At 70.5% G+C, this 57,185-nt stretch carries 49 protein-coding genes, 5 tRNA genes and 1 pseudogene (2 of these 55 cut by a window edge); 20 read left to right on the forward strand and 35 right to left on the reverse strand.

Annotation, left to right across the window (positions count from 1 at the left end; genetic code table 11):
• Positions 1-484, reverse strand: the 5' portion of a protein-coding gene (locus ACZ41I_RS25315) for a DUF4188 domain-containing protein (RefSeq protein WP_468515110.1). Its footprint begins 26 nt before the window's first position; 484 of the gene's 510 nt are visible here — the first part of the coding sequence; it begins with the start codon at positions 482-484; its stop codon lies off the left edge, out of view.
• 82 nt (positions 485-566) lie between these two features.
• On the opposite strand from ACZ41I_RS25315, the gene ACZ41I_RS25320 reads away from it, so the two are divergent.
• Positions 567-1,211, forward strand: coding sequence for a MerR family transcriptional regulator (locus ACZ41I_RS25320; RefSeq protein ID WP_399770720.1), 645 nt, complete (start codon positions 567-569; stop codon positions 1,209-1,211).
• Positions 1,212-1,263: 52 nt separating this feature from the next.
• Here ACZ41I_RS25320 and ACZ41I_RS25325 read toward each other — a convergent pair.
• The 6 genes from ACZ41I_RS25325 to ACZ41I_RS25350 form a co-directional block, all read right to left on the reverse strand.
• A tRNA-Glu gene (locus ACZ41I_RS25325) sits at positions 1,264-1,336 on the reverse strand.
• Between the two features lie 28 nt (positions 1,337-1,364).
• Positions 1,365-1,436 (reverse strand) — tRNA-Gln (locus ACZ41I_RS25330).
• Between the two features lie 21 nt (positions 1,437-1,457).
• Positions 1,458-1,530, reverse strand: a tRNA-Glu gene (locus tag ACZ41I_RS25335).
• Between the two features lie 30 nt (positions 1,531-1,560).
• Positions 1,561-1,633 (reverse strand) — tRNA-Glu (locus ACZ41I_RS25340).
• A gap of 21 nt (positions 1,634-1,654) precedes the next feature.
• Positions 1,655-1,726 (reverse strand) — tRNA-Gln (locus tag ACZ41I_RS25345).
• A 90-nt stretch (positions 1,727-1,816) separates the two neighbouring features.
• Positions 1,817-2,548 (reverse strand): HAD family hydrolase, encoded by a 732-nt coding sequence (locus ACZ41I_RS25350; RefSeq protein WP_468515111.1) that lies wholly within the window; start codon positions 2,546-2,548, stop codon positions 1,817-1,819.
• Positions 2,549-2,589: 41 nt separating this feature from the next.
• Here ACZ41I_RS25350 and ACZ41I_RS25355 point away from each other — a divergent pair, with 41 nt between their 5' ends.
• Positions 2,590-2,874, forward strand: a complete 285-nt coding sequence (locus tag ACZ41I_RS25355; RefSeq protein WP_363215747.1) for a type II toxin-antitoxin system RelE family toxin — start codon at positions 2,590-2,592, stop codon at positions 2,872-2,874.
• Positions 2,875-2,934: 60 nt separating this feature from the next.
• Here the strand turns inward: ACZ41I_RS25355 and gltX are convergent, their stop codons facing one another.
• The 3 genes from gltX to ACZ41I_RS25370 all read right to left on the reverse strand — a co-directional run bounded on the left by gltX (position 2,935) and on the right by ACZ41I_RS25370 (position 5,669).
• On the reverse strand, positions 2,935-4,419 hold the full coding sequence (gene gltX, locus ACZ41I_RS25360; protein WP_399770714.1) for a glutamate--tRNA ligase: 1,485 nt from the start codon (positions 4,417-4,419) through the stop codon (positions 2,935-2,937).
• Positions 4,412-5,197: a fumarylacetoacetate hydrolase family protein gene (locus ACZ41I_RS25365; protein WP_363215745.1), complete on the reverse strand. Its 786-nt coding sequence runs from the start codon at positions 5,195-5,197 to the stop codon at positions 4,412-4,414. Before ACZ41I_RS25365 ends, gltX begins: the two co-directional genes overlap by 8 nt.
• A gap of 277 nt (positions 5,198-5,474) precedes the next feature.
• The gene (locus ACZ41I_RS25370; RefSeq protein WP_363215744.1) at positions 5,475-5,669 is read right to left on the reverse strand and encodes a hypothetical protein; all 195 of its coding nucleotides are present in this window, start codon (positions 5,667-5,669) and stop codon (positions 5,475-5,477) included.
• Positions 5,670-6,239: 570 nt separating this feature from the next.
• On the opposite strand from ACZ41I_RS25370, the gene ACZ41I_RS25375 reads away from it, so the two are divergent.
• The 10 genes from ACZ41I_RS25375 (at position 6,240) to ACZ41I_RS25420 (ending at position 20,396) form a co-directional block, all read left to right on the forward strand.
• Positions 6,240-10,034, forward strand: coding sequence for a sensor histidine kinase (locus ACZ41I_RS25375; protein ID WP_468515112.1), 3,795 nt, complete (start codon positions 6,240-6,242; stop codon positions 10,032-10,034).
• A 9-nt stretch (positions 10,035-10,043) separates the two neighbouring features.
• Entirely contained in the window at positions 10,044-10,457 is a 414-nt protein-coding gene (locus ACZ41I_RS25380) for a roadblock/LC7 domain-containing protein (RefSeq protein ID WP_037654657.1), read from the forward strand.
• Between the two features lie 111 nt (positions 10,458-10,568).
• Entirely contained in the window at positions 10,569-10,967 is a 399-nt protein-coding gene (locus ACZ41I_RS25385; RefSeq protein ID WP_009190816.1) for a DUF742 domain-containing protein, read from the forward strand.
• On the forward strand, positions 10,948-11,523 hold the full coding sequence (locus tag ACZ41I_RS25390) for a GTP-binding protein (protein ID WP_184970470.1): 576 nt from the start codon (positions 10,948-10,950) through the stop codon (positions 11,521-11,523). The genes ACZ41I_RS25385 and ACZ41I_RS25390 overlap by 20 nt, the downstream gene beginning before the upstream one ends.
• A 393-nt stretch (positions 11,524-11,916) precedes the next feature.
• Positions 11,917-15,138, forward strand: coding sequence for a sensor histidine kinase (locus ACZ41I_RS25395; RefSeq protein ID WP_399770708.1), 3,222 nt, complete (start codon positions 11,917-11,919; stop codon positions 15,136-15,138).
• Positions 15,139-15,148: 10 nt separating this feature from the next.
• Entirely contained in the window at positions 15,149-15,562 is a 414-nt protein-coding gene (locus ACZ41I_RS25400; protein WP_004983065.1) for a roadblock/LC7 domain-containing protein, read from the forward strand.
• Between the two features lie 97 nt (positions 15,563-15,659).
• Positions 15,660-16,235, forward strand: coding sequence for a DUF742 domain-containing protein (locus ACZ41I_RS25405; RefSeq protein WP_351240156.1), 576 nt, complete (start codon positions 15,660-15,662; stop codon positions 16,233-16,235).
• Complete coding sequence (locus ACZ41I_RS25410; protein WP_031224757.1) at positions 16,216-16,797, forward strand: GTP-binding protein; 582 nt, start codon at positions 16,216-16,218, stop codon at positions 16,795-16,797. Before ACZ41I_RS25405 ends, ACZ41I_RS25410 begins: the two co-directional genes overlap by 20 nt.
• An 82-nt stretch (positions 16,798-16,879) precedes the next feature.
• Positions 16,880-17,266, forward strand: coding sequence for a hypothetical protein (locus ACZ41I_RS25415; RefSeq protein WP_399770703.1), 387 nt, complete (start codon positions 16,880-16,882; stop codon positions 17,264-17,266).
• A 43-nt stretch (positions 17,267-17,309) separates the two neighbouring features.
• Positions 17,310-20,396, forward strand: coding sequence for an NACHT domain-containing protein (locus ACZ41I_RS25420; protein ID WP_468322365.1), 3,087 nt, complete (start codon positions 17,310-17,312; stop codon positions 20,394-20,396).
• Between the two features lie 58 nt (positions 20,397-20,454).
• Here ACZ41I_RS25420 and ACZ41I_RS25425 read toward each other — a convergent pair whose 3' ends face one another.
• Both ACZ41I_RS25425 and ACZ41I_RS25430 read right to left on the reverse strand, forming a co-directional pair.
• Complete coding sequence (locus ACZ41I_RS25425) at positions 20,455-20,646, reverse strand: acyl-CoA carboxylase subunit epsilon (RefSeq protein WP_363218427.1); 192 nt, start codon at positions 20,644-20,646, stop codon at positions 20,455-20,457.
• A gap of 57 nt (positions 20,647-20,703) precedes the next feature.
• Positions 20,704-22,299: an acyl-CoA carboxylase subunit beta gene (locus ACZ41I_RS25430; protein WP_399770696.1), complete on the reverse strand. Its 1,596-nt coding sequence runs from the start codon at positions 22,297-22,299 to the stop codon at positions 20,704-20,706.
• Between the two features lie 354 nt (positions 22,300-22,653).
• On the opposite strand from ACZ41I_RS25430, the gene ACZ41I_RS25435 reads away from it, so the two are divergent.
• Both ACZ41I_RS25435 and ACZ41I_RS25440 read left to right on the forward strand, forming a co-directional pair.
• On the forward strand, positions 22,654-23,262 hold the full coding sequence (locus ACZ41I_RS25435; RefSeq protein ID WP_468322360.1) for a YceI family protein: 609 nt from the start codon (positions 22,654-22,656) through the stop codon (positions 23,260-23,262).
• Positions 23,263-23,521: 259 nt separating this feature from the next.
• Positions 23,522-23,797: a hypothetical protein gene (locus tag ACZ41I_RS25440; protein WP_363218424.1), complete on the forward strand. Its 276-nt coding sequence runs from the start codon at positions 23,522-23,524 to the stop codon at positions 23,795-23,797.
• Between the two features lie 272 nt (positions 23,798-24,069).
• On the opposite strand, the pseudogene ACZ41I_RS25445 reads toward ACZ41I_RS25440, so the two are convergent.
• Positions 24,070-24,415: pseudogene (locus ACZ41I_RS25445) on the reverse strand (ATP-binding protein); the annotation flags it as partial.
• Between the two features lie 38 nt (positions 24,416-24,453).
• On the opposite strand from ACZ41I_RS25445, the gene ACZ41I_RS25450 reads away from it, so the two are divergent.
• Positions 24,454-24,567, forward strand: coding sequence for a DUF397 domain-containing protein (locus tag ACZ41I_RS25450; protein ID WP_468515113.1), 114 nt, complete (start codon positions 24,454-24,456; stop codon positions 24,565-24,567).
• 185 nt (positions 24,568-24,752) lie between these two features.
• On the opposite strand, the gene ACZ41I_RS25455 is transcribed toward ACZ41I_RS25450, so the two are convergent.
• Both ACZ41I_RS25455 and ACZ41I_RS25460 read right to left on the reverse strand, forming a co-directional pair.
• Positions 24,753-26,111 carry a hypothetical protein gene (locus ACZ41I_RS25455; RefSeq protein WP_468515114.1) on the reverse strand — a complete coding sequence of 453 codons (1,359 nt, stop codon included), beginning with the start codon at positions 26,109-26,111 and terminating at the stop codon, positions 24,753-24,755.
• A gap of 47 nt (positions 26,112-26,158) precedes the next feature.
• Entirely contained in the window at positions 26,159-29,173 is a 3,015-nt protein-coding gene (locus ACZ41I_RS25460) for a glycoside hydrolase family 3 protein (RefSeq protein WP_468515115.1), read from the reverse strand.
• 159 nt (positions 29,174-29,332) lie between these two features.
• On the opposite strand from ACZ41I_RS25460, the gene ACZ41I_RS25465 reads away from it, so the two are divergent.
• Positions 29,333-29,935, forward strand: coding sequence for a GOLPH3/VPS74 family protein (locus ACZ41I_RS25465; protein ID WP_468322348.1), 603 nt, complete (start codon positions 29,333-29,335; stop codon positions 29,933-29,935).
• A 79-nt stretch (positions 29,936-30,014) separates the two neighbouring features.
• Here ACZ41I_RS25465 and ACZ41I_RS25470 read toward each other — a convergent pair whose 3' ends face one another.
• The 7 genes from ACZ41I_RS25470 to ureA all read right to left on the reverse strand — a co-directional run bounded on the left by ACZ41I_RS25470 (position 30,015) and on the right by ureA (position 37,786).
• The gene (locus ACZ41I_RS25470; RefSeq protein ID WP_468322345.1) at positions 30,015-30,440 is read right to left on the reverse strand and encodes a VOC family protein; all 426 of its coding nucleotides are present in this window, start codon (positions 30,438-30,440) and stop codon (positions 30,015-30,017) included.
• A 13-nt stretch (positions 30,441-30,453) separates the two neighbouring features.
• The gene (gene cimA, locus ACZ41I_RS25475; RefSeq protein WP_363218416.1) at positions 30,454-32,064 is read right to left on the reverse strand and encodes a citramalate synthase; all 1,611 of its coding nucleotides are present in this window, start codon (positions 32,062-32,064) and stop codon (positions 30,454-30,456) included.
• A 285-nt stretch (positions 32,065-32,349) separates the two neighbouring features.
• Positions 32,350-33,651: an MFS transporter gene (locus tag ACZ41I_RS25480; protein WP_363218415.1), complete on the reverse strand. Its 1,302-nt coding sequence runs from the start codon at positions 33,649-33,651 to the stop codon at positions 32,350-32,352.
• 38 nt (positions 33,652-33,689) lie between these two features.
• Positions 33,690-34,301: a TetR/AcrR family transcriptional regulator gene (locus ACZ41I_RS25485; protein WP_399770675.1), complete on the reverse strand. Its 612-nt coding sequence runs from the start codon at positions 34,299-34,301 to the stop codon at positions 33,690-33,692.
• Positions 34,302-34,320: 19 nt separating this feature from the next.
• On the reverse strand, positions 34,321-35,358 hold the full coding sequence (locus tag ACZ41I_RS25490; RefSeq protein ID WP_399770673.1) for an agmatine/peptidylarginine deiminase: 1,038 nt from the start codon (positions 35,356-35,358) through the stop codon (positions 34,321-34,323).
• Positions 35,359-35,366: 8 nt separating this feature from the next.
• Complete coding sequence (locus tag ACZ41I_RS25495; RefSeq protein WP_399770671.1) at positions 35,367-37,091, reverse strand: urease subunit alpha; 1,725 nt, start codon at positions 37,089-37,091, stop codon at positions 35,367-35,369.
• Positions 37,088-37,786: an urease subunit gamma gene (gene ureA, locus ACZ41I_RS25500; RefSeq protein WP_399770668.1), complete on the reverse strand. Its 699-nt coding sequence runs from the start codon at positions 37,784-37,786 to the stop codon at positions 37,088-37,090. The genes ACZ41I_RS25495 and ureA overlap by 4 nt, the downstream gene beginning before the upstream one ends.
• 143 nt (positions 37,787-37,929) lie before the next feature.
• Between ureA and ACZ41I_RS25505 the strand changes: the two genes are divergently transcribed.
• On the forward strand, positions 37,930-39,426 hold the full coding sequence (locus ACZ41I_RS25505) for a cytosine permease (protein WP_468515116.1): 1,497 nt from the start codon (positions 37,930-37,932) through the stop codon (positions 39,424-39,426).
• Here the strand turns inward: ACZ41I_RS25505 and ACZ41I_RS25510 are convergent.
• The 4 genes from ACZ41I_RS25510 to ACZ41I_RS25525 all read right to left on the reverse strand — a co-directional run bounded on the left by ACZ41I_RS25510 (position 39,423) and on the right by ACZ41I_RS25525 (position 43,155).
• Positions 39,423-40,511, reverse strand: a complete 1,089-nt coding sequence (locus tag ACZ41I_RS25510; protein WP_399770664.1) for a branched-chain amino acid aminotransferase — start codon at positions 40,509-40,511, stop codon at positions 39,423-39,425. The genes ACZ41I_RS25505 and ACZ41I_RS25510 overlap by 4 nt on opposite strands.
• A gap of 241 nt (positions 40,512-40,752) precedes the next feature.
• Positions 40,753-41,796, reverse strand: a complete 1,044-nt coding sequence (locus ACZ41I_RS25515; RefSeq protein ID WP_399770662.1) for a 3-isopropylmalate dehydrogenase — start codon at positions 41,794-41,796, stop codon at positions 40,753-40,755.
• A 97-nt stretch (positions 41,797-41,893) separates the two neighbouring features.
• The gene (locus ACZ41I_RS25520; RefSeq protein ID WP_385839785.1) at positions 41,894-42,025 is read right to left on the reverse strand and encodes a hypothetical protein; all 132 of its coding nucleotides are present in this window, start codon (positions 42,023-42,025) and stop codon (positions 41,894-41,896) included.
• A 221-nt stretch (positions 42,026-42,246) separates the two neighbouring features.
• Positions 42,247-43,155, reverse strand: coding sequence for a LysR family transcriptional regulator (locus ACZ41I_RS25525; RefSeq protein ID WP_468515117.1), 909 nt, complete (start codon positions 43,153-43,155; stop codon positions 42,247-42,249).
• 102 nt (positions 43,156-43,257) lie between these two features.
• Here ACZ41I_RS25525 and ACZ41I_RS25530 point away from each other — a divergent pair, with 102 nt between their 5' ends.
• Positions 43,258-44,250 (forward strand): zinc-binding dehydrogenase, encoded by a 993-nt coding sequence (locus ACZ41I_RS25530; RefSeq protein WP_468515118.1) that lies wholly within the window; start codon positions 43,258-43,260, stop codon positions 44,248-44,250.
• Positions 44,251-44,257: 7 nt separating this feature from the next.
• Here ACZ41I_RS25530 and ACZ41I_RS25535 read toward each other — a convergent pair whose 3' ends face one another.
• From ACZ41I_RS25535 to ACZ41I_RS25545, 3 genes are all read right to left on the reverse strand, one after another.
• Positions 44,258-44,800 carry a GNAT family N-acetyltransferase gene (locus ACZ41I_RS25535; protein ID WP_363218405.1) on the reverse strand — a complete coding sequence of 181 codons (543 nt, stop codon included), beginning with the start codon at positions 44,798-44,800 and terminating at the stop codon, positions 44,258-44,260.
• Between the two features lie 101 nt (positions 44,801-44,901).
• Positions 44,902-46,533, reverse strand: a complete 1,632-nt coding sequence (gene pruA / locus ACZ41I_RS25540) for an L-glutamate gamma-semialdehyde dehydrogenase (RefSeq protein ID WP_468515119.1) — start codon at positions 46,531-46,533, stop codon at positions 44,902-44,904.
• 48 nt (positions 46,534-46,581) lie between these two features.
• Positions 46,582-47,508, reverse strand: coding sequence for a proline dehydrogenase family protein (locus ACZ41I_RS25545; RefSeq protein WP_363218403.1), 927 nt, complete (start codon positions 47,506-47,508; stop codon positions 46,582-46,584).
• A gap of 164 nt (positions 47,509-47,672) precedes the next feature.
• On the opposite strand from ACZ41I_RS25545, the gene ACZ41I_RS25550 reads away from it, so the two are divergent.
• A complete protein-coding gene (locus tag ACZ41I_RS25550; protein WP_468515120.1) occupies positions 47,673-48,905 on the forward strand; it encodes a PucR family transcriptional regulator in 1,233 nt (410 codons plus the stop codon).
• 21 nt (positions 48,906-48,926) lie between these two features.
• Here ACZ41I_RS25550 and ACZ41I_RS25555 read toward each other — a convergent pair whose 3' ends face one another.
• A complete protein-coding gene (locus ACZ41I_RS25555; RefSeq protein WP_468515121.1) occupies positions 48,927-50,654 on the reverse strand; it encodes an FAD-dependent monooxygenase in 1,728 nt (575 codons plus the stop codon).
• 156 nt (positions 50,655-50,810) lie between these two features.
• Positions 50,811-51,395 carry a TetR/AcrR family transcriptional regulator gene (locus ACZ41I_RS25560; RefSeq protein ID WP_399770642.1) on the reverse strand — a complete coding sequence of 195 codons (585 nt, stop codon included), beginning with the start codon at positions 51,393-51,395 and terminating at the stop codon, positions 50,811-50,813.
• Between the two features lie 97 nt (positions 51,396-51,492).
• On the opposite strand from ACZ41I_RS25560, the gene ACZ41I_RS25565 reads away from it, so the two are divergent.
• Positions 51,493-53,031, forward strand: a complete 1,539-nt coding sequence (locus ACZ41I_RS25565) for an MFS transporter (RefSeq protein ID WP_468515122.1) — start codon at positions 51,493-51,495, stop codon at positions 53,029-53,031.
• A 61-nt stretch (positions 53,032-53,092) separates the two neighbouring features.
• Here ACZ41I_RS25565 and serA read toward each other — a convergent pair whose 3' ends face one another.
• From serA to ACZ41I_RS25585, 4 genes are all read right to left on the reverse strand, one after another.
• Complete coding sequence (gene serA, locus ACZ41I_RS25570) at positions 53,093-54,682, reverse strand: phosphoglycerate dehydrogenase (protein ID WP_363220290.1); 1,590 nt, start codon at positions 54,680-54,682, stop codon at positions 53,093-53,095.
• Between the two features lie 252 nt (positions 54,683-54,934).
• Positions 54,935-55,933: a ketol-acid reductoisomerase gene (ilvC, locus tag ACZ41I_RS25575; protein WP_363220291.1), complete on the reverse strand. Its 999-nt coding sequence runs from the start codon at positions 55,931-55,933 to the stop codon at positions 54,935-54,937.
• A gap of 110 nt (positions 55,934-56,043) precedes the next feature.
• On the reverse strand, positions 56,044-56,568 hold the full coding sequence (gene ilvN, locus ACZ41I_RS25580) for an acetolactate synthase small subunit (RefSeq protein ID WP_225837846.1): 525 nt from the start codon (positions 56,566-56,568) through the stop codon (positions 56,044-56,046).
• Positions 56,569-56,589: 21 nt separating this feature from the next.
• Positions 56,590-57,185, reverse strand: partial view of an acetolactate synthase large subunit gene (locus ACZ41I_RS25585; protein ID WP_468326340.1) — the 3' portion only. Its footprint extends 1,252 nt past the window's final position; 596 of the gene's 1,848 nt are visible here — the last part of the coding sequence; its start codon lies off the right edge, out of view; the stop codon is at positions 56,590-56,592.

Consider the following 57,185-nt stretch of genomic DNA (forward strand, 5'->3'; position numbering starts at 1 on the left):
CCTGTCGCGAGCGGTAGGAGAGCCGGTCCTTCGCATAGCGCCCGCGCTTCTCCAACGGGATCTGCCCGTGCGCCGCGGCGAGGCCGAACGCGGGCATGTCGCCGTAGATCGCCTCGTACGACCCCTCCGGCACGACATACGTCTCGTGCCAGATGCCGACCTGCCCGCGCAGCTTCCCGGTCCGCTCCTTGCGGTTGAGCTTCGCCCAGGCCTTGTGGTGGAAGGCGTCGGGAGCCGTCGCGTAGCCGTACAGCTTCTCCTTGGACTCCCAGTACTGGACGATGTAGTACGTGCGCGGCGAAGCCGTCAGCATGACGCGGCTGCGCAGGCCCCGCGCCGGATCCTTCTCCAGTTCCCGCAGCATCCGGAACATCGCGAGCATCACCGGGAGCCACAGATGCACGGCCCAGAAGCGGTTGATGCGCATGCCGATCAGCAGGACGACGACCTCGCCCCTGGCGTCGGCGGTCGTACGGGAAACCATGACTACTCCCCCTCGTTGGCGAGCGACGCTATCCAACTTCCGATGCTTGGATAGTGCCGTTATCCAAGAAGGAGCGCAAGACATGCGGCTCGCCGAATTGAGCAGACGCAGCGGTGTGTCCACCGCGACGATCAAGTACTACCTGCGTGAAGGCCTGTTGCCGCCGGGCCGCCAGGTCAACCCCACGACGGCGGAGTACGACGACGGGCACCTGCGCCGGCTGCGGCTGGTGCGCGCGATGATCCAGGTCGGCGGGATCCCGGTGGCCACGGTCCGGGAGGTGCTGGGCCACGTCGACGACTACGCCCTGGGCCGCACGATCCGGCTGGGCGCGGCCCTGTGGGCGCTGCCGCAGGTGCCGGAGCCGGACGAGGAGGACGCCTTCGTGCAGGCGGCCCACCGGGAGGTGGACGAGCTGCTCGACCGCCTGGGCTGGTCCAACGCGAAGCTGCTGACGACGATCTCCCCCTCGTACCGCTCGCTGGTGGTGGCGGTGGCCGCGTTCCGCCGGCTCGGTTACGACTGGGGCTCCGAACTGCTCGCGTCCTACGGCAGGTTGATGCACGAGGTGGCCAAACTCGACCTGGACTTCGTGGAGACGCATCCGTCGGAGGCGGAGAAGGTGGAAACGGCGGTGCTCGGCGCGGTGCTGACCGAGCCGATGCTGCAGGCCCTGCGCCGGCTGGCCCAGGAGGAGGAGTCGGGGCGCCGCTACGGTTTCGAGTAGCGCCCGGGTACGGCGAAGGCCCCCCACCGAAGTGGAGGGCCTTCCCTGTGCGTACCCCCGACCGGATTCGAACCGGCGCTACCGCCTTGAGAGGGCGGCGTGCTAGGCCGCTACACAACGGGGGCGTGGACTCTGCGTTTCCGCAGGTCCGAGCTGGTCTACCTGGACTCGAACCAAGACTAACTGAACCAGAATCAGTCGTGCTGCCAATTACACCATAGACCAATGATGGTTTAGACCAGTCAGTACCCCCGACCGGATTCGAACCGGCGCTACCGCCTTGAGAGGGCGGCGTGCTAGGCCGCTACACAACGGGGGCCCTAGCGATCCCGACCGAGATCAGGATCAGTACCCCCGACCGGATTCGAACCGGCGCTACTGCCTTGAGAGGGCAGCGTGCTAGGCCGCTACACAACGGGGGCTTTGCAGATAAGCTCTGCGAGCTGGCCTACCTGGACTCGAACCAAGACTAACTGAACCAGAATCAGTCGTGCTGCCAATTACACCATAGGCCACTGGAACTCAAGCCCCTGCGGGGTTCTCGTTCTAGCTTGCTCCGTGGGGCTCCGGCCTTCCGGCCCGCTCCCCTCGGCGCAGGAAGAACATTACCCGAAGGTGGACGGGGCTCCAAAACGGGTATCCGCGCGGACTAGCGCCGGGAGTTCGGCGAGGGTCGAGATCCGGTGCGCGACGACGTCCCCGGCGGCCTGTGCGTACGCCGTCCCGCGGTCGATCCACACGGACAGCAGCCCCGCCTCGGCGGCACCCCGACCGTCGATCTCCGGGTGATCGCCGACGTACGCCACCTCGTGCGGAGGCAGTCCCAGCACCTCGCAGGCGGCCAGGAAGGCGCCGGGCTCCGGCTTGGAGACGCCCAGCTCGGCGGCGCACAGCACGGCCTCGAAGCGGTCGAGGAGGCCGAGGGTGCGCAGCTTGTGCTCCTGGACCGTGATGCTGGAGTTGGACAGCACCGCGTGCCGGTGGCTGGCGGAGAGCGCCTCCAGGGCGGGCAGGACGTCCGGGAAGAGGCTCCAGGCGGCCTCGTAGTGCCCTATGTACCGCTGGAACCAGGCGTCGCACTCGGCATCGGTCAGTTCCGTGTCGAGGAACACACGCACGCGGTCGCGCCGCTGGTCCTGGAAGGAGCACTCCCCCGCCGCGTACCGCGCCCACTGCCGGTCGGTGGTCTTCCGCCACCGCAGGAGGGCCTCCTCGGGCGTCGCGTACCCGACGAGCAGCCCCTCCACCGCCAGATGCGCCCGCATGCCCTCACGGTCTGCGGTCGTGTAGTCGAACAGCGTGTCGTCCACGTCCCAGACCACGGCTCTGATCGTCATGACACCGACGGTACCGCCGGACGGCTGGCACACTGAGGGCCATGAGCGAGTACCGCGTCCAATTCACCGTCGAGGCCCGTGCGACGTACGACGCCCTGCCCGCAGAGCGCCGAGCGCAGTTGGACAAGGCCGTGCGGATACTGGCCCGTGACCCGTTCCGGAAGACCTCGACCGCGCCGCTGGGCCCGGACGACAACCTGCGCAAGGCCTATGTCGCCCCCGGTGTGGTGCTGGAGTACATGGTGGCCGGAGCGATCATGGTCATCGTCGTGCTGGAGATCTTCGACGAGAGTGCCTACTTGATCGACGAAGCCGAAGCCCAGTGACCGACGCAACAGGGGCGGCACCCGGAACACTCCGGATGCCGCCCCTGACGCATGTGCCGGCTAGGCGGTCAGCTTCGCCAGCGCCGCGTCGATCCTCGCCAGCGTCTTCTCCTTGCCCAGGACCTCCAGGGACTCGAAGAGCGGCAGTCCGACGGTGCGGCCGGTGACGGCGACGCGGACCGGGGCCTGGGCCTTGCCGAGCTTGAGGCCGTGGGCCTCGCCGGCGGCCAGGACGGCCTCCTTGAGGGACTCGGGCGACGTCCAGTCGGCCGACTCCAGCTTCTCGCGGGCGGTGCGCAGGAGGGCGTCGCTGCCCTCCTTCATCGCCTTGGTCCACGAGGCCTCGTCGAAGACGGGCTCGGCGAGGAACAGGAAGTCGACGTTGTCGGTGATCTCGGAGAGGACCTTGAGGCGGGTCTGGGCGTGCGGGGCGATCGCCTGCCACTTGGCCTCGTCGAAGTCCTCCGGCGCCCACGGGGCGAACGGGGCCTTCAGCCACGGGCGGCAGCGCTCGGTGAACTCCTTCACATCCAGCATGCGGATGTGGTCGCCGTTGATCGCCTCGCACTTCTTCAGGTCGAAGCGCGCCGGGTTCGGGTTGACGTCGGAGATGTCGAAGGCCGCGACCATCTCGTCGATCGTGAAGATGTCCTGGTCCGCGGAGAGGGACCAGCCCAGCAGGGACAGGTAGTTGAGCAGGCCCTCGGGCAGGAAGCCCTGCTCGCGGTAGAGGTTCAGGCTCGCCTGCGGGTCGCGCTTGGAGAGCTTCTTGTTGCCCTCGCCCATGACGTAGGGGAGGTGGCCGAACTGCGGGGTCCGCTTCGCGATGCCCAGCTCGGTCAGCGCCTTGTACAGCGCGATCTGGCGGGGGGTGGAGGAGAGCAGGTCCTCGCCGCGCAGGACGTGGGTGATCTCCATCAGCGCGTCGTCGACCGGGTTGACCAGCGTGTACAGCGGGGCGCCGTTCGCACGGACGATGCCGTAGTCCGGCACGTTCTCCGGCGTGAAGGTCAGCTCGCCGCGGACCAGGTCGGTGAAGGTGATCGTCTCGTCCGGCATCCGGAAGCGGACGATCGGGGTGCGGCCCTGGGCCTGGTACTCCTCGACCTGCTCGGCACTCAGGTCGCGGCAGTGGCCGTCGTAGCCGGAGGGCTTGCCGGCGGCGCGGGCGGCCTCGCGGCGGGTGTCCAGCTCCTCCTGGGAGCAGTAGCAGTGGTAGGCGTGGCCGGCGTCCAGGAGCTTCTGCGCGACGTCGGCGTAGATGTCCATGCGCTGCGACTGGCGGTACGGCGCGTGCGGGCCGCCGACCTCGGGGCCCTCGTCCCAGTCGAAGCCGAGCCAGCGCATCGCGTCGAGCAGCTGGTTGTACGACTCCTCGGAGTCGCGGGCCGCGTCGGTGTCCTCGATGCGGAAGACCAGGGTGCCCTGGTGGTGCCGGGCGAACGCCCAGTTGAACAGGGCGGTGCGGACCAGGCCCACGTGCGGGTTACCGGTGGGCGAGGGGCAGAAACGGACGCGTACGGGAGAGCCGGGTGCGCTAGCCACGCTTGACAACCTTGTTGGTGAGAGTGCCGATGCCTTCGATGGTGACGGCGACCTCGTCGCCGACGTTCAGGGGGCCGACCCCTGCCGGGGTGCCGGTGAGGATGACGTCGCCGGGGAGCAGGGTCATCGCCTCGGAGATGTTGACGACCAGGTCCTCGATGGGGTGGATCATCTCGCTGGTACGGCCCAGCTGGCGCTGCTGGCCGTTGACCGTGAGCTGGATGGTCAGGTCGTTCGCGCGCTCCAGGTCCAGGTCCGTCTCCACCCAGGGACCGAGCGGGCAGGAGCTGTCGAAGCCCTTGGCGCGCGCCCACTGCTTCTCGCGGCGCTGGACGTCACGGGCGGTGACGTCGTTGGCGCAGGTGTAACCGAAGATCACGTCCTTGACGCGTTCGCGCGGCACCTCGCGGCACATACGGCCGATGACGACGGCCAGCTCGGCCTCGTGGTGCAGTTCCTCGGAGAACGGCGGGTACTGGATGTCGTCACCGGGACCGATCACCGAGGTGGAGGGCTTGAAGAAGGCGAACGGGTCGTCCGGCACCTCGTTGCTCAGCTCGCGCGCGTGCTCGGCGTAGTTGCGGCCGAAGGCCACGACCTTGTTGGGGAGCACCGGCGGGAGCAGCCTGACCTTGTTCAGCGGCACCTTCGTACCGGACAGCTCGTGGTCCGCGAACGGGATGCCCTTGATGATGTCGAGGACGAGTTCGTCCTGCTTGTCGCCCTCGACCGCGCCGAAGGCGACGTTCCCGTCGATGGAGAACCTGGCGATGCGCACGGGATCCTTGCGCCCCTCACTGAGAACCGGCGTACTGACGCCTCAGGTTAACCGGTCGGACCGCCGGAATTCCGAGTCCGCGGGGCCGGGCGCGCGGGGAAGCAGCCGGTCCCCCGGCCATACGGCGCGGGGAAGCAGCCGGTCCCCCGGCCATACGGCGCGGGGAAGCAGCCGGTCCCCGGCCGTACGGCGCGGGGACCGGGGGTGGGAGCGCGGGGTGTGGGAGGGGAAACGGCGGGCCAGGAGCCGGGCCGGCCGTGGCCGGCAGCGCGTCGCGCTACTCTCCGGCCGCGGCCGCCGCGCCGACGGGGACGTCCACCAGGACCGTGCGTCGCGGGTTGGCGGTCTGGGCGGGGAGGTCGACGGAGTGCTCCTGCAGCTCGGGCGTCTGCAGGTCGCCGGTGTCCTTCAGATGCGCCAGGGTGGTGCGTCGCGGGTTGGCGATCTTGTGGAGCATCATCGTCGTCTTCACGGTTGTACGAGTCCTAGTCCTGTGTCGGCGTACAGAAGCGTCGCTCTTGTAAAGCGCCAGGCTAAACATCCAATTCCCTGCCGCAGGCGCCAACCGCCCAGGACGTTCATGTGAGTTTGCTCACGACCTCGCGGACAAACCGGTCAAACCTCACCCGCAACGCGCCCCAGCGAAACGGACATTGGACCCCTGAAGCCATCATTCCGCTCCTGATCATGGCGACTGGGACACCGAGTGATGAGCGACAACTCGCAGAGAAACGCCCGTTTCGTCCCGGATCAGCCTCCACGACTGGTAACTCGGCACTCACAGCCCGTCACGGAGGTCACAGCTCGGGACACGCACCTTGTTGGAGATCCGGCACTGTGCTGGAATTCCACGGACCGCCGCGGGGATCGAGCCGGCGCACATGGGGCGCAACGCAGCGCCAAGCGGCGGCGAGATCAGGGGGGAGCCAGCGCCGGTCACTCAAGACCACCCGGAGGGCGTTTTCAGGGCGCTCTCCAGAACGCCGACACCGTGTCCCTCCGTTCACGCGGAGGGGTGCCTGGTCCAGAGGTTGCGACGCTAGTGCAGGGACGTTTCAAGAGGGATGGCAGCGCTTCGGCGGAGCCGGAGTCGCACGACGGGACTGGCCCCATGAAGGGCAGCTCCTCGCCCCAGCACGCCCAGAACCCGGGCCAGGCCCCGTCCGGGGACAGCGGCGAGCGCAGCGGACGCCCCGGCGTGTCGGCCTCGTCGGCCGCCACGGGCGGCGGCTCCGGTGCGGCCCCCGCGCCGGCCGTGAAGCCCCCGAAGGGCCCCACCGGCCCCGGCTCACGCATGGCCCTGCGCAACTGGCGCATCTCCACGCGTCTGGTGTCGCTGCTGGCGCTGCCCGTCATCGCGGCGACCTCGCTGGGCGCACTGCGCATCAGCGACAACATGGACGACATCCAGCAGCTCGACAACATGAAGCTGCTGACGGACATGACCAAGCAGGCCACCGAGCTGGCCATGGCCCTCCAGGACGAGCGCGACCAGTCCGCCGGTCCCCTGGCGCACGGCCTGTCGCAGAGCGACTACACGGTCAAGGGCTTCGAAGAGAAGACCGACCTGGCCCGCGAGAACTTCCTCAACTCCTCCGAGCAGATCGACGCGGCCAGCAAGGACGGCAACCTCCAGGGCGTCCGCGACGCGCTCGTCGGCCTCGCCAACCAGCTCGACGACCTCGCCAAGATCCGCAAGACCGCCTACAAGTCGCAGGGCAACTCGACCCAGACGGTGGAGTCGTACCACCGGCTGATCACCCAGCTGATCAGCCTGTCCCAGGACATGGCCGAGGCCTCCAGCAACCCGGAGATGATCTCGCGCACGCGCGCCCTGGCGGCCTTCTCCACCGCCAAGGAGTACGCCTCCGTACAGCGCGCCACGATCGCCGCCGCGCTGCCCGCGACCACGGACAGGAAGGGCGACCTCTCCGAGAACGACCGCCTGTACGGCCAGTCGGCGTACGCGAGCGAGAACTCGGAAATCGCGATCTTCCGCAAGATCTACGCCAACAACAACGCCGAGGAACTCCTCAAGCCGATCGACGAGGGCAACCCGACGATCGAGTCCGCGGACACCTATGCCAAGCGTGTCTTCGACTCCCCCAACGGCATCCAGAGCATGAACAACCGGTCCTACAAGGACTGGGTGGACGACAGCTCGACCAAGATCGACCAGATGAAGAAGATCGAGCACACGCTGCTCGAGCAGATGGAGCAGAAGGCCCGCGAGCTGAAGAGCGCCACCCAGCAGGACGCCATCATCTCCGGTGCGCTGATCCTGATCGTGCTCGGCGTGTCGCTGGTCGGCGCGTTCGTCGTGGCCCGCTCGATGATCCGCTCGCTGCGCCGGCTGCAGGAGACCGCGACCAAGGTCGCCCAGGAACGCCTGCCCGAGCTGGTCAAGCAGCTGTCGGAGTCCGACCCGCAGGACGTCGACACCTCGGTGGAGTCGGTCGGTGTGCACTCCCGGGACGAGATCGGCCAGGTGGCCGCGGCCTTCGACGACGTGCACCGCGAGGCGGTCCGCCTCGCCGCCGAGCAGGCCCTTCTGCGGGGCAACGTCAACGCGATGTTCACCAACCTCTCGCGCCGCTCGCAGGGTCTCATCCAGCGCCAGCTGTCGCTGATCTCCGAACTGGAGTCCCGCGAGGCCGACCCGGACCAGCTGTCCTCGCTGTTCAAGCTGGACCACCTCGCCACGCGTATGCGCCGTAACGGTGAGAACCTCCTCGTTCTCGCGGGTGAAGAGCCCGGCCGCCGGTGGACCCGTCCGGTCCCGCTGGTCGACGTGCTCCGCGCCGCCGCGTCCGAGGTGGAGCAGTACGAGCGCATCGAGCTGGCCGCCGTCCCGACCACCGAGGTCGCCGGCCGGGTCGTCAACGACCTCGTGCACCTGCTCGCCGAGCTGCTGGAGAACGCGACCTCGTTCTCCTCGCCGCAGACCAAGGTCAAGGTCACCGGTCACGCGCTGCCCGACGGCCGCGTCCTGATCGAGATCCACGACACCGGTATCGGCCTCTCCCCCGAGGACCTCGCGGCGATCAACGAGCGGCTCGCCTCGCCGCCCACCGTGGACGTCTCGGTCTCCCGCCGCATGGGTCTGTTCGTGGTCGGCCGGCTGTCGCAGCGGCACGGCATCCGCATCCAGCTGCGCCCGTCCGACTCCGGTGGCACGACCGCGCTGGTCATGCTGCCCGTGGACGTCGCCCAGGGCGGCAAGAAGCCCGCTCCGGGCAAGCCGGGCGCGCCCGTCGGCTCCGGTGGTCCGGCCGCCGCGCAGGCGGCCGCCGGTGCGGCCGCGGCGCGCCGCGCGAACGCCAACAACGGCCAGGGCGGTGCCCTGGGTGGCGGGCCGGCCGGTGGCGGTCTGCTCGGTGGCGGTCCCGGCCAGCGCGGCCAGGTCGGCGCCGGCCAGGGTCCCCGGCCCGCGCTGCCCGGCACGGGCCAGGGCGGCCGTCCCGGTGCGCCGGGCGGTGCGCGTGGTCCCCAGGGCGGTCCCGGTGGTCCCAGTGGTCTCGGTGGTCTGCAGCAGGGCCGGCCGGCGCCCGCGGGGGCCGGTGCGGGCGGCTTCGGCGCTCAGGCGCCCGGCGCCCCGCAGGGTCTGCAGGCCGCGAACCCGGGCGGCCAGCAGCAGGACGCCTTCGGCGGCCGTGGCCCGCAGCGGCCCGGTGCCGCCTCCGACCAGGGCCGCCAGCCCCAGCTGCCGCCGCGCGGCGGCCCGCGGGCCGAGCTGCCCGGCGGTGACCAGCAGCGCACCCCGGACTGGAGCGACACCCGGGCTCCGCTGTCGCGGGCCTCGCTGGACGCGCCGCGCGGCCACGACGAGCAGGACCCGGCGCACGCCGCGCGCAGGCCGCGCGTCGACGACCGGCAGGGCCCGGGTTCGACCGCGGAGATGCCCCGGATCGACGCGCAGGGCCCGTCCGCCACGGGCGAGTTCGCGCGTCCGGAGCTGCCCGGCCCCCAGCACACGGGTCAGTACGCCCGCCCGGAGAACCCGCAGCAGACCGGCCAGTTCGCGCGCCCCGACAACCCGCAGCAGACCGGCCAGTTCGACGGTGCCGGTGGCAGCCAGGGCGCCGATCCGTACGTCCGCTCCGACGTCTTCGGCACGCCGGCGCCGCGGCGGGACGACACCGCGCAGAACGCCGGTCAGAACACGGGCCAGAACACCGGCCAGTTCGCGGCCCCGCAGGGCTTCGACGGCGGCTACGACGGCAGTTCCACCGGCAGGCACGCCCTGCCCGGCCGCCAGAACCCGGCCCACACGGGTCAGTTCGAGCGCCCGCAGCAGGCCGGCCGGGACGACTTGGGCGCCCGGCGTCAGCAGGCCCCCCAGCAGCGTCCGGTGCACCGTGAGCCGGAGGCTCTGCCGCCGGCCACCGGCCCGGGTGACGGCCGTACCCCGCTGTACGACACGCTGGAGACCAACTGGTTCCACGGCGGTCCGCAGGCGGAGGGCGCCCCCGCGCCGCAGCAGCAGCCGCAGGCACCCGCCCCGGCCCCGCAGCGCCCCGCGAACGGCAACGGCTCCACCACCGGTTCCTGGCGCACCTCGCCGAACGACGAACTCGTCCGGCAGGCCGAGCGCGTCCGGCAGCCCGCCGCGGGCGGAGTCACCACCTCCGGCCTGCCGCGCCGGGTGCCCCGGGCCAACCTCGTCCCGGGCACCGCCCAGCAGCAACAGCACCAAGCCGGTCCGCAGGTCTCGCGTGCGCCTGACGACGTACGCGGACGGCTGACCAATCTCCGTCGGGGCATCGCTCAGGGCCGTCAGGCCGGCAGCGGCCAGACCGGCAGCTACCCGAGCCCCACTCACCAGCAGGAGCGTTAGTTGAGTCCGATGAGCCAGGCGGCACAGAACCTGAACTGGTTGATCACCAACTTCGTGGACAACACCCCCGGGGTGTCGCACACGGTGGTGGTCTCCGCCGACGGCCTTCTGCTGGCGATGTCCGAAGGCTTCCCGCGGGACCGCGCCGACCAGCTGGCGGCCGTCGCGTCCGGGCTGACCTCGCTGACGGCCGGGGCGTCCCGGATCTTCGAGGGCGGCACCGTGGCACAGACGGTCGTCGAGATGGAGCGCGGGTTCCTTTTCCTGATGTCCATCTCGGACGGGTCGTCCCTCGCGGTACTGGCCCACCCCGAGTGCGACATCGGTCTCGTCGGCTACGAGATGGCACTGCTCGTCGACCGCGCAGGGGCGGTACTCACCCCGGACCTGCGCGCCGAACTCCAGGGCAGTCTGCTTCACTGACCGCCCCCGGCACCACCCACCTCACGAAAACACCGTCCGGCCGCCACAATCCCCCCACCGGCCCCGTCAGACGGCTTGACTGACCGACTTGCTGTCCCGCCCGGAGGATTCATGACCCCGCCCACCGCCCATCACGATCCGTATGCGGAGCCGTACGGGGACGAGGGCGACCAGCCGCTGGTCCGTCCGTACGCGATGACCGGCGGCCGGACCAGGCCGCGCTATCAGCTCGCGATAGAGGCACTCATCAGTACGACGGCGGACCCGGCTGCGCTCATGGGGCTGCTCCCCGAGCACCAGCGGATCTGCCATCTGTGCCGTGAGGTCAAGTCGGTCGCGGAGGTCTCCGCCCTGCTGGCCATGCCGCTCGGGGTGGCCCGGATCCTGGTGGCCGACCTCGCCGAGGCCGGCCTGGTCGCCATCCACCAGCCGGGTGGCGACGAGAACAACGGCGGCGCACCGGATGTGACGCTGCTCGAAAGGGTGCTCAGTGGACTTCGCAAGCTCTGACGCGGGCCGGGCCACCACCTCGGCGAAGATCGTGGTGGCGGGCGGCTTCGGCGTGGGCAAGACCACGTTCGTCGGCGCCGTCTCGGAGATCAACCCGCTGCGCACAGAGGCCGTCATGACGTCCGCTTCGGCCGGCATCGACGACCTCACCCACACCGGGGACAAGACGACGACCACCGTCGCCATGGACTTCGGCCGTATCACCCTGGACCAGGACCTCATCCTGTACCTGTTCGGCACGCCCGGCCAGGACCGCTTCTGGTTCATGTGGGACGACCTGGTGCGCGGTGCGATCGGCGCGGTGGTGCTCGTGGACACCCGGCGCCTGGCCGACTGCTTCCCCGCGGTCGACTACTTCGAGAACTCCGGCCTGCCGTTCGTCGTCGCCCTCAACGGCTTCGACGGCCAGCAGCCCTACGCCCCCGAAGAAGTACGGGAAGCGCTGCAGATAGGACCGGACACCCCGATCATCACGACCGACGCCCGGCACCGCGCCGACGCCAAGAGTGCGCTGATCACCCTGGTCGAGCACGCCCTGATGGCACGTCTCAAGTAGCGCCCGCGCACGTACTCAAGTACGACGGCGTATACGGCAGTTACGGTAAACGCTACGGAGCCGACTGTGGCCTATGACACGGTCGGCTCCGACGTTCATAACAGTTCGGCAGAGGAATCACCCGGCTTCACCACGCGACGCGTTCGCGTAGTGCCGCTGTGCGCACAAACGCCCCGCCTTTTGGCGGGGCTCGCTCTTTATGACCGTTTTATCTGGGGCTTACAAGAGCGTTGCTCCGAGGTTTCCGCTGTTTGGAAGAGCGCTGGTCCACGTGCTGGAATGCCTGAACTGCCCAATAGTCAAAGACGTACCCACCAAGGGGTCGATGACGAACCGGGCTCTGAGAGACTGCGGCACGACGTAGGTGCCGACCGCCGAGAGGTTGTTGGTCGAGTGAGGCGAAGCAAGAACGGTCCCGAGCCGTCGGCGCGGGGCAACTTCACCCCGCCGCCGCGCGCTGCGGCGCCCACCCCTGTGCCCGGCGCGGAACCGACGGCGGCCCCCGCGCCGAGCGGCGGCCGTTTCTCGCCGCGCAACTGGCGTGTGCCGACCAGGCTGAACGCGATCCTGCTGATACCCGTGGCGGTCGGCCTCGTCATGGGTGGCTTCCAGGTGAAGAGCTCGATCGACACCTGGCAGCAGGCACGCGACGCCGAGAACACCGCCCGCCTGGTGCGTGCCGCCCTCAGCTACGCCGACGCCCTCGAAAACGAGCGTGACGTCACCGCGGCGCCCTTGCTGCTGAAGAAGACCGACAGCAAGAGCAAGGCGACCATCGATGCCGCCCGCAAGGCCACGGACGACGCCGCCGACGCCTTCGACCAGGCCGCGCAGAACATGCCGCAGAAGTCGGGCCTGGTGCGCCGGCTGAAGCTGTTCCGCGAGGCCGAACCCAAGCTCGCGCAGCTGCGGCAGGTCGCGTACACCTCCAAGGTGACCGGCGTACAGACCGAAGAGGGCTACGTCGACGTCTCCCACCCGCTGATGGAGTTCGCCAACGAGCTCGGTCTGGGCACCGGCAACATCACCTCCTACGGCCGTACCGTCTACGCCATCTCGCTGACCAAGGCGGCGCTGTCGCTGGAGCGGTCGATCGGCACGCATCTGCTGGTCAAGCCCGGTCCGGACGCACCCAACCTGGCGACCCAGCGGGTGTCCCTCTCCTCGTACGCCTACCTCGAGCGCATCGCCGTGGAGGAGTACAAGGGCGGTGGCACCGAGGCCGACGCGCAGAAGCTGAAGGACAAGCAGACACAGATCGAGTCGCAGGGCGCCGCGATGGCCGCGGCGGCCAAGCAGCAGAACCCGAACTACGTCCCGCCGCCCTCCGACCCGACCAAGATGGTGGCGCTGCTGGCCACCATGAAGGACACCAGCGTCCTGACCCGTCAGACCCTCGCGGCCGGCGGCATCACCGCCGACAACTGGTTCGCGGTCAACTCGCTGAAGTACAAGGCTTACCGGCAGATCGAGTCGGACATGGCCGACAGGGCCGTGAACGAGGCCTCCGACATCGCCGACGACGCCAAGACCTCGGCGTTCATCACCGGTGGCGTCGTCGTGGTCGCCCTGCTGCTCGCCTTCATCCTGGCCGGTGCCGTGGCCCGCCAGATGAGCCGCTCGATGCGCCAGCTGCGCAACGCCGCCTTCGGCATCGCCGAGCAGCGCCTGCCGATGCTGGTCGACCAGCTCTCGCGCACCGACCCCGGCCGGGTCGACACCCGGGTCGCCCCGATTCCGATCACCACCAAGGACGAGATCGGCGAGGTCGCCCGCGCCTTCGACCAGGTCCACCGCGAGGCGGTCCGGCTCGCCTCCGAGCAGGCGCTGCTGCGGGGCAACATCAACGCGATCTTCACCAACCTCTCGCGCCGCAACCAGTCGCTGATCGAGGGCCAGCTGACCCTGATCACCGACCTGGAGAACAACGAGGCCGACCCCGACCAGCTGGAGAACCTCTTCAAGCTGGACCACCTGGCCACCCGTATGCGCCGCAACGGCGAGAACCTCCTGGTCCTCGCGGGCGAGGAGCCCGGCCGCCGCTGGGACCAGCCGGTCCCGCTGGTCGACGTGCTGCGCGCCGCCTCCTCCGAGGTGGAGCAGTACGAGCGCATCGAGCTCTCCGGCGTCCCGGAGGCCGAGATCCACGGCCGCGCGGTCACCGACCTCGTGCACCTGCTGGCCGAGCTGCTGGAGAACGCCACCACGTTCTCCTCGCCGCAGACCAAGGTCCGCGTCACCGCGACCCGGCTGCCCGACGGCCGCATCATGATCGAGATCCACGACAAGGGCATCGGCCTGACCGCCGAGGACTTCGCGGACATCAACCACAAGCTGGCCAACCCGCCGACCGTGGACGCCGCGATCTCCCAGCGCATGGGCCTGTTCGTGGTCGGCCGGCTGTCCGACCGGCACGGCATCCGCGTCCAGCTGCGGCCCTCGGGCGAGCAGGCCGGTACGACCTCCCTGGTCATGCTGCCGGACGCGATCACGCACGGCGGTGGCGGCGAGACGCCGCTGGACCGCGAGGAGTTCACGGTCTCGCAGATCATCCCGGAGCAGCAGTTCCAGGGCGAGAACTTCAACCAGATGCAGCCGATGCGCACCGCCGCCGAGCTGGGCTTCGACGACAGCCGGTACACGGAGGTCCCCGACGACATCCGCGAGCTGGACCCCGTCGGCCGCTCCCTGATGCGCGAGGAGCGCCGGGCGGCCCTGGAGGCCCAGACGCACGGCCAGCAGACCGCCGAGCCGCAGCCGGAGACGGGCGGGACTCCCGGGTACGAGGACCCGCTCTTCGACGGGCGCCAGGCCTATCAGGAGCAGCAGCCGTCGTACCAGGAGCAGGCCTACCAGGAGCAGCCGCAGCAGACGTACGAGGAGCAGACGTACGCCGAGCCGCAGCAGGCCTCCTTCGACGAGCAGTCGTACGACAAGTCGTACGAGGAGCAGTACTACGCGCCGAACGGCGGCTATCCGGACCCCGCGTATGCGGAGCCGGCGCAGGCCCCGTCCTACCAGGACGACTGGCCTCAGCAGCCGCAGCAACCGCAGCAGCCGCAGAACGGCTACCGGAACGGGTATCCGGACCAGTACGCTCCGGAAACGGAATCCTCGCAGGCCGCTGACGCAAGTGAGCGGAACCGCGTAGGCTTCGACCGTCCGGGACCGGGCTCTCCCGCCGCCCACGAGCTGACCGACGCCGGGCTGCCCCGCCGCGGATCCGTCGCGAGCGGTTCCAACGGCTCGGGTACCGCGGGTGGCACGGCGCGCGCGCAGCAGGAAGCCACGGCGCCGGACAACACTCCGGGGGCGGGCGACGACAGCTGGCGTTCGGCCAACGACGAGCGCTGGCAGCAGGCGGCGCAGCTCCGGAAGCCCAAGGCAGGCGGGGTCACCGCCTCGGGCCTGCCGCGGCGGGTACCCAAGGCCAACCTGGTCCAGGGTTCCGCCGAAACCACCCCCCAGGGGGGCCCACAGGTCTCCCGCGCCCCGGAGGACGTCCGGGGCAGGCTGAGCAACCTGCGTCGGGGCGTCCAGCGCGGACGCAGCGCAGGCAGTGAAACGAACGGCCAGGGCTTCGGTCCTGACAGCACCTACAACCAGGAGCGTTAGTGTGAGCCCGATGAGCCAGGCGGCACAGAACCTGAACTGGTTGATCACCAACTTCGTGGACAACACCCCGGGGGTGTCCCACACGGTGGTGGTCTCCGCCGACGGACTCCTTCTGGCGATGTCCGAAGGCTTCCCCCGCGACCGCGCCGACCAGCTCGCGGCCGTCGCCTCCGGTCTGACGTCTCTGACGGCAGGCGCCTCCCGCATCTTCGAGGGCGGCAGCGTGAACCAGACGGTTGTGGAGATGGAGCGGGGATTCCTCTTCATCATGTCCATCTCCGACGGTTCGTCGCTCGCCGTGCTGGCCCATCCGGAAGCGGACATCGGCCTCATCGGGTACGAGATGGCCCTTCTGGTGGACCGCGCGGGCACGGTCCTCACCCCGGATCTGCGTGCAGAACTCCAGGGAAGCCTTCTCAACTAGCAGGCGAACGGTGCGTATACGCGTCCCGGGGCCGTAAGGTTTCGGGACGCGGCTCCACACGGATGGGTGCCCGGCACAGTCGGAGGAGGAGAAGAGAGTGGCAACACCCCCAGGCGGTTCGAATTCGGGCAACTGGTCGTACGGCCCTGCCCAGGGCCGCGGCGACGGTTCGCAGAACCCGAACCGTTACAACTTCCCCTCCGCCCCTGGCCACCGGCAGCCGTACGCCCCGCAGGGCCCCGGCCCCTCGCCGTACGACCAGCCGCCGGCCCCGCGCATCCAGCCGGTGCAGCCGCAGCGCCGCCCCGAGCCGGCGCCCGCGACGGCGTCGAACAACCCCTTGGTGCGTCCGTACGCCATGACCGGCGGACGGACCCGCCCGCGCTACCAGCTCGCCATCGAGGCGCTGGTGCACACCACCGCCGCTCCGCACCAGATGCAGGGTCAGCTGCCCGAGCATCAGCGGATCTGCAACCTCTGCCGTGAGATCAAGTCGGTAGCCGAAATCTCCGCGCTCCTGACAATCCCCCTCGGCGTGGCCAGGATCCTCGTCGCCGACTTGGCGGAGGCGGGCCTGGTCGCCATCCATCAGCCCGGCGGCGACGAGAACGCCGGTGGCCAGCCAGACGTGACACTGCTCGAAAGGGTGCTCAGTGGACTTCGCAAGCTCTAGCGGCGGTCCTTCCCGCTCCACCACCTCCGCGAAGATCGTGGTGGCGGGCGGCTTCGGCGTGGGCAAGACCACGTTCGTCGGCGCCGTCTCGGAGATCAACCCGCTGCGCACAGAGGCCGTCATGACGTCCGCTTCGGCCGGCATCGACGACCTCACCCACACCGGAGACAAGACGACGACCACCGTCGCCATGGACTTCGGCCGTATCACCCTGGACCAGGACCTCATCCTGTACCTGTTCGGCACGCCCGGCCAGGACCGCTTCTGGTTCATGTGGGACGACCTGGTGCGCGGTGCGATCGGCGCGGTGGTGCTCGTGGACACCCGGCGCCTGGCCGACTGCTTCCCCGCGGTCGACTACTTCGAGAACTCCGGCCTGCCGTTCGTCATCGCCCTCAACGGCTTCGACGGCAACCAGCCGTACAACCCCGACGAGGTCCGCGAGGCCCTGCAGATCGGCCCCGACACCCCGATCATCACGACCGACGCCCGGCACCGCGCGGACGCCAAGTCGACGCTGATCACCCTGGTCGAGCACGCCCTGATGGCGCGCCTGCGGTAGCGCTGCCGCTCGGGGCAACCGACTCCGGCCTCTGTCTCTCTTCCTGGGGGACAGAGGCTTTTGTCGTTCCACGGGGATGTTCGTGAGCAAGTTTGTGGTGGGCGCCGTACTGGTCCTGCTGGGCGCCGTACCGGCGGTCCTGTTCCTGCTGCTGGTGGTGCTGGGGACGGTGGCCGCCTTTCCGGGCCTGATCGAGATCGACGGCCTGGGCGCGGTGTTCTGGGCGGTGCTGCTGGCCCTGCCGTGTGCCGCGCTGGCCTCGGCGGTGCTGTACCCCCTCCGGCTCGTGGGCCTGCGCAACCGCTATGTCCTGGGCTGGCTGTCCATGTTCCTGACGGCTGTCCTGGTCATGGCCTGGACACCCGGCCTGCACACGTCGTCACTGTGGCCGGCGGTGTGTCTGGCGACCCTGGAGATACCGCTGGGGTGGTGGCTGCACAAGCGGGACGAGCGGCGGCGCACCGGGTGAGAATGCCCCTCGTCGCATTGCGTTTTCGTGGAGGGGGCAGGCGATGAGCGGTGCCGAGACGGCGGCGTTACGGCTGGGGACGACCGTGGCGAAGGCCGCGGCCCAGACCTGGCTCGGGGGGAGGCGGCGGGAGCAGGAACGCCGGATGGACATGGCCGAGCTGATCCGGCTGCGGGTGTCCGGGCTCCGGTTCCAGCGGGGCGTACAGCGTCAGTTCGAGGAGATCGCGGACGCGGTGTACGACCGGCTGGCGCCTTTCCTGGAAAGGGAGTTCCCGGGGCTGGAGGAGAGCAGTCGGCAGGCCCTGATCGACGCGGTGTGCGACACGTTCACGGCGGCGGACCTGTCGGACGGGGCGATCCTGGCTGCGGACGCGAAACCGGCGCAGGTCGTACGGCGGGTGACGGGAGCGGTACGGCCACCGGTCGGCCTCAGTGAGGCGGAGTCCCGGCTGTACGAGCTGCTGTTCACAGAGTGCGTCGAGTATTACGTCCGCATCGTGCAGGGGTTGCCGGTCTTCGAGGAACGGGTGCTGAGCGAACTGCTGGCGCGTACGACGTCCTTGGGCACGGAGATCGCCCGGGTGCTGGAGCGGCTGCCCGACCGGTCGCTGTTCGCACCGGAGGGGACCGACCGGGACGGCGAATTCCGGCACCGTTACCTGGAGTTGGTCAGCACCAGCCTGGACGAGGTGGAGCTCTTCCGGCGGACGTCGGACCGGGCAGGGGCTCAAGTGCGGCTGTCGGTGGCGTACGTGAGTCTGCGCGCGACGGGTGACGACGGGAGCCGACGTCGCCCCGCCCGCTCGCTGCCCGTGCTCCGGCCCGGCATGAGCGACTGGGAGGAGCCCGGCGAGAGCGCCGGGATGCGGGTGGAAGCGGCCCTGGGCGGATCGACCCGGGTGCTGTTGCGGGGCGAGGCGGGCTCGGGCAAGACGACCCTGTTGCGCTGGCTGGCGATCACGGCGGCGCGGGGCGCCTTCACCGGCGAGCTGGCCGAATGGAACGGCCTGACACCGGTGTTCGTGAAGCTGCGCGAGTACAGCGGGCGCCCTCTGCCGATGCCGGAGGCGATGCTCGACTCGGTGGCCGGGCAGATCACCGGTGTGATGCCGAAGGCGTGGGTGGAACGCCAACTCGCCGACGGTAACGCCCTGCTGCTGATCGACGGCGTGGACGAGCTGCTGGACGGGGAGCGGCGGGGCGTACGGGAGTGGCTGCGCCGGTTGCTGGCCGCGTACGGCGACGTCCGGGTCGTCGTCACCTCGCGCCCTGCCGCAGCGGGGGCGGACTGGTTGCGGCGTGAACGGTTCACAGCCCTGCAACTCGACCGCATGTCGCCCCCGGACCTCACGGCCTTCGTCCGGCAGTGGCATCAGGCGGTCCGGGAACTCGGCGACGAACTGCCCTGCGCGGTGGACGACCTGCCCCGCTACGAACAGTCGTTGCTGAGCAGCCTCAAGGACCGCCCGCATCTGCAGTCGCTGGCCGGTACCCCACTCCTCGCGGCAATGCTGTGCGCGATGCACCTGAACCAGGGCAGTCGGCTCCCGCGTGACCGGATGGAGCTGTACCGCAACGCCCTGCACGCTCTGGTCCATGAACGGGACGCGGACCGTAACGTGCCGAGCGCGGTGGACAGCCGGCTGAGTCTGAGCGACAAGCTGGTGCTGCTCCGAGACCTGGCGTGGAGGCTGTCCGACAACAACCGCAGTGATATCACGCTGGACCAGGCGGCGACGCACACGGCCAAAAAGCTCGCGGGGATGCGGCATCTGGAGGAGCAGAACGGGGCCAGGGTCCTGGAGCAGCTCCGGGACCGCTCGGGGATCCTCCGCTCCCCCGCCGAGGGCCGACTGGACTTCGTCCACCGGACCTTCCAGGAGTACCTGGCCGCCGAAGAGGCCACGCAGGAGGACCGCATCGGCAACCTCGTCGAGCGGGCCCATCTGGACCTGTGGCGCGAGACAATCATCATGGCGGCGGGCCATGCAAACCGGCCGCAGCGGGAGGAGCTGCTGGGCGGCATCCTGAACCGGGCGCGGGAAGAAGTCCGGCACAGGCGGAAGCTACGGCTGCTGGCAGCGGCCTGCCAGGAGACGGTGCCGGAGGTCTCCGTCGGTCTCGCCGGACAGCTGGAGGAGGCCGTGTCCGCGCTACTGCCGGCACGCCGACAGACGGACCCGCCCGCGCTGGCCGCGGTCGGGCCGAGTCTGCTGCGGAGGTTGCCCCGGTCGCTGGGAGAACTGTCGTCCAAAGCGGCCGTACAGACGGTGCGGACCGTGGCGCTGATCGGCGGAGAGCAGGCCCTGGCGGTACTGGAGGGGTACGCACAGGACAGGCGTCGTGATGTGGTCGACGCGCTCATCGATGCCTGGGGGTACTTTGACGCGGACGCTTACGCCGATCGGGTGATGGGCGAGCTTCCGTTGGACAAGCACCGGGTGGACGTGACGCACTCGGCCCAGGTACGGGCCACGGTACGACTGCGGTCGCTGACCTCGCTGTGGATCAAGTTCGGTCTGCAGGACCTGTCTCTGCTCGGCGAACTCGCTCCGCTCCAGGAACTGACGTGCACCGTGCAGGGCACGGCTGACCTGTCCCTGCTGAAGGGGCATCCAGGGCTCAACGGCTTTCAGCTGCTCGGTGCTGCGTCGCTGCGCAGTCCCCACGTCTTGGCAGAACTGCCCGCACTGCGTCTGTTGCAGGTGCCGCTCACCACCGCGGACGGCATCAAGGGTCTCCCGGTCTTGCCGAAGCTCAACACGCTGGTCTGCTCGGGCGTTACAGCGGAGACCAGACTGGGGTTCCTGGGCTCGCTCAGCGGCGTCGAGAACCTGTACCTCGTCGGTGCTCGCCGCAACCCGCTACCCGGGCTGGCCGCCTTGTCCGAGCTGACCCGTCTGCGCAGTCTGAAGCTCTACTACTTCGACGCCCGCACTCTGCCCTGGCAACTGGCGCCGGTCTGCCAGCTCACTGGTGTCGGTTTACACAGCTGTCTCCTGCCCGACGGTCTTGAGGGCCTGCGGCCGTGGACCCGACTGAGGTGGCTGGAGCTCAGCAACTGCGAGACCCGCGAAGGACCCGTCTCCGGACTGGAGCTCCCGGGCGTCCACGTCACCGTCAGCTGAGCGCACCGCAGCCCCGCCTCCCGAAGGGAGAAGCGGGGCTGCGGTCACGCGCAAAGACTCAGTGCCAGCTGTGCGGCGCCCGGAATCCCGGCTCGCGCTCCAGGCGGCGCCAGCCGGCTTTGGCGCGGCCTCGGTGGGTCTTGACCGAAGGCGTCTGCGCGGCCGCGCGGGCCAGGAGGACGGCCGTGATGGCGGCGACCTCCTCGGGCTCGGCGTGGCCCTTCTCGACGCGGATGTCGGGAGTGCTCATGGGTGTCAGTCTCCGTGAGAGAGAGGTCCGCGGGGTTGCCGCGGCGGGTCCGCTCGGTTACTGCGGGGGGTTGCCGTGCTTGCGGGAGGGCAGGTCGGCATGCTTGGACTGCAGCATCGCCAGGGACTTCACCAGGACTTCGCGGGTCTCGGCCGGGTCGATGACGTCGTCCACCAGGCCGCGCTCGGCCGCGTAGTACGGGTGCATCAGCTCGGACTTGTACTCCTTGACCATGCGCGCCCGCATGGCCTCGGGGTCCTCCGCTCCGGCGATCTGGCGGCGGAAGATCACGTTGGCCGCGCCCTCGGCGCCCATGACGGCGATCTCGTTCGTCGGCCAGGCGTAGGTGAGGTCGGCACCGATCGACTGGGAGTCCATGACGATGTAGGCACCTCCGTACGCCTTGCGCAGGATCAGCGAGATCCTCGGCACGGTCGCGTTGCAGTAGGCGTACAGCAGCTTCGCGCCGTGACGGATGATTCCGCCGTGCTCCTGGTCGACACCGGGGAGGAACCCCGGCACGTCCAGGAAGGTGACGATCGGGATATTGAAAGCGTCACACATCTGGACAAAGCGCGCAGCTTTTTCACTCGCCTCGATGTCCAGGACGCCCGCCAGCACCTGCGGCTGGTTGGCGATGATGCCGACCACCTGGCCGTCCAGGCGGGCCAGCGCGCAGATGATGTTCCGCGCCCAGCGCTCGTGGACCTCCAGGTACTCGCCGTCGTCGACGATCTCCTCGATGACCTTGGCCATGTCGTACGGCCGGTTGCCGTCGGCCGGGACCAGGTCGAGCAGGACGTCGGACCGGCGGTCCACCGGGTCGCCCGACTCCGCCCGGGGCGGGTTCTCGCGGTTGTTCTGCGGCAGCAGCGACAGCAGGTACCGCACCTCGGCGATGCAGGTCTCCTCGTCGTCGTAGGCGAAGTGACAGACGCCCGAGGTCTCCGCGTGGACGTCGGCGCCGCCGAGGCCGTTCTGGGTGATCTCCTCGCCGGTGACCGCCTTGACCACGTCCGGGCCGGTGATGAACATCTGCGAGGTCTCGCGGACCATGAAGACGAAGTCGGTGAGGGCGGGGCTGTAGGCCGCGCCGCCCGCGCACGGGCCCAGCATCACCGAGATCTGCGGGATGACACCCGACGCCTTGGTGTTGCGCTGGAAGATGCCGCCGTAGCCGGCGAGCGCGCTGACGCCCTCCTGGATACGGGCGCCGGCGCCGTCGTTCAGCGACACCAGCGGCGCACCGGCCGCGATGGCCATGTCCATGATCTTGTGGATCTTCGTCGCATGGGCCTCGCCCAGCGCACCGCCGAAGATGCGGAAGTCGTGCGCGTAGACGAAGACCGTACGGCCCTCGACCGTGCCCCACCCGGTGATGACACCGTCGGTGTACGGCTTCTTGGCCTCCAGGCCGAAGCCGGTCGCCCGGTGCCGGCGCAGCTGCTCGACCTCCTGGAAGGACCCCGGGTCCAGGAGCAGTTCGATCCGCTCCCGTGCGGTCAGCTTGCCCTTGGCGTGCTGTGCCTCGGTCGCCTTCTCGCTCGGACCCGCCACAGCCTGGGCACGAATCTCGTGCAGCTCGGCGACCCGTCCGCGTGCGTCCGTCGGCTCGCCGGTCGGCTCACCCGTCGTCTCTTCCAAAACGGTCATGTAGCGACCTTACGAAGGATGCCAAGGAAAGCGAGCCGTCGACTCCGTACAGTCTCCGGCCCGTTTTCCTGGTACGAGTGAACAGAACCATGGCCGCGTGCAGCCTTTCCGACTGCTCACAGGGCATGGGTGTTGTAGGGAGAGCACAAAGACGAGACCCGAGAGGCGCCCCACATTCACTGGGCGCAGATGCCATCTCCAGAGTGACACGGACCCTCGGGCGGCGGTCCGCGAACACACAGCACGGATGAGGTTGAAAGTCGAACTAAATGGGTCTACCGTCGAAGGCGAGCGGTTTGTTCAACGTTCAACATCCCCTTCGATATCCCATTCCGACACTTCCTGGAGCACGACATGGGCTTCTTCAGCCGCAAGGACAGCACCCCCGCGACCACCGCCGCGCCGGCCGCCGCGGGCCCCGACCTCGCCGCGCTGACCGGTGACTACGCGATCGACCCGACCCACACCACGATCGGTTTCGTCGCCCGGCACGCCATGGTCACCAACGTCAAGGGCAGCTTCCACGACGTCACCGGCACACTGCACCTGGACGGGGCGGACCCCAGCAGGTCCACCGCCACGCTCGACATCACGATGGACAGCATCGACACCGGCAACGCCGACCGCGACGGACACCTGAAGTCGTCCGACTTCTTCAAGACCGACGAGTTCCCGGTGATGTCCTTCCGCTCCACCAAGGCGGAGGCTCTGGGCGGCGACGACTACCGCATCACCGGCGACCTCTCCCTGCTCGGCGTGACCAAGCCGCTCACCATCGACCTGGAGTTCAACGGCTCCGCCCAGGACCCCTTCGGCAACGAGCGCGTCGGCTTCGAGGGCAAGGCCGAGATCCTGCGCTCCGAGTGGGGCCTGACCTGGAACGCGGCCCTGGAGACCGGCGGCGTCCTGGTCTCCGACAAGATCAAGCTGGTCTTCGACATCTCGGCCGTCAAGCAGGCGTGAGACGCGGGGAACGGGGAGCGCACCAGCGGTTCCCCAGCGCCCCCGGGTGCCCAGGACGGGCGGAGAAAAGGATGCGACGCTGGAGTGAGGGGCCCGCGAGTGCAGGGCCGAGTGCGTGCCGTCCGGTCCGGCCCCCTCTCCTTCGGCCTGGCGACGATGTCCCGCGTGCGGTCGGTCCGTGAGCCCGCCGGCCGGGGCACCACTCACCGAGCGTCGCCAGGCGGCCGTGACGCGCCAACCTGGAAGGCAGGTGCCTCCCGTGCGCACCTCGACCCGTATCGCCGGTGCCCTCACCGGTCTGACCCTCACCCTCGGCGGTGCGGTCCTCGCCGCGCCCGCGGTCCGGGCGGACATCCCCGCCTGCACACAGATGGCCCAACTGGCCGGTGCCACCGATTCCGACGCCGTCACAGCGGCCTGCGGCCGTGGCGTGGTCGGTGACCTGCAAGGCTGTGTGACCGGGCTGACCGGGGCCGGAGTGGCGGGCGGCGCCGCGACCGGCGCCTGCCGGGCGGCGGCCCACGAACCGCGCTAGCGGTGCCCGGCCTCGTCTCGCGGGCCCCCTGCGGAGCGCCCATGCTGAGGAGGAGGGCGCCGTCGTCCTGAGACCTGTCCTTCCCGGAAGCCGAACGAAGGCGCCCGAGAGGAGGAAGTCATGCGCGTGCGAAGGATCCTGGGCCTCGCCCTGGCCGCGGTGACCCTTGCCGGCGTGAGCGCCGTCGGGGCTGTCAGCGCCGGGGCCGCCTCGTCCCCGAACATCTCCAGAGACGACTGCACGGCCGCCGGCGGACAGATCGTTTCACGCCCCTACGCCGGCGAGGCCTGCGCGCTCCCCGACGGGACGATGCCGGCGATCACCTGACCGGTCGGCGCGCGGCCGGGCAACGAGTGGAACTCACACCACACGACCTTGCCCGGGTTCCGCTCCCCCACCCCCCATTTGTCCGCCAACGCCGCGACGAGCAGCAGGCCCCGGCCGTGTTCCGCGTCCGGGGACGTCTCCGGGGTGCGGACCTCGCCCGGGCCGCTGTCGTGCACCTCCACGCGGAGGACGCCGTCGTCGTGCAGGGTCAGCCCGAGGAGGAAGCCGCGGCCGGGGGGCGCCGTGGACGAGGGCGTTGCCCTGCACCGCAGCAATGGCATGGTTCAAGTCCAGCTGCAGCAGCAACGAGGGCGGGCGACTGCCTCGAAGTGGCCGCCTCCGCCTCCACCGTCCACATCCGCGACTCCAAGATTCCCACCGGCCCCACCCTCACCCTCTCCCCCGCCACCTGGAGCGAGTTCCTTGACGGCATCGCCCGCTGAAACGGAATGGGTCCCCATCGCCTCGTACGAGAACGTGCCGGGGCAGCCGAACCCCGTGCGGAGCCTGCTCGGTCGACTGCGTGAGCGCGGTGTGGTCGGGGCCTCGCCGCCGGGCTGGTGGCATGCCGCCGGGGAGCGGTACGCCACCCGGCGGAAGATCGTCCGGCGTCACGCGAGGTGACCGCTCAGAAGCCGCCGCCGAAGTCCCCTCCCCCGTCGCCCCCGCCGTCGAAGCCGCCTCCGTCACCGAAGCCGCCGCCGAAGTCGCCGGGGTCGAAGTCGGTGCCGGAGACGTCGCCGCCCTCGTATCCGCCGCCGCCGAAGTCGCCGTACCCGGTGCCGTAGTCGGCGGCGTACGAGGGTGTGGCCATCATGCTGCCGAGCAGGGTGCCGACGAGGAGGCCCGGGAGGAGGCCGCCGCCGAAGTAACCGCCGGCCCAGGGGCCGTAGGCGGGGCCCGCGTCCCAGTAGGGGCGGCGGCCGTAGTCGGTGTCGACCTCGCGGATGACGGGGTCGCGGCCGTCGGCCAGCCGGGTGGCGTCGGCGGCGCAGACGGGGACCTGGCGCGGGGCGCCGCCGGGCGGGGTCCAGGTGGCGTCGGTGACCGAGGGGCCGTGCCGGGGGTCGAAGAAGCAGGGCGGGCGGCGCTCGGGCAGGGGGCGGCCCTCGCGGCGGGCGGCCAGCCGGGCCAGGGAGAAGCGGCCGTCCTCCAGGGCCTCGGTGACCGCGCGGACGTCCTCCGGGCGGCTCGCCTGCGCCATGCGTTGTTTGGCGGTGTCGTAGGCATCGAGGGCGTGCTCGTAGTCGGCGCGCATCGCGTCGTCGGCGCCGGGCTCGGCCGGCTGGAAGTCGAGGCGGTCCAGTTCCTCGCCGAAGGCGGTGATGTCCTCGTCCACCACCACCCGGAGACGGTCGAGGGCGGCCCGCTGTTCTTCCTCGCGGCGTCGGCGGTTACGGCGGACCAGCGCGTACGCGCCCGCACCGCCCGCCACCACCACCGCGGCGACGCCGATCAGGACCGCGCTCGACGCACCGCCGCCTCCGCCGCCCGAGCCGCCCCAGCTCTTCGGGGCGTGGCCGCCCATGTTGGCCAGGGCTCGGTCGGTGAAGTCGGTGAGCTGGGCCTTGGCCGGCTCGCCCTGGACGCTCGTCACCAGGTTCTGCCGGGCCGTCGCAGACATGACCGAGGCGTCGGCGCGGGCGTCGAAGCGGTCGCCGAGGCGGATGCCGTACAGGCCGGTGATGCCGGTGGCCGTGCGGAGCCGGGCGAACAGGTTCGCCGTCGGGTAGTCGGCGGGGAGCACCGCGATGAACAGCGGTTTGTTCGCGTCCTTGATGCGTTTCGCGAGCGCGTCGGCGTCCGCCTTCGACAGCTGGGCGGAGGCGGCCGGATCGACGTAGACCGGGCCCTTGCGCAGGGCCTGGGCGATCGTGGAGACGCCGGTCTGCGCGCTCGCCGCGGGCGCGAACAGCGTCGCCATGATCAGGGCGAGGGCGGCCAGCAACAGTGCCGGGAGGCTTCGGGTCCGCAGGACGGCCTTCATGCTTCGAAGCTACCCGAAGCCTCCCATAACCGGACACAGGTGCGCCGTCACGCGGCCCGGTATGCCTCCGTCAGCTTCTCCACCGCCTTTCCGTACCGGCCGGTCAGCAGCAGGTGGTCGGCGTCGGCGAAGGGCCCCGACACCGCCTGCGTGAGGTGGCCGCCCGTCTTCTGCTGGACGAGCAGCCGGGCCCGGGTGACCAGCGCGCGTCCGGTCCGGTCGTCGCCGTGCCGCTCGGCCGCCGCGGCCCGGGCGGCGAGGTCGCGCAGGGTGGCCGTGCCGCCCTTCGGGACCGGGGTGAGGGTGGTCAGGCCCCAGCCGTAGGGGAACTGCGGGTCGTACGACGCATCGCCCACGTTGATCGGCAGCTGGTCCTCCGAGCGGGGCCAGGTGACCGGCAGCTGTCCGGTGAAGGGGCGCTTGCCGTAGAGGACGTCGGCGACGCCCTCGCCCTCGGTGCCGGGCAGCCAGGAGGCGACCAGGGCGTCGATCTCGTCCAGCCGGTCGCCGACGAGCTGCGGGCGTCCGGAGACGATCAGCACCGCGCACTTCATGGCCGCGCAGACCTTGTCGACGGCGGCCCGGTCGGCGGCGGAGAGCCGGAGATCGTGGCCGTTGCCGACGTCGCCGACGCCCTCGGCGTACGGGGTCTCGCCGACGACGACCACGCCCACGTCGTAGCCGTCCGTCGGAGCGGAGGCGTCCTTCGAGTAGGTGACGTTCCCGCCCGCCCCGCGCAGGCCCTGGAGAACGGTCGTGCCGGGGACGGTGTTCCCGGAGGCGCCCTGCCAGGTGAGGGTCCAGCCGCCGGTCTGGTTGCCGATGTCGTCGGCGTTGGACCCGGCGACGTACACCTTCTCGCTCTTCTTCAGCGGCAGCAGCCCGCCCCCGTTCTTCAGCAGCACCTGCGACTCGGCGGCGGCCCGGCGGGCGACCTCCCGGTGGGCCCGGGAGCCGATGGCGGCGGCGCCGCTGGTGTCGGCGTACGGGTGCTCGAAGAGGCCGAGCTCGAACTTCTCGGTGAGGATGCGGGAGACGGCGTCGTCGATCCGCTTCTCGCTGATCCGTCCGGCCCTCACCTCGTCGGCGAGCGTGGTGCTGAAGTCCTTGTAGGAGTACGGCACCATCATCATGTCGACGCCCGCGTTCACGGCGGTGCGGACGTGGGTCGGGTAGTCGCCGGGCAGCTGGTCGATGGCGTTCCAGTCGCTGATGACGAAGCCGGCGAAGCCCATCCGGTCCTTGAGCACCCCGTTGATCATGTCGCCGCGGGCGTGCATCTTCACCGGGCCCCGGCCGTCTCCTGCGATGTCGAGGGAGGAGTACGACGGCATGACCGTGCCGATGCCCCGCTCCACGGCGGTCCTGTACGGCGCCAGGTGGATGTCCTCCAGCTGCTGCCGGGTGACGGTGGTGACGCCCTGGTCGATCGTGTAGGTGCCGGTGGTGGAGGAGCCGTATGCGGTGCCGCCGTCGCCGGCGAAGTGCTTGGCGGTTGCGAGCACCTTGTCGTTCCGGCTCAGGTCGCGTCCGTCGGCGCGGCCCTGGAGGCCCTGGACGATGGTCTCCATGGACTGCACGAGGGCCGGGTCCTCGCCGAAGGACTCGTAGGCGCGCCCCCAGCGTTCGTCACGGCTCACGCACAGGCAGGGCGCGAAGTCCCAGGGGACGCCGGTGGCGCGGACCTCGGCGGCCGTCACCTCGCCCGTCCTTTCGGCGAGCTGGGGGTCCCGGGTGGCGCCGAGACCGATGTTGTGCGGCATGATCGTGGCGCCGGTCAGGTTGTTGTGGCCGTGGACCGCGTCGACGCCGTAGATCAGGGGGACCTGGAAGCGTGTCGCCCGGGCCCGGAGCTGGAAGCCGTCGATCATCCGGGCCCAGGCCTCGGGGGTGTTGGGCGTGGGTGTGGAGCCGCCGCCGGAGAGCAGCGAGCCGAGGGCGTACGTCGCGATGTCGCCACCGCCGCCGACGGCCCCGCGCTCGGCCTGTGTCATCTGCCCGGCCTTCTCCTCCAGGGACATCCGGGAGAGCAGGTCGGCGACGCGCTTGCGCACGGGCAACGTGGCGTCCAGGTACGGCAGTCCGTGTGCGTCGATGACGATCTGCGGGGTCTCGGCGGGGGCTTCGGCGCCGGTGACCGTGAGCTTCAGCGGGACGGTCTCGGCGGGTTCGGCGGCCCGGTCCCTGCGGGTGGACACCTCGATGGTCCGTGCCGTGCCCGAGGCGGTGCCGGCCGGGAAGGTGAGGGTGCCGGAGACCGGGGTGTAGTCCTGGCCGGCGGTGGCGGTGCCGCCCTGTGTGGTGTACGCGACCGTCACGGGGGCGTCGACGGGTCGGTCGCCGGTCGTGGTCAGGGTGACCTTCACCTGGGCGGTGCCGCCCTCCTCGACCGGTTGGACGGGCGCGTCGGTGCCGACAAAGGCGCGCAGCGACTGGTCGGCCCTGCCGTACACCTCCACGTCGTCCATGGCGAAGTCGCCCTTGGTGCCGGGCGGGAGTGTGACGGCGTACCCCCACATACGGGTCAGGCCGAGCACGTGGTCGATGCCGCCGACGGGCTGGTAGTCGGTGCGGTACTGGAAATCGGTGAAGGGGATCTCGATCCGCTTCCAGCCGGTGAAGTCGTCGGTGAAGGAGGTCGTCCAGAGTTCCGAGGCCTCGCCGTTCGCGCCGCCGTCCTTGATCTCGAAGGCGATCTTCCTGCCGTTGCCGTGGCCGTCCCACCAGAAGCGGATGCCCTGGTACGGGGACCAGTCGTGGGCGGGCCGGTCGGCGGCGAAGTCGTGCGTGAAGCCGCCGTAGCCGCTGATGTCGTAGGTGCCGGTGAGGACCTTGGCGCCTTCGGGGGCGTCGGCGCGGTCGGTGAGGTGGAGGGCGGGCGGGTCGTCGGCGTCGCTCCCCCAGGTGAAGATGCCGTCGGCGGGCTGGGAGGCGAAGGGGACTTCGCCCTCGAAGCGGTCGACGGGGACCGGGGCGGGGTCGTCGGCGGCGTGGGCGACGGCGGACAGGGGCAACAGGGCGGCGAGCAAGGCCCCGGAGACGAGCAGGGCGGTTCTCGGCATAGACCTTCCCTCGGCTCTCGCGGTTCACTCATGGCTTAGATCACGCCGTGAGTTAACTAAGGGCCCACAGAGCCGTCAAGACGCCACGTCAGACATCCCGTGGCGGAAAAAGGCGGTCGCCGTGCTGCGCTTCCGGGCTCCGCGGCCCATGGTAGGGCTATGACCACACCGCAGGATCTGTTCCTCGTCAGTCTCGACGTGCCCGGCGAGCAGCCCGTCGAGCAGGGTGATCTGTCGCTGGCGCTCGCGGGGGCCGAGCTGATCGATCTGCTCGGCGCGCGGGCTCTCGTCCTGGACGGTGAGCGCATCGTGCCCGGTCCGGTGCTGACCACGGGGGACCGGATGCTGGACGAGGCCGGGGCGGCGCTGGTGCGCGGGGAGCCCTACGAGACGGTCGAGGACTGGCTGTGGCGCCGGGGGGAGGGGCTGGCCGTGGCCTATCGCGACGTGCTGGAGTCCGAGGGGCAGCTCACCGGGAAACGCCGGCGCCGGCTCGCACTGCGCGACCGGGACGACCCGCAGGCCGACACCCCTGCCCGCCGGCACGCGGCCGACCGGTGGTGGTCCCACGAACCCGTCCTGGCCGGGCTCGCCTCCACCTTGGGCATCCAGGGCGAGCGCCCGCCCGAGGAGGAGCCCGGCGACGAGGCGGTCGTCGCCGTCCTGGTGGCGGTCGGCGACGCGGTGACCGAGCTGGAGGCCGTGCGTGAACGGCGCCGCATCGAGAACGTGGCCTTCGACAACATCTGGCGGGCGCCCTGAGCCTCGGAAGAGGGGCTGGACCTCAAGAACGGTGGAGCCTCGGAAGACCGGCTGAGCCCCACAAGGCACCGGTTGAGCCTCAGAAGACCGGCTGGCCGATGCCCATCAGGTTGCCCTCGCTGTCCCGGAACCAGGCGGCCCGCTCCCCGCGCGCACCCTTGCTCGGGTAGTTGCCCTCGATCTCGGCGATGCCGTCCCGGGTGCGGAAGCCGGGCGCGTCCACGTCCTCGAACACGACCCCGCGCCGCCGCAGCTCCGCCACGACCGCCTCCAGGTCGTCCACCTCGAAGGCCATCTGGGTGAAGGTGCCGGGCGCGACTCCGGTGGAACGGAACACCACGAAGTCGATCCCGCCGCACCGATACAGCAGCCCGCCGGGGCGTTCGTCGACGGGTTCGAGGCCGAGCTTGTCGGCGTAGAAGCGCCGGGCCCGCTCCAGGTCCCCGGCGGGCAGCCGGGTGGCCACGCGGGCCCGGGACAGCACATCGGCGTTGTCTGCGGTCATGCCTCCACTGTGACTACTCCGCCGGCTCCACGCCCGCCCGCAGCAGCCCGTACGTGTACGCGTCCTCCAGGGCCTGCCAGGAGGCGGCGATGACGTTCTCGCCCACGCCGACCGTGGACCACTCGCCGGAGCCGTCCGAGGTGGAGATCAGCACACGGGTCGTGGAGGAGGTGCCGTGCTTGCCCTCCAGGATGCGGACCTTGTAGTCGACCAGGTCCAGCTTGGCGAGCTGCGGGTAGATCTTCTCCAGGGCCACGCGCAGCGCGCGGTCGAGGGCGTTGACGGGGCCGTTGCCCTCCGCCGTGGCGACGATCCGCTCGCTCTTGGCCCACAGCTTCACCGTGGCCTCATTGGCGTGGGTGCCGTCGGGGCGGTCCTCGACGATGGCCCGCCAGGACTCCACGTCGAAGTACTTCAGCGGGCGGCCCTCGACCTCGGCCCGCAGCAGCAGCTCGAAGCTCGCGTCCGCCGCCTCGTAGGTGTAGCCCTTGAGCTCGCGCTCCTTCACGCGCTCGACCACCCGGCCGACCAGCGCCCGGTCGCCGCCCAGGTCGATGCCGAGCTCCTTGCCCTTCAGCTCGATCGAGGCGCGGCCGGCCATGTCGGAGACCAGCATGCGCATGGTGTTGCCGACCAGCTCGGGGTCGATGTGCTGGTACAGGTCCGGATCGACCTTGATCGCGGAGGCGTGCAGGCCGGCCTTGTGGGCGAAGGCGGAGACCCCGACGTACGGCTGGTGGGTGGACGGCGTGAGGTTGACGACCTCGGCGATGGCGTGCGAGATCCGGGTGGTCTCGCGGAGCTTGCCGTCGGGCAGCACCTTCTTGCCGTACTTCAGCTCCAGGGCGGCGACGACCGGGAAGAGGTTGGCGTTGCCGACGCGCTCGCCGTAGCCGTTGGCCGTGCACTGCACGTGGGTGGCGCCCGCGTCGACGGCGGCGAGGGTGTTGGCGACCGCGCAGCCGGTGTCGTCCTGGGCGTGGATGCCGAGCCGGGCGCCGGTGTCGGCGAGGACGGTGGAGACGACGGCGTGGATCTGAGCGGGGAGCATGCCGCCGTTGGTGTCGCAGAGGATGACGACGTCGGCGCCGGCCTCGGCGGCCGCACGGACGACGGCCTTGGCGTACTCGGGGTTGGCGCGGTAGCCGTCGAAGAAGTGCTCGCAGTCCACGAACACCCGGCGGCCCTGGTCCTTCAGGTACGACACGGTGTCGCGGACCATGTCCAGGTTCTCGTCCAGGGTGGTGCGCAGCGCCAGCTCCACGTGCCGGTCGTGCGACTTGGCGACCAGGGTGATCACCGGGGCGCCGGACTCCAGCAGGGCCTTGACCTGCGGGTCGTCGGCGGCCTTGGCGCCGGCGCGGCGGGTGGCGCCGAAGGCGACCAGCTGGGCGTGCTTGAAGTCGATCTCCGCCTGTGCCCGGGCGAAGAACTCGGTGTCGCGCGGGTTCGCGCCGGGCCAGCCGCCCTCGATGAAGCCCACGCCGAAGTCGTCCAGGTGCCGTGCGATGGCGAGCTTGTCCGCGACGGTGAGGTTGATGCCCTCGCGCTGCGCGCCGTCGCGCAGCGTGGTGTCGAAGACGTGGAACGAGTCGTCGAGCTCGCTGGTTGCCGTCTCGGTCATGGTCTCAAGGCTCCTGTTGTGAATCTTCGGTCTTACCGGAATGACCGGCTCCACCGTCCCCCCAATGGTCCCTCGCGCTGCGCTCCCGGCTGAAGGTGGGCCGGAAAACGAAAAAACCCCTCGCGGGTGCGAGAGGTCTGCGCGCGGGTCGAGGACGACGGTGGCCACCCGCACCTGGTCGTACGAGGTGGTCACTGCGGACCGGCGCGCCTGCTGCCCATAATCATGGCGAGCGAGAGCACGGGGGCAGTCTGGCACAGCACCGCCCCCGGCTCACCGAGCGTCTCAGGATGCGGTCGTCAGACTGGAATCCGCACGGTCCCTCGCCCGGGCGAGGTCGAGGTCCTTGGTCTCGCGCATGGTGACGTACACCACCAGCGACACGGCGGCGCAACCCGCCACGTACCAGTAGAAGCCGGACTCGATCCCGGCCTTCTTGAACCACAGGGCGATGTATTCCGCGGTGCCGCCGAAGAGGGCGTTGGCGACGGCGTACGGCAGGGCCACGCCGAGTGCGCGGACACCGGTCGGGAACAGTTCGGCCTTCACACAGGCGTTGATCGAGGTGTAGCCGGTGACGACGACCAGTGCGAGCAGGGCCAGCCCGAGCGCCGGCCAGAAGCTGCCCGCGTGCTTGAGCAGGGTCATGATCGGCACGGTGAGGAGGGTGGAGCCGACCGCGAAGGTGATCAGCAGCGGGCGCCGGCCGATCCGGTCGGAGAGGGCGCCGGCGAGGGGCTGGAGCGCGGCGAAGACGATCAGCGCGGTGAAGGAGACCAGTGTGGCGGTCTGCTTGGACAGTCCGGCGGAGTTGGAGAGGTACTTGGTCAGATAGGTGGTGTACGTGTAGTAGGCGACCGTGCCGCCCATGGTGAGGGCGATGACCAGGAACGCCTCCCGCTTGTGCGCCCACAGCGCGCGCAGCGTGCCGCGCTCCTCGGCGCCCGAGTCGTCCGCCTCGTACACCTCGGTCTCCAGCATGCTGCGCCGCAGATAGAAGATGACGGCGGCGCCGAGCGCACCGACGACGAACGGGATGCGCCAGCCGTAGCTGTGCAGGGCGCTGTCGGACATGGTCCGCTGCAGGACGATCTGCAGGCCGAGGCCGACGATCTGGCCGGCGGTCATGGACACGTACTGGAAGCTGGAGGCGAATCCGCGCCGCTTCGGGTCCGAGGCCTCCGTCAGATAGGTGGCGCTGGCCGCGTACTCGCCGCCCACCGACAGGCCCTGCAGCAGGCGGGCGACGAGCAGCACGAACGCGCCCCCGTAGCCGGCGACCGCGTAGGTGGGGGCGACGGCGATGAGGATCGCCGACGCCGACATCAGCGTGACGGTCAGCGTCAGCGCCGCCTTGCGGCCCTTGCGGTCGCCGACCCTGCCGAGCAGCCAGCCGCCCACGGGCCGCATGAAGAATCCGACGGCGAAGATGCCGGCGGTGTTCATGAGTTGGGCGGTGGGGTTGCCGCTCGGGAAGAACGCGCCGGCGAAGTAGGTGGCGAAGCTCGCGTACACGAACCAGTCGAACCACTCGACCATGTTGCCCGCCGAACCGACCCAGATCTTCTTCCAGTGTTGTCGTCCCATGGGCCGTTACTTGCCCGGCGACGGAGGAAAGGATTCCTTTACCCGGCGGGCATCAACAGGGAGTCGGCGATGAAATCCCGTACGTGCGCCAGCACTTGGTCACGGTCGGTGCCGCGCAGCCCGATGGCGACATGGATGGAGAACCCGTCGAGCAGCGCACGCAACCGCGCCGCGAAGCGGTCCGCGTCCACCCGCCGGAACTCTCCCCGCGAGATCCCCTCGGCGATCAGCGCGACCAGGTCGCGGTGCCAGGCGCCCTCGATCGCGGCCTGCCGGGCCCGCGCGTCGTCGTCGGCGTTCTGCGAACGGTTCCAGACCTCCAGCCACAGGGTCCAGTGCGGGTCCCGGTGGCCGTCGGGGACGTACAGGTCGACGTAGGCGGACAGGCGCTCCCGGGCGGTTGCGGGGCCGGTGAGGAGGCGGCCCCGTGCCGCGCCCAGCCGGCCCTCGCTCCACTCCAGGGTCTGCAGCAGCAGCTCGTCCTTGGAGCGGAAGTAGTACAGGAGATGGCCGCTGCTCATCCCGACCTCACGGCCGAGGGCCGCCATGGTGAGCTTCTCCAGACCGCGCTCGGCGATCATGTCCATCGCGGCGGCGAGAACCTCCTCGCGCGGCGGCGCGTTCTTCCGCGCCCGCGCCGCACCGGCCATCCCTGACTCTCCTCCGTGCTCAGACCTTCGGCTGCTGCTGGGTGATGCAGTGGATGCCGCCCCCACCCGCAAAGATCGTACGCGCGTCCACCAGGGTGACCGTCCGCTCGGGGAACAGGCGGCGGAAGATCCCGGCCGCGATCTCGTCGCGCGGGTCGTCGAAGCCGCACAGCACGACGCCGCCGTTGCAGATGTAGTGGTTGATGTAGGAGTAGTCGGCCCAGTGGCCGTCGGCCTCCAGGACGGTCGGGGCGGGGACCTCGACGACCTCCAGGCGGCGGCCGCGCGCGTCGGTCGCCGACTTCAGGAGGCCGATGACCTCCTTGGTGACCTCGTGGTCGGGGTGGGCGGGGTCCGGCTGGTGGTGGGCGACCACCACGCCGGGGCGGGCGAAAGCGGCGACGATGTCCACGTGGCCGAGGGTGCCGAAGCCGTACGGCGGATAGTCACCCGTCAGACCGCGCGGCAGCCAGATCGCCTTGCTGGTGCCGAGGTGGGCGTGGATCTCCGCCTCGACCTGTTCCTTCGTCCAGTGCGGGTTGCGCTCGGGCCCCAGCTGGACCGTCTCCGTCAGCAGGACCGTGCCCTCGCCGTCGACGTGGATCGCGCCGCCCTCGTTGACCAGCTTCGAGGCGTACGTCTTGGCGCCCGCGAGATCGGAGACATACGCGGCGATCTTGGAGTCGTGCTCCCAGCGGGCCCAGTCCTGTGCGCCCCAGCCGTTGAACGTCCAGTCCACGGCGGCCAGTTCGCCCTTGCCGTTGGTGAGGAAGGTGGGCCCGATGTCCCGCATCCAGGCGTCGTCCAGGTCCCGCTCGACGGTGTCGATGTCCGGGCCGAGCAGCGCCTGCGCCTCGGCCGACTGGCCGGAACCGCAGACCACGGTCACGGGCTCGAAGCGGCGGATCGCGCGGGCCACCGAGGCCCAGGCGGCGCGGGAGGCGGCCAGGTCGTCCGGGTCGTCGAAGGTGGGGTTGGGGCCCGGCCACGCCATCCAGGTGCGCTCGTGCGGGGTCCACTCGGCGGGCATGCGGAAGCCGTCGGCGGCAGCAGACATGGTGATCCTTAGAGGAAGTACAGGCGGTTGAGGGAGACGGAGTCGGCGGGCTCGGAGCGCAGCGGGTCGCCGTCGAGGGTGACCAGACCGGTGCGCCGGTCGACGTCGACGGCTCCGATACGGGCGTTCAGCCGCAGGTCGGCGGGGCCGATGCCCCGGGTGCCGCGCACGGCGACCCGGCGCCGCCGGGTGGGCATCGTGTCGCCCCCCTGGTCGACGGCCGCCTGGGCGACGAACGCGACGGAGATGTCGGCGGCCGTTGCGCCGTACGAGCCGAACTGCGGGCCCAGCACCAGGGGTTCGCAGGTGTCGGTGGCCGCGTTGGGGTCGCCGACCACGCCGTAGGCCGGGAAGCCGGACTTGAGGACGAGCTGCGGCTTGGCGCCGAAGTACTCGGGCCGCCACAGCACGATGTCGGCGAGCTTGCCGACCTCGATCGAGCCGACCTCGTGCGAAAGGCCGTGGGCGATGGCCGGGTTGATGGTCAGCTTGGCCAGGTAGCGCAGGACGCGGGCGTTGTCGTCGCCCTCGCCGTCGCCCTCCAGCGGGCCCAGCTCGGCCTTCATCTTGCCGGCCATGGCGAACGTACGGCGGACCGTCTCGCCGGCGCGGCCCATGCCCTGGGCGTCGGAGGAGGTGATGCCGATCGCGCCCAGGTCGTGCAGCACGTCCTCGGCGCCCATCGTGCCGGCCCGGATGCGGTCGCGGGCCATGGCGGCGTCGCCGGGCAGGTCGGGCTTGAGGTCGTGGACGGAGACGATCATGCCGTAGTGCTCGGCGACCGCGTCCCGGCCGAAGGGCAGGGTCGGGTTGGTGGAGGAGCCGATGACGTTCGGGACGCCGGCCATCTTGAGCACGTTGGGCACATGTCCGCCGCCGCAGCCCTCGATGTGGAAGGCGTGGATGGTGCGGCCCTCCAGCACCTTCAGGGTGTCCTCGACCGACAGGCACTCGTTCAGGCCGTCGCTGTGCAGGGCGACCTGGACGTCGTGCTCCTCGGCGACCCGCAGCGCGGTGTCCAGTGCGCGGGTGTGGGCGCCCATGTCCTCGTGCACCTTGAAGCCGGAGGCGCCCCCTTCGGCCAGCGCCTCGATCAGGGGCGCGTCCTGGGAGGACGAACCCCGGCCCAGGAAGCCGATGTTGACCGGCCAGGCGTCGAAGGCGTTGAAGGCGTGGCGCAGCGCCCAGGGCGAGTTGACGCCGACGCCCCACACCGGGCCGAACTCCTGCCCGATGATCGTGGTGACGCCGGAGGCGAGGGAGGCCTCCATGATGCGCGGCGACAGCAGATGGACGTGCGTGTCGACGGCCCCCGCGGTGGCGATGAGCCCCTCGCCGGACACGATGGAGGTGCCGGTGCCGACGACCACGTCGACGCCGTCGAGGGTGTCGGGGTTGCCGGCGCGTCCGATGGCGCAGATCCGGCCTTCCCGGATGCCGATGGAGACCTTCCGGATGCCCTGCGCCGCGTCGATCACGACGACGTTGCTGATCACGACGTCACAGGTCGCGCGGACGGCGGCGGCCTTGAGGTGCAGTCCGTCACGGGCGGTCTTGCCGAAGCCGGCCAGGAACTCGTCGCCGTAGCGCTGGGAGTCGGACTCGACGCGGACGGTCAGGCCCGAGTCGCCGAGGCGGATGCGGTCTCCGGCGCGGGGCCCGTGGGTGGCTGCGTAGGCGTGCGGGTCGATGTGGATCGCCCGGCTCACCTCTCGTCCCTTCGAGCGGCTCATCGCTTCTCGCCTCCGTCCGTCGTCACTCCGAGGTATCCGCATGCGGCGGCCCTGCGCAGGGCCTCGTCCTTCGCGCCGGGCGCGTCCAGCGGCCCGTCGACCAGCCCGGCGAAGCCGATCGCGATCCGGTCGCCGCCGATGGGGACGAGACCGACCTCCTCGCTCTCGCCCGGCCCGAACCGCACGGACGAGCCGGCGGGTACGGCGAGCCGCATGCCGTAGGCGGCGGCGCGGTCGAAGTCCAGGCGCGGGTTGGCCTCGAAGAAGTGGAAGTGGGAGGTGACGGAGACCGGCACGGTCGCGGTGTTGGTGACCGTGAGCCGGACGGCCGGCGCGGGGTCGGCGTGCTGGGGTCCGGGCAGCAGCGCGCCCGGCGCCCGCTCGCCGAGACCGCCGCCGATGGGGTCGGAGACCACCGCGAGCCGGGAGCCGTCGTCGAAGACGGCCTCGACCATCACCTCGGTGACGACGTCGGCGACGCCCGGCAGCACGTCCTCGGGCCCGAGCACGGACCGGGCCGCCTCGATGGCCTCGGCGAGCCGCCTGCCGTCCCGGGCCGCCTCGCAGACGGTGTCCGCGATCAGCGCGGTCGCCTCCGGCACGTTCAGCCTGAGGCCGCGCGCCCGGCGGGCCCGGGCGAGCTCGGCGGCTCCGAAGAGCAGCAGCCGGTCACGTTCCGTGGGAGTGAGTCTCACGTCGCGGCACCTCCTTGCCATCACCAGATTAGAGCACCACTCTAAACACAGACTTCTTGAAACAGAAGCATTGACTGACGGCGAGGCTTCACGGACATTGAACGTCGCTCTAACCCTCTGGCGGTAGTCGAAGGAGACCGGCCATGCCCATAGAACAGCGCGGAGTCGACACCATCCCTGACGAGGAGCGGACCAGCGGTCCGCGCGACCTCGTCTCGATCCTGCTCGGCTCCAACCTCTGCCTCGGGGTGATCATCTTCGGGTGGCTGCCGCCGTCCTTCGGGCTCGGCTGGTGGGCGTCGGTGAGCGCGATCGTGGCGGGAACGGTGGTCGGTACGGCCGTCACCGCCCCGCTCGCCCTCATCTCCCTGCGCACCGCCACCAACCTGTCCACCTCCTCCGGCGCGCAGTTCGGCGTCCGGGGCCGGCTGGTCGGCTCGGTGGTCGGTCTGCTGCTCGCCCTCGGCTACACCGCGCTGACCGTGTGGATCGGCGGCGATGTGATGCTGAGCGTGCTCGGCCGGCTGTTCGGGGTGCCGGCGGACGGGGTGTCGTACGCCCTCGTCTACGCGGTGCTCGCGGCGGCGACCGTCGCGGGCGCGGTGTACGGCTACCGGGTGCTGCTCGCCATGTCCCGCGTCCTCGCCGTCGGCATGACCGCCCTGCTGGTCCTCGGGATCGTCGCCTACGCCCCGCACTTCACCACCGCGGCGCTGCCCGACGCGGGCGGCTGTCTGCTCGGCTCGTTCTGGCCGACCTGGTTCCTGGCGGCGGTGGCCGCGGGCCTGTCCGGTCCCATCGCCTTCATCACCCTGCTCGGCGACTACACCCGCTACATCTCGCCGCGGCGGCACTCCAGCCGCCGGGTGCTGCACGCCACCTGGCTCGGGCTGGTCCTCGGCCTGCTGGTGCCGCAGCTGTTCGGCACCTTCACGGCGTACGCGGCCCACGCGGCCACCGACTACGCGGGACCGCTGGTGGTGGCCTCCCCCACCTGGTATCTGATCCCGCTGCTGCTGTCGGCGTCCGCCGGCTCGGTCGGCAACGCCGGTCTGATGCTGTACTCCATGGGCCTGGACCTGGACGCGATCCTGCCGAAGGCCTCCCGCGCCCGCGCCACCTACACGGTCGCCGTGGTCGCCACCGTCTGTGTCTTCACCGGCCACTACGCCTGGAACGCGCAGTCCGCGATGACGTCCTTCGTGCTGCTGCTCACCGCCCTCGGCACCCCGTGGGCCGTCATCACCCTCATCGGCTTCGCCCGCTGTCGCGGTGTGTACGACGCCGACGCCCTGCAGGTCTTCAACCGCCGTTCGCGCGGCGGGATCTACTGGTTCCGGGCGGGCTGGAACGTACGCGCGACCGTCTCCTGGGTCCTGGGCGCCGGGACCGGTCTGCTGGCGGTGTCCCTGCCGACGTACCAGGGCCCGCTGCTGCGCCTGACCGGCGGGGTGGACTGCAGCTTCCTGCTGTCGGGCGCGGTGGGAGGAGCGGTGTACTTGCTGCTGACGCCGGCTGAGCAGCGCCCCGAAGGGGCGCGGGGCCGCATCGATGTGCGGCTCCGCCGCGGGGGGCGATCGACCACGACCGACCCGCAGACGCCCGACGCCCCTTCGCAGCCATACGAATCGCGCGCTTAACCGATCCGGTGCATCCACCCGTGCTTGTCCTCCGTCATACCCCGCTGGATGCCCAGCAGGGCCTCACGAAGGCGGACGGTGACGGGACCAGGCGTGCCGTCGCCGTGGCTCCAGGAGTCCGTCTTGGTCTTGACGTGACCGATGGGCGTGACCACGGCGGCGGTGCCGCAGGCGAAGACCTCGGTGAGCGCGCCGGAGGCCGCGTCCTCGCGCCACTGCTGGAGGGTGACCACGCCCTCCTCGGCGGTGTAGCCGAGGTCGCGGGCGACCTGGAGCAGGGAGTCGCGGGTGATGCCCTCCAGGATCGAACCGGTCAGCTCAGGGGTGACGATCCGGTCGCCGTAGACGAAGGCGACGTTCATGCTGCCGCTCTCCTCGACCTTGGTGCGGGTGACCGCGTCGAGGTAGACGACCTGGTCGCAGCCGTGCGCGGCGGCCTCGGCCTGCGGGAGCAGCGAGGCGGCGTAGTTGCCGCCGGTCTTGGCGTCACCGGTGCCGCCGGGGACGGCACGGACGTGGTCCTCGGAGACCCAGATGGTGACCGGCTTGACGCCACCGGCGAAGTAGGCGCCGGAGGGCGAGGCGATGAGCATGAACAGGTACTCGTTCGCCGGGTGCACGCCGAGCGCGGCCTCCGTGGCGAACATGAACGGGCGCAGGTACAGGGACTGCTCGCCGCCGTGCGGCGGGACCCAGTCGGCGTCCTGGCTGAGCAGCGCGTCCAGCGCGGCGATGAACAGGTCCTCGGGCAGCTCGGCCATGGCCATGCGGCGGGCGGAGTTGCGGAAGCGGCGGGCGTTCGCCTCGGGGCGGAACAACGCGATCGAGCCGTCGGGCTGGCGGTAGGCCTTCAGTCCCTCGAAGATCTCCTGGCCGTAGTGCAGGACGTGGGTGGAGGGGTCGAGGGAGATCGGGCCGTACGGGACGAGCTGGGCGTCGTGCCAGCCGCGCCCCTCGGTCCACTTGATCGTCACCATGTGGTCGGTGAAGTGGCGGCCGAACCCGGGGTCGGCCAGGATCGCCTCGCGCTCGGCGGCGGCGAGGGGGCTGGCGGAGGGCTTGAGCTCGATCGTGGGCGTCGTCATGTGTTGTCCTTCACCGGTTGTAGTGACGGGCCGCTTATACGCCCCGTACACGGCCGGTGGCCAGTTCTAGGACGTCCGAGCATTCCCTCATACCGCGGCTCCGCGTTCGATTATCGCGCGGGGGCTGCGGCCGACGGAACGGGGGTGAAAGCGACCCAAGGGTTGATGGTGGCACCCGGCGAGGCACACGAAAAGCCGCCGGGTGCGGATGCGACCCGGCGGCTTCGAGGAGTGGCGCGGGTCAGCCGGCTACTCGTACGGCCAGCGCGTCGCCGATCTGCGAGGTGCTGCGGGCAGCCAGCCCGGCGCGCTCGGTGAGGTCGGCGGCGACGGCGGCGTCGATGCGGTCCGCCTCGGAGTCGTAGCCGAGGTGGCGCAGCAGCAGGGCGACGGACAGCACCGTGGCGGTGGGGTCGGCCTTGCCCTGGCCGGCGATGTCCGGGGCCGAGCCGTGCACGGGCTCGAACATCGAGGGGAACTCGCCGGACGGGTTGATGTTCCCGCTGGCGGCCACGCCGATGCCGCCGGAGACGGCCGCGGCGAGGTCGGTGATGATGTCGCCGAAGAGGTTGTCGGTGACGATGACGTCGAACCGGCCCGGGTCGGTGACCAGGAAGATCGTGGCCGCGTCGACGTGGAGGTAGTCGGTGGTGACCTCGGGGAACTCCTGGGCCACCTTGTTGAAGATGTCCGTCCACAGATGCCCGGCGAAGGTCAGCACGTTGTTCTTGTGGACCAGCGTGAGCTTCTTGCGCGGACGGGCCTGGGCGCGGGCGAAGGCGTCGCGGACCACCCGCTCGACACCGAAGGCCGTGTTGACGGACACCTCGGTGGCGACCTCGTGCTCGGTGCCCTTGCGGATGGTGCCGCCGTTGCCGGTGTACGGGCCCTCGGTGCCCTCGCGGACGACGACGAAGTCGATCTCCGGCTGGCCGGCGAGCGGGGTGGCGACGCCGGGCAGGAGCTTCGACGGCCGCAGGTTGACGTGGTGGTCGAAGGCGAAGCGGAGCTTGAGTAGGAAGCCGCGCTCCAGGACGCCGGACGGCACCGACGGGTCGCCGATGGCGCCGAGCAGGATGGCGTCGTGCTGCTTCAGCGCGTCGAGGTCGGCGTCGGTGAGGGTCTCACCGGTGGCGTGGTAGCGCTGGGCGCCGAAGTCGTACTCCTTGGTCTCCAGCTTCACATCCTGCGGCAGGACGGCGGAGAGGACCTTGAGACCTTCGGACACGACCTCCTGGCCGATGCCGTCACCCGGGATCACTGCGAGATTGATGCTGCGAGACATGCGGGCACCCTACTCCTCGTCCCAGGTACTGACATGACCCTTCCACCATGCGGACACCCGGACGGGTGTGTTCCGCGGTGGAACCGGCGGGCGGGACTCAGTGGCCCGTCTCGCCGCCGTTGTCGCGGCGGTCGAGGGCGCGCTGGAGGGCGGCGGCGGCGTTCTTGCGGTCGGACTCGCTCGCGTGGGACACGTGGCGGACTCGGCGGCGGACGGTCGTCTCGGCCATGGGAAATCGTCTCCTTCGACAAACGTGGAGGACGCACAGGGACAGGGAGACGCCGGAGAGGCGGGGAGCGACGGCCACAGGGGTTGCCTGTACGGGGCCCGGCTCACGACCGCCATTCGCTGGATCGAGCGAGACGTTCGGCTCCTACAAAATTAAGGGAGCGGCCCGTTCCTGTCTGCACAATTACTCGGACTTCCTACTATCTGAGACGGTGGACCGGCTCACACCGCTCTGAGCTGGGCCTTCCCGCGTTCGGGTGACGCCGCGCCGAGGGCCCGAAGGGTGCGGATCAGGGCCCGTACGGCGGTGGTGCCGGCCAGTTCCCGCGTCGTGACGTAGCCGACGCAGCGGTGGGGCCGGTCCGGCCCCAGGTCGGTGATCTCCACGGCGGGCGGCGCCCCGGTGAGGGAGAGCGCGGGCATGATCGCCATGCCGAGCCCGCTGCCCACCATGGACAGCACCGCGCCGTCGTCCTCGGCGTTGACGGTCGCCGCCGGGATCCAGTCCTGGGCGGCCCACCAGGCACGGGTGCAGGAGCCGCAGTTCTCCGCCCAGTCGACGAGCGGCAGCGCGCGAGGATCCGGATGCCCGGCCGGATGGACCAGGGAGTACGGCTCCCGAAGCAGCACCCCGCCGACCAGTCCGGCCGGCGGCGGCCCGCTCAGGGTGGCGATCCCGAGATCGGCCCGTCCGGCGGCGACCTCGCCCGCCGTGCCGGCGCCCAGTTCACGGACGACGGTGACGGTCACCTCGATGCCGGGGTGCTGCGCGGTGAGCCGTTCCAGGGCGGGCGGCAGCAGATGCAGGGCCGCGCTGCGGAAGGCGGCGATCCGCAGCGGCCCGCAGACCTCGCCGGTGCCCGCGTCGCGGACGTCCGCGGCCAGCACCTGGAGCATGCGCAGCACCCGCCGCGCATGGGCCGCGGCCCGCTCCCCCGCCGGCGTCGGCCGCGCGCCGAACCGCCCGCGCTCGAACAGCACCGCGCCCAGCTTCCGCTCGATCCCCCGCACGGCGTGGGAGACGGCGGACTGAGTGGCCCCGAGCCGGGCGGCCGCGGCGGAGAACCCGCCCTCGTCGGCCACGGCGACCAGGATCCTCAGCTCCTGCGGGGCAAGGTCGACTGATGTCACTCGGGGCTCCCACCTGCACATATGAGGCCGACTCATGGATCGGTGCGTTCCATGAGCCCAACCCTCTGCCCACCCCCGGCATTCCTCCCTACCGTCCCCTCCATGACCGAGATCGCGCTCACCGTGCAGCAGACCGCCCGCCCCACCGGCTTCCCGACCGCGGACCACTTCCGCTTCGCCGAGTCCCCGGTGCCCGAACCGGCGCCCGGTACGGCGCTTGTGGAGAACCTCTACTGGTCGGTGGACCCGTACCACCGCGAGATGATGGACGGCGACTTCCCGCTGCACGCCCCGCTGGAGGGCCGCGCACTGGGCCGGGTGGTGGCCTCCCGCACCCCGGCCCTGCCGGAGGGCGAGATCCTCTTCCACCGCCAGGGCTGGCGCACCCACGCCGTGGTGAGCCCCGAGGAGGTCCGCCGGCTCCCGCACCACCCGGGCGTGCCGCTGACGGCGTACCTGAGCGTGCTGGGCGGCACCGGCCTGACGGCGTACATCGCCCTGACCCGGATCGCCCGGCTGCGCGAGGGGGAGGACGTGTTCGTCTCCGGGGCGGCGGGCGGGGTCGGCACGGCGGCCGGCCGCTTCGCCCGGCTGCTCGGCGCCGGCCGCGTGATCGGCAGCGCGGGCAGCCCGGAGAAGGTGGCGTACCTGACGGAACAGGTCGGTTACGACACCGCCTTCGACTACCGCACGGCACCGGTCCGCGAGCTGCTCGCCGAAGCCGCCCCCACGGGCATCGACGTCTTCGTGGACAACGTGGGCGGCGACCACCTCGGCGCGGCGATCGGCGCGCTGCGCAGGCGGGGCCGGGTGGTGCGGGTCGGCACGATCAGCCAGTACAACACCCCCGATGCCCCGCCCGTCCTCTTCGACCACGCGGACGTGGTGGAGAAGAGCCTGCGCATCGAGGGCTTTCTGGTGAGCGACCACCGGGACGCGCAGGAGGAGTTGTACGACTTCGCCGTACCGCATCTGCGCAGCGGGGCGCTGGCGCCGGACGAGACGGTCGTGGACGGGTTCGAACGGATCGTGGAGGCGTTCCTGCTGATGCTGCGCGGCGGCAACACGGGCAAGATCCTTGTCCGCGCCGCATGACGATCCGTCAGGTCACGTCGCCGTCGCGCCAGTCGAAGACCAGCTCGGCACCGGGCTCGACCGGCCCGGCGAGCCCGGGCCACAGATGGACGGCCCCTTCCTCCTCCGGCAGCCGTACGATCCCGCCATCCGGCGAGAGGGCGTGCACCTGCCCGCCCCACCGCTGCCAGCCCCGCGCCGCGTACAGCAGGGCTCCCTCGTCGCTCGCGGCGAGCGCACCGAGGTCGTAGGCCCGGCCGATCACCCGCTCCAGCTCCCCCATCACCCGCCCGCCGAGCCCGGTGCGCCGCACGTCCGGCCGTACGGCGACGGCCTCGACGTACCCGGTACGCAGCCAGCGTCCCCGATGCCGGATGCGCCGCATCACGACGGATCCGTGCGCGGCGAGCCCGGTGTCGTCGTGGACGAGCGCATGCAGGCCGCCGCACCCGTGATCCCAGTCCTCGTCGGAGAAGTCCCCGTCGAACGCCTCGTCCAACAGGGCACGGGCGGCGGCGAGTTCGGCGGCGCCGAGATCGGCGGTGTGGACGAGACGCTGTCGGACGGCCATGACCCGCATTATCGCTCGGCCGGTGTGAGCGCCGGGATGGAAACGGGCCGGGAAGTCTGCTCGGTGGCAGGCTTCCCGGCCCGTGGTCAGGGGGCTGAGGGTCAGCCCATGTGCGGGTAGGCGTAGTCGGTCGGCGGGACCAGGGTCTCCTTGATGGCGCGGGTCAGGGTCCAGCGCAGGAGGTTCTGCGGGGCGCCGGCCTTGTCGTTGGTGCCGGAGGCGCGGCCGCCGCCGAAGGGCTGCTGGCCGACGACGGCGCCGGTCGACTTGTCGTTGATGTAGAAGTTGCCCGCGGCGAAGCGGAGCTTCTCCATCGTGTAGGCAGCGGCGGCGCGGTCGTTGGAGATCACCGAGCCGGTCAGGGCGTAGTCCGACACCGACTCCATCTGCTCCAGCATCTCGTCGTACTTGTCGTCCTCGTAGACGTAGACGCCGAGGACCGGGCCGAAGTACTCCGTGCGGAAGACCTCGTTCTCCGGGTCGGTGGAGACGATCACCGTCGGGCGGACGAAGTAGCCGACCGAGTCGTCGTAGCTGCCGCCCGCGATGATCTCGCAGGTCGGGTCGGACTTCGCACGGTCGATCGCGGCCTTGTTCTTGGCGAAGGCACGGTCGTCGATCACGGCGCCGATGAAGTTCGACAGGTCGGTGACGTCACCCATGGTCAGGTAGTCGACCTCGGCCGCGAACTCCTCCCGGAAGCCGGAGTTCCAGATCGACGCCGGGATGTACGCCCGGGAGGTGGCGCTGCACTTCTGGCCCTGGTACTCGAAGGCACCGCGGGTCAGGGCGGTCTTCAGGACCGCGCGGTCGGCGCTCGGGTGGGCGACCAGGAAGTCCTTGCCGCCGGTCTCGCCGACCAGACGCGGGTAGGAGCGGTACTTCTCGATGTTGGCGCCGACCGTCTTCCACAGGTACTGGAAGGTCTTGGTCGAGCCGGTGAAGTGGATGCCGGCCAGGTCGCGGTGCTCAAGAGCGACCTTGGAGACCTCGATGCCGTCACCGGTGACGAGGTTGATGACGCCCTTGGGCAGGCCCGCCTCCTCCAGCAGCTGCATGAGCAGGACGGCGGCGTGGGTCTGGGTCGGGGACGGCTTCCAGACGACGACGTTGCCCATCAGCGCGGGGGCCGTCGGCAGGTTGCCCGCGATGGCGCTGAAGTTGAACGGCGTGATCGCGTAGACGAAGCCCTCCAGCGGGCGGTGGTCGAGGCGGTTCCACACGCCCGGGGAGTTCGCCGGGGGCTGCTCGGCGATGATCTGGCGGGCGTAGTGGACGTTGAACCGCCAGAAGTCGACCAGCTCGCAGGGCGTGTCGATCTCGGCCTGCTGGGCGGTCTTCGACTGGCCCAGCATGGTGGAGGCGGCGATCGTCTCGCGCCACGGGCCGGCCAGCAGCTCGGCGGCGCGCAGGATGATCGCGGCACGGTCGTCGAAGGACATCGCGCGCCAGGCCGGCGCGGCGGCGAGGGCCGCGTCGATGGCGTCCTTCGCGTCCTGCTGGGTGGCGTGCCGCAGGGTGCCGATGACGGCCTTGTGGTTGTGCGGCTGCACCACCTGGAACGGCTCACCGCCGCCCATCCGCTTCTCCCCGCCGATGGTCATCGGCAGGTCGATCGGGTTCTCGGCCAGCTCCTTGAGCTTGGCCTCCAGCCGGGCGCGCTCGGGCGAGCCGGGGGCGTAGCCGTGCACCGGCTCGTTGACGGGGGTGGGGACCTGGGTCACAGCGTCCATGAGATCCGGACTCCTTGTACGTGAGCGGGTGTCGGGGCGTAGGGGGGCTCAGCCCTTGCTGACCATCGAGCGGAGGAAGAACCGCAGGTTGGCGGGCTTCTCCGCGAGACGGCGCATGAAGTAGCCGTACCAGTCGGTGCCGTAGGCGGTGTAGACGCGCATGCGGTGGCCCTCGGCGGCCAGCCGCAGGTGCTCCTCACTGCGGATGCCGTACAGCATCTGGAACTCGTACTCGTCGAGCTTGCGGCCGGCCTTGTGGGCCAGCTCCTGGGCGATGGCGATCAGACGCGGGTCGTGCGACCCGATCATCGGGTAGCCCTCGCCCTCCATCAGCGTCTTCAGGATACGGACGTAGGCCTTGTCGATCTCGTGCTTCTGCTGGTAAGCGACCTCGGCAGGCTCCTTGTAGGCGCCCTTGACCAGGCGGACGCGGCTGCCGGCGGCGGCGAGACGGCGGGCGTCGGCCTCGGTGCGGAACAGGTAGGCCTGGATGACGCAGCCGGTCTGCGGGAAGTCCTTCCGCAGCTCCTCGTGGATGGCGAACATCGAGTCGAGGGTGGTGTGGTCCTCGGCGTCGAGGGTCACGGTCGTCCCGATGGCGGCGGCGGCCTCGACGACCGGGCGGACGTTCGCGAGGGCCAGCTCGTGGCCACCCTCCAGCGCCTGGCCGAACATGGACAGCTTGACCGACATCTCGACCTTCTCGCCGAGCTCCAGCTCCTTGAGGTGGTCGATCAGCGCCAGGTAGGCATCGCGGGCGTGGGTGGCCTGCTCGGGGGTGGTGATGTCCTCGCCGACGACGTCCATCGTCAGCTCCAGGCCCTTGGCCGTCAGGTCCTTGATGATCGGCACGATGTCGTCGACGGTCTCGCCGGGGATGAAGCGGTCGACGACCTGCTTGGTCACCGGGGCCGCCGAGATCAGGCGTCGCATCCGGTCGCTGCGCGACGCGGCGAGAATCACGGGACCCAGCACGGGGCACCTCCACAAACAAGCACCAATACGGCCATCACCCGACGATTCGGGTACGGCGCGGAGAACCACCGTGAAACCTAAGGATCTCTCCGATCGTCGGCCATCGACAGCTGTCACGCATCCGTGCACTGGATCTCAGACAGATGTATGAAGGCAGCCGGAAAATGAGGGAGAATGCCCGAGTGGCGGCGGATTTCAAGGCTTTCAAGGGTGACTACCAGGAGCTGGTGGACGAGATCTCGGAGCTGCTGGGCGTCCCGGCGACCCTGGAGAACCGCGACTTCGAGCTGATCGCCTTCGGCGCGTACGACAGTGAGGGCGAGCTGGATCCCTCCGCGCTGGACCCCGTGCGCACCCGTTCGATCCTGACCCGGCGCTCCACGGCGACGGTCCGGACATGGTTCGAGGGCTTCGGCATCACCCGCGCGACCGGCCCCGTACGGATCCCGGCGAGCCCGGAGGCCGGGGTGTACCGCGGCCGGATCTGCCTCCCCGTACGCCATCGGGGTGTCGTCCTCGGCTACGTGTGGCTGCTGGAGATCGAACCGGGACCGACGGACGCGCAGCTGGCCGCGGCGATGCAGGTGGCGGGCCGGATCGGCGCGCTGCTCGCGGACGAGGCGGAGGCCGGGGCCGGGCTGAGCCGGGAGCTGCGGTCGGTGCTCACCGCGGAAAGCGGCTGGCAGCGGGACATGGCGGTGGCCGAGCTGCGCACCGCACTCGGCGCCCGCGCGGACGGCCCCGTCACCCTGGCGTGCATCGCCCCCTGGCCGTCGGCCGACCCGGACGACGCCCCGGCCGCCCGTACGATCCCGCACACCACGGCACTGTGCACGCTGCCGTGGGGGGCGTCGGAGCAGAGCCTGGCGCTGCTGGTGCGACTGCGGACCACGGGGACGGCCACGCCCGCGCTGGCGGCTGCCACGCGGGTGCTGAAGGAGGCCGGGGAGGCTCACGGGGCGTCGGGCGGCGCGGCGCGCGGGGCCGGGTGTGCCGCCGGGGTCGGTGAGCCCCGCGTGGGTCTCACCGACCTGGGGACGGTGTGGCAGGAGGCCGCCGCCGCGGCGCGCGCCGCGCTGGCCGAGCCGCGGTTCGGACCCGTCGCCCAGTGGGCGCACATCGGGCCGTACCGGCTGCTGACCGCACTGCCGCCCGAGGCCGCGCACGACGTCGTGGTCGGCCCGCTGCTCTCGGCCGCCCACCGCGAGCTGGCCCGCACCGCGGAGGTCTATCTCGACTGCGCGGGCCAGGCCGGCCGCACGGCCGCCGAACTGGGCATCCACCGGCAGACTCTCTACTACCGCCTGTCCCGGGTCGAGCAGCTGACCGGCCTGGACCTGGACGACGGCGAGGACCGGCTGCTGCTGCACATGGCGCTGAAGCGGGCGCGGCTGTAGCCGGCCGGGGCGTCCCGGGCGTCAGGGGCGGCCGTTGAGAGCGGCGAGGGCCTCGAAGAGGGTGGCCGGGGCCGGCGGGCCGTCGGTCCACCGGGCGGCGATGTGACCGTCCGGCCGGACGAGCAGAGCGCCGCCCGGACCGAGCCCGAGGCCCTCCGCGGACCCCTGCGGCAGGGCCTCGACACGCAGCGGCCAGGGCGCGGCGGCGCGCGGAGCCCAGGCCGCCGTGTCGGGGGTGAACAGGGTGAACCACTCACCGAGGGCGTCGAGCGTGGAACGGCCGGGGGTGAGCGGTAGATGGGGCATGCGGTGACCTGGCTGCGGGGTGGGCACGTAATCCGTGGCGGGGAGGGCCTCCATGCCGGGAACGGCTTCCGCGTCGGAGCGGGCCTCCGTGGCGGGGTGGGGATTCGTGGCGGAGCGGGGATTCGTGGCGGGGTGGGGATTCGTGGCGGGGTGGGCGTCCGTGGCCAAATCGGCATCCGCCCGCGAAGAGGCGTGCACGCGTGGATCGACAGGTGGCTCGGGACGGGTGTGGTCGTCGGCGAGGACGGCTGTGGAGCGGTAGGTGACGCCGAGCACCAGGCCGAGTTGTGCGAAGTGCCGGTCGGACCAGGGCAGTTCGACCCGGTGCGCCGCCTTGCCCCCCGCCTGCAGCTGCTCCCGCCGCCGGCTTTGCGCGGTACGCAGCAGCTGGGCGTTGGCCACCGCTTGGCGGAGCGTCAGTCGGGCGACGGGCTGCCGTTCCGTCTCGTAGGTGTCCAGCAGGCTCGGTCCGGCCCACCCCTGCAGCACGCCGGCGAGTTTCCAGCACAGGTTGTGCACATCGGCAAGGCCGGCGTTCATGCCCAGGCCGCCGATGACGGGGACCGCGTGCACGGCGTCGCCGGCCAGCAGGACCCGGCCGTGCCGCAGGCGTTCGGCGACGAAGGCGTTCATCACCCAGTGCTGGACCCGCAGCACCGTGTGCCGTACGTCGGCACCGGGGCCGAGGGCCCGCGCGACGAGCTCGTGCCAGTCGGTGTGCGCGCCGTCCTCGGGGGTGGGACCGAACCAGGCCCAGCCGCCCTCGGGATACAGCGGCATGAACGACCCGTGCGCGGTGAAGTAGACCCCGGCGGGCTGCCCGGCACACCAGCGGTCGAGGTCGGCGTCGAACACGACGGTGGTGACCTTTCCCAGCGCGCCGGGTCCGGCGGTGCCGATGCCCAGCAGCTGCCGCACGGTGGAGTTCGCTCCGTCGGCGGCGAGGACGTAGGGGGCCCGGACCCGCGTCTCCTGCCCGGAGCGGCGGTCGGCGAGGCGGGCGACGACCGTGCTGTCCTCTTCGGCCAGGCCGACCAGTTCGACCCCGAACCGCACCGGCGTGTCCGCCGCGCCGAGCAGCACGGGTTCCAGCCGGTCCTGGGAGGTGACCACGCCGGTCACGGGGCTCTCGGGCACCGGCGCGTGCACCCCGGCCATCGCCGCCGCGGCGAAGTCGCGGTCGCGCAGGGTGTCCCGGAAGCGGACGCGGCCGTACTCCGGCGGGAAAGCCCTGGCCGTGATCTGCCCGGCGAGGCCGAGACTGCGGAAGATCTCCATCGACCGCACATTGACCAGCCTGGACCGGGGAAACGGCGACAGCTCGCCATGCCGCTCGACCAGCAGCGTGCGGACGCCCCAGCGTGCCAGCAGCGCCCGGGCGGTGAGGCCCACGGGCCCCCCGCCGACGATCAGTACGGTCTCCTCGGCCTCGGCCACGCTCATGTCGGCCCGGGTTCCGGGAGCGGGATCCGGCACATGAGGCCAATCTCGCCCACCCGTGGGGCCACCGCAATCCGTGCATCGGCGCGCATCCGCAGCTGCGCCTTCGCACGCCGACCGGCCGCTGACGCCGGGCGGCCCTGCGGAGCGGCAGGTGGATCAGCCCTTGTCGATGCCGGCGATCACCCGCCGCAGCCCCTCCGTCAGCTGTTCGGCGGTGGTCGCCGAGTCAGGGTCGAAGAGCCACTGGACCATGAGGCCGTTGAGCAGCGTCTGGTAGAGGCGGCCCTCGGTGTCCACCGCCTTCTGGTCGAGGTCGGCCTCCGGGATACCGCTGAACAGGGACACGAGCCCCGAGCGACCCTCCTCCTGCGCCTCGGCCAGCAGCTTGCGCACTTCCGGGATCCGGTCGCCCTGGGCGATGAGTTCGTAGCTCAGCATCCAGATGGCCCGCGACTGGGGGACGCCCCGGATGACGTTCGCCCACACCTCCTGGAAGCGTTCCAGCGAACCCGGCGGCTGCGTCACCTTTCCGCCCATGGCGGGATCGAAGCTTTCACCCACCTCCTCGATCAGCGACACATAGGCCTGCACCAGCAGCGCGTCCTTCGACCCGTAGTGGTAGCCGATCGACGCCAGGTTGGTGCCCGACTCCTTGACGATGTCCCGCGCGGTCGTGCGCAGGAACCCCTTCTCCAGCAGGCAGCGCTTGGCGCCTTCGAGCAGATCCTCACGGTGTCCCATGCGCACCACCCTACCGCCGATCCATACAGCCGTCCTAGACGGATGACTTATACATCTGTTCTAGACAATCGTTTAAGACGCTCGTACAGTCACTGCCATGACGAACTCGACGAGCACCACCACCCCCGTCGGTGGCCCCACCATCGCCCCCGCCCGCGCCGGCCGACGCGAGTGGACCGCTCTCCTCGTGCTGATGCTGCCGCTGCTGCTGGTCTCCATGGATGTCTCGGTCCTGTACTTCGCGACCCCCGCCATCAGCGCCGACCTGCACCCGAGCGGCACCCAGCAGCTGTGGATCTTCGACGTCTACGGCTTCGTCCTGGCCGGCCTGCTGATGACGATGGGCTCCCTCGGCGACCGCATCGGCCGCCGCAAGCTCCTTCTCACGGGCGCCGCCGCCTTCGGCGCCGCCTCGCTCCTCGCGGCCTACGCGAACAGCGCCGAGACCCTGATCGCGGCCCGCGCGGTCCTCGGCATCGGCGGCGCGACACTGATGCCGTCCACGATGGCGCTGGTGCGCACGATGTTCACCGACCCCGGCCAGCGGGCCAAGGCGATCGGCATGTGGTCCGGCGTGATGACCGGCGGTATCGCCCTCGGCTCGGTGATGAGCGGCATCCTCGTCGAGCACTTCTGGTGGGGCTCGGTCTTCCTGGTCAACCTGCCCGCGATGGTGCTGCTCCTGCTCCTCGGACCGGTGCTCCTGCCGGAGTCCAAGGACCCGAACCCCGGGCGTTTCGACTGGCTGAGCGTCCCGCTGTCGATGGCCGCCGTGCTCCCCGTGATCTACGGCCTGAAGGAGATCCCGTCCGAGGGCTGGCACCCGCTGTACGTGGTCTCCATCGCCGTCGGCCTGCTCTTCGCGGCCCTGTTCGTCCACCGGCAGCGCACGGCCGCCTCGCCGCTGATCCCGCCGGCCCTGCTGAAGGGCCGCGGCTTCGCCCCAGCGCTGGTCCTGAACCTCGTCGCCGCCCTCGCCATGATGGGCTCGGCCATTTTCACCACGCAGTACCTGCAGGCGGTCCTCGGCAAGAGCCCGCTGGCGGCGGCCCTGTGGAGCCTGCTGCCCTCGGTGTTCATCGGACTCGCCGGCCCGGTCACCGCTCAGCTCGTCCAGCGGGGCGTCAACCGGGCGTACGTCGTCGCCGGCGGCTTCGCGGCCATGGCGGCCGGATACTCGATGATGGCCTTGATCGGCACCGACTCGCTGTGGCTGGTGCTGGCCGGGGCCGGCGTCCTCGCCTGCGGGATGGTCGCGATCACGTCCCAGCTGGTCGACCTGGCCATGAGCAGCGCGCCCGTGGAGCGGGCGGGCTCGGTCTCCTCCCTGCTGGAGACCGGTACCGAGTTCGGCGGCGCGCTCGGCATGGCGGTCCTCGGCTCCATCGGTACGGCGGTCTACCGCCACGAGATGCCGTCCACCGCTCCGGCGGGTGCCCGCGAGACCCTCGGGGACGCCCTCGCCACGGCCGCCCACCTGCCCGGCCGGGCCGGTGAGTCCCTCCTCACCACGGCCCGCGAGGCGTTCACCAGCGGGATGCAGGGTGCGGCGATCGCCGGTGCGCTGGTGGTGGCGCTGGCGGCGGTCGGGGCGGCGGTGAGCCTGCGGAGGATCGGGGCCGGGGAGGAGAAGTAGGGCATGGAAAAACGCCGGGCGGGCTGACGGAAGTCAGCCCGCCCGGCGTTTCGCTGCTGCGTCAGACCAGGTTCACCGAGCGGGCGGACGTCGCACCGATCTCGGAAGCCACCTCGGCCAGCACACCGGCGGAGACCGTGTCGTCGACGGTGAGCACCGCCAGGGCCTCGCCGCCCACCGCCGCACGGGCGACCTGCATGCCGGCGATGTTGATGCCCGCCTCGCCGAGGATGCGGCCGACGGTGCCGACGACACCGGGACGGTCCTCGTAGCGCAGGACGACCATGTGGTCGGCGAGCGCGAGGTCGACGTCGTAGTCGCCGACCGCGACGATCTTCTGGACGTGCTTCGGGCCGGCCAGCGTGCCGGAGACCGAGACCTCCTCGCCGTCCGCGAGCGTGCCGCGCACGGTGACCACGTTGCGGTGCTCGGCCGACTCGGAGCTGGTGGTCAGCCGGACCTCGACACCCCGCTCCTGCGCGAACAGCGGCGCGTTGACGTACGACACGGTCTCGTCGACGACGTCCTCGAAGACACCCTTGAGCGCGGACAGCTCCAGCACCTTCACGTCGTGCTGGGTGATCTCGCCGTAGACCTCGACGTCGAGGCGGACCGCGACCTCGCCGGCCAGCGCGGTGAAGATACGGCCGAGGCGTTCGGCGAGCGGCAGGCCGGGCTTGACGTCCTCGGCGATGACACCGCCCTGGACGTTGACCGCGTCCGGCACCAGCTCGCCGGCGAGGGCGAGGCGGACGGACTTGGCAACCGCGATGCCCGCCTTCTCCTGGGCCTCGTCGGTGGAGGCGCCGAGGTGCGGGGTGCAGACGACCTGGTCCAGCTCGAACAGCGGGGAGTCGGTGCACGGCTCCTTGGCGTACACGTCGAGGCCGGCGCCGGCGACCCGGCCCTCCTTCAGCGCCGCGAACAGCGCCGCCTCGTCGACGATGCCGCCCCGCGCGGCGTTGACGATGCGCACGCTCGGCTTGACCTTGCGCAGCGCCTCGTCACCGATGAGGCCGAGGGTCTCGGGGGTCTTGGGCAGGTGGACGGTGATGAAGTCGGAGACCTCCAGCAGCTCGTCCAGGGACAGCACCTTGACACCCATCTGCGCGGCCCGCGCGGGCTGCACGTAGGGGTCGTAGGCGACGACCTTCATGCCGAAGGCGGACATGCGCTGGGCGACCAGGGCGCCGATGCGGCCGAGGCCGACGACACCGAGGGTCTTCTCGGCCAGCTCGACGCCCGTGTACTTGCTGCGCTTCCACTCGCCGTTCTTCAGCGCGGCGTTGGCCTGCGGGATGTTGCGGGCGGAGGCGAGGATCAGACCGCAGGCCAGCTCGGCGGCGGTCACGATGTTGGAGGTCGGGGCGTTGACGACCATCACGCCGGCCTTGGTGGCGGCGGAGACGTCGACGTTGTCCAGGCCGACGCCGGCGCGCGCGACGACCTTGAGCTTCTTCGCCGCGGCGATGGCCTCGGCGTCGACCTTGGTGGCGGAGCGGATCAGAATCGCGTCGACATCGGCGATGGCGGGGAGCAGTTCGGCTCGGTCGGCTCCGTTGGTGTGCCGGATCTCGAAGTCCGGGCCGAGTGCGTCCACGGTCGCGGGCGACAGCTCTTCAGCGATGAGTACGACAGGTTTCGAGCTCACGTGAGGTCCTCACAAGTCCAGAGCATGCGGACGGCCGTCCCGACGGCCGCAGGCGGAGGAGGGGCTAGCCGCGGAAGACGCACGACGCTGTGGGCCTGACGCGTATGTTGTGCAGCAGTGTAGTGGCGCCGCGGCCGCTGTTTTGCGCCACCGCGGAAGTATCACCCGGACGGGAAACTCCATTTTGTAGCCCTGCCGGCGGTTGTGGAACAGGGGGCCGGAGCAGCATGCCCCGACCCCCTGACATGAGGCTTACGCCTCTTCGTTCACCCAGCTCATCAGCTTGCGCAGCTGCTTGCCGGTGGTCTCCAGCAGGTGCTCGGAGTCCTGCTGCTTGTACTCGTTGTACTTCTTCAGGCCACCGTGGTACTCGTCCATCCAGTTGGTGGCGAAGGTGCCGTCCTGGATCTCGGCGAGGACCTTCTTCATCTCGGCCTTGGTGGCGTCGGTGATGATGCGCGGGCCGGTGACGTAGTCGCCCCACTCGGCGGTCTCGGAGATGGACCAGCGCATCTTCTCCAGGCCGCCCTCGTACATGAGGTCCACGATCAGCTTCAGCTCGTGCAGGCACTCGAAGTAGGCGATCTCCGGCTGGTAGCCCGCCTCGGTCAGGGTCTCGAAGCCCGCCTTGACCAGCGCGGCCGTACCACCGCAGAGGACGGCCTGCTCACCGAACAGGTCGGTCTCGGTCTCCTCGGTGAAGGTCGTCTTGATGACGCCGGCGCGGGTGCCGCCGATGCCCTTGGCGTACGACAGGGCCAGCGCGAAGGCGTTGCCGGAGGCGTCCTGCTCGACAGCGGCGATGCACGGAACGCCGCGGCCCTCCTCGTACTGACGGCGGACCAGGTGGCCCGGGCCCTTGGGGGCGACCATGCAGACGTCCACGCCGGCCGGGGGCTTGATGAAGCCGAAGCGGATGTTGAAGCCATGGCCGAAGAACAGCGCGTCGCCGTCCTTCAGGTTCGGCGCGATGGACTCCTCGTAGACCTGGGCCTGGATCGGGTCCGGGACGAGGATCATGATGACGTCGGCCTCGGCGGCGGCCTCCGCGGGCGTCACCACGCGCAGCCCCTGCTCCTCGGCCTTGGCCTTGGACTTCGAGCCCTCGTGCAGACCGACACGCACGTCGACACCGGAGTCACGCAGCGACAGCGCGTGGGCGTGGCCCTGGCTGCCGTAGCCGATGACCGCGACCTTGCGGCCCTGGATGATGGACAGGTCGGCGTCAGCGTCGTAGAACAGCTCGGCCACTTTGGGTTCTCTCCTTGGTGTGCAGGTTGTGCGTCCCACCGTATGCCGGTGAGGGGAAGGGAAGTTTCGGAATCTCGGCATACGGGCGGAAGGACCGCCCGTATTCAGCCTTACGCGGTTCGGTCGAGCGCGCGAAGCGAGCGGTCGGTGATCGAACGGGCGCCACGGCCGATCGCGATGGTGCCGGACTGCACCAGCTCCTTGATGCCGAACGGCTCCAGCATCTTGAGCATGGCGGACAGCTTGTCACTCGATCCGGTGGCCTCGATCGTGACGGCCTCCGGGGAGACGTCGACGGTCTTGGCGCGGAACAGCTGGACGATCTCCACGATCTGGGAGCGGGTCTCGTTGTCGGCGCGGACCTTCACCAGGACGAGTTCGCGCTGGACGGCCTGTCCGGGCTCCAGCTCCACGATCTTCAGCACGTTGACGAGCTTGTTGAGCTGCTTGGTCACCTGCTCCAGCGGCAGGTCCTCGACGTTCACCACGATGGTGATGCGGGAGATGTCGGGGTGCTCGGTGACGCCGACCGCGAGCGAGTCGATGTTGAAGCCGCGCCGCGAGAACAGGGCGGCGATGCGGGCGAGGATGCCCGGGGTGTTCTCCACCAGGACGGAGAGCGTGTGCTTGGACATGGTCTTTTACGTCTCTCTCGCTCAGTCGTCTTCGTTGTCGCCGAAGTCGGGGCGGACGTCCCGGGCGGCCATGATCTCGTCGTTGGAGGTGCCGGCGGCGACCATCGGCCACACCATCGCGTCCTCGTGGACGATGAAGTCGACGACGACCGGGCGGTCGTTGATGGAGTTCGCCTCTTCGATGACCTTGTCCAGGTCCTCGGGGCGCTCGCAGCGCAGGCCCACGCAGCCCATCGCCTCGGACAGCTTCACGAAGTCCGGCACGCGGGTGCCCTTGGCCTCCGGGTTGATGTCGTCGGGGCCGCTGTGCAGCACGGTGTTGGAGTAGCGCTGGTTGTAGAAGAGGGTCTGCCACTGGCGGACCATGCCGAGGGCGCCGTTGTTGATGATGGCGACCTTGATCGGGATGTTGTTCAGCGCGCAGGTGGTCAGTTCCTGGTTGGTCATCTGGAAGCAGCCGTCGCCGTCGATCGCCCAGACGGTCCGCTCCGGCCGGCCGGCCTTGGCGCCCATGGCGGCCGGGACGGCGTAGCCCATGGTTCCGGCGCCGCCGGAGTTCAGCCAGGTGGCCGGCTTCTCGTACTGGATGAAGTGCGCGGACCACATCTGGTGCTGGC

It is taken from the genome of Streptomyces sp. NPDC030799 (genome assembly GCF_055572255.1).

Coding starts and splice junctions, on each gene's coding strand:
- ACZ41I_RS25320 (WP_399770720.1), top strand. CDS start 567: ATGCGGCTCGCCGAATTGAGCAGACGCAGCGGTGTGTCCACCGCGACG.
- ACZ41I_RS25350 (WP_468515111.1), bottom strand. CDS start 2,548: ATGACGATCAGAGCCGTGGTCTGGGACGTGGACGACACGCTGTTCGAC.
- ACZ41I_RS25355 (WP_363215747.1), top strand. CDS start 2,590: ATGAGCGAGTACCGCGTCCAATTCACCGTCGAGGCCCGTGCGACGTAC.
- ACZ41I_RS25380 (WP_037654657.1), top strand. CDS start 10,044: ATGAGCCAGGCGGCACAGAACCTGAACTGGTTGATCACCAACTTCGTG.
- ACZ41I_RS25385 (WP_009190816.1), top strand. CDS start 10,569: ATGACCCCGCCCACCGCCCATCACGATCCGTATGCGGAGCCGTACGGG.
- ACZ41I_RS25400 (WP_004983065.1), top strand. CDS start 15,149: ATGAGCCAGGCGGCACAGAACCTGAACTGGTTGATCACCAACTTCGTG.
- ACZ41I_RS25420 (WP_468322365.1), top strand. CDS start 17,310: ATGAGCGGTGCCGAGACGGCGGCGTTACGGCTGGGGACGACCGTGGCG.
- ACZ41I_RS25425 (WP_363218427.1), bottom strand. CDS start 20,646: ATGAGCACTCCCGACATCCGCGTCGAGAAGGGCCACGCCGAGCCCGAG.
- ACZ41I_RS25430 (WP_399770696.1), bottom strand. CDS start 22,299: ATGACCGTTTTGGAAGAGACGACGGGTGAGCCGACCGGCGAGCCGACG.
- ACZ41I_RS25435 (WP_468322360.1), top strand. CDS start 22,654: ATGGGCTTCTTCAGCCGCAAGGACAGCACCCCCGCGACCACCGCCGCG.
- ACZ41I_RS25455 (WP_468515114.1), bottom strand. CDS start 26,111: ATGAAGGCCGTCCTGCGGACCCGAAGCCTCCCGGCACTGTTGCTGGCC.
- ACZ41I_RS25460 (WP_468515115.1), bottom strand. CDS start 29,173: ATGCCGAGAACCGCCCTGCTCGTCTCCGGGGCCTTGCTCGCCGCCCTG.
- ACZ41I_RS25465 (WP_468322348.1), top strand. CDS start 29,333: ATGACCACACCGCAGGATCTGTTCCTCGTCAGTCTCGACGTGCCCGGC.
- ACZ41I_RS25470 (WP_468322345.1), bottom strand. CDS start 30,440: ATGACCGCAGACAACGCCGATGTGCTGTCCCGGGCCCGCGTGGCCACC.
- cimA (WP_363218416.1), bottom strand. CDS start 32,064: ATGACCGAGACGGCAACCAGCGAGCTCGACGACTCGTTCCACGTCTTC.
- ACZ41I_RS25480 (WP_363218415.1), bottom strand. CDS start 33,651: ATGGGACGACAACACTGGAAGAAGATCTGGGTCGGTTCGGCGGGCAAC.
- ACZ41I_RS25485 (WP_399770675.1), bottom strand. CDS start 34,301: ATGGCCGGTGCGGCGCGGGCGCGGAAGAACGCGCCGCCGCGCGAGGAG.
- ACZ41I_RS25490 (WP_399770673.1), bottom strand. CDS start 35,358: ATGTCTGCTGCCGCCGACGGCTTCCGCATGCCCGCCGAGTGGACCCCG.
- ACZ41I_RS25495 (WP_399770671.1), bottom strand. CDS start 37,091: ATGAGCCGCTCGAAGGGACGAGAGGTGAGCCGGGCGATCCACATCGAC.
- ACZ41I_RS25505 (WP_468515116.1), top strand. CDS start 37,930: ATGCCCATAGAACAGCGCGGAGTCGACACCATCCCTGACGAGGAGCGG.
- ACZ41I_RS25510 (WP_399770664.1), bottom strand. CDS start 40,511: ATGACGACGCCCACGATCGAGCTCAAGCCCTCCGCCAGCCCCCTCGCC.
- ACZ41I_RS25515 (WP_399770662.1), bottom strand. CDS start 41,796: ATGTCTCGCAGCATCAATCTCGCAGTGATCCCGGGTGACGGCATCGGC.
- ACZ41I_RS25520 (WP_385839785.1), bottom strand. CDS start 42,025: ATGGCCGAGACGACCGTCCGCCGCCGAGTCCGCCACGTGTCCCACGCG.
- ACZ41I_RS25530 (WP_468515118.1), top strand. CDS start 43,258: ATGACCGAGATCGCGCTCACCGTGCAGCAGACCGCCCGCCCCACCGGC.
- ACZ41I_RS25535 (WP_363218405.1), bottom strand. CDS start 44,800: ATGGCCGTCCGACAGCGTCTCGTCCACACCGCCGATCTCGGCGCCGCC.
- pruA (WP_468515119.1), bottom strand. CDS start 46,533: ATGGACGCTGTGACCCAGGTCCCCACCCCCGTCAACGAGCCGGTGCAC.
- ACZ41I_RS25550 (WP_468515120.1), top strand. CDS start 47,673: ATGAGGGAGAATGCCCGAGTGGCGGCGGATTTCAAGGCTTTCAAGGGT.
- ACZ41I_RS25555 (WP_468515121.1), bottom strand. CDS start 50,654: ATGAGCGTGGCCGAGGCCGAGGAGACCGTACTGATCGTCGGCGGGGGG.
- ACZ41I_RS25560 (WP_399770642.1), bottom strand. CDS start 51,395: ATGGGACACCGTGAGGATCTGCTCGAAGGCGCCAAGCGCTGCCTGCTG.
- ACZ41I_RS25565 (WP_468515122.1), top strand. CDS start 51,493: ATGACGAACTCGACGAGCACCACCACCCCCGTCGGTGGCCCCACCATC.
- ilvN (WP_225837846.1), bottom strand. CDS start 56,568: ATGTCCAAGCACACGCTCTCCGTCCTGGTGGAGAACACCCCGGGCATC.